The following is a 53,694-nucleotide window of genomic DNA, read 5'->3' as shown; positions in this document are numbered from 1 at the left end:
CATCACCCGGGACTGGTACGCGCCGGCGGGCGGCGTGCTGCTGGCGGGCGCCGGCTTCTACGCGCTGCTCGGCTTCCCGCTCGACGACGTGTGGCACCGCATCTTCGGCCAGGACGTGACGCTGTGGGGCCCGACGCACCTGATGCTGATCGGCGGGGCCGGGCTGTCGCTGGTCGCGATGATGATCCTGGAGCGGGAGGGCCGCCGCGCCGGCGCGGACCTGGCGCAGCCGTCCGGCTGGGTCCGGTACGTGCGGCGCTGCATGCACGGCGGCGGCCTGCTGATCGGGCTGTCGGTGTTCCAGGCCGAGTACGACTTCGGGGTACCGCAGTTCCGGCTCGTCCACCAGCCGCTGCTCATCGCGCTGGCGGCCGGCTGCGCGCTGGTCGCGGTGCGGCTGTGGGCGGGACGCGGCGGCGCGGTGTTCGCCGTCGCGTTCTACATGCTGGTGCGCGGCGGGGTCTCGGTCCTGGTCGGCGGGGTGATCGGCGAGCTGTGGGCGGCGGTGCCGCTCTACTTCGCCGAGGCCTTGTGCGTGGAGGCGGCGGCGCTGCTTCTGGCGCGGCGCCCGCTCGCCTTGGGCGCGGTGTCGGGCGTGCTGATCGGCACCGCCGGGTTCGGCGGCGAGTACGCCTTCTCCCAGATCGCGTTCCGGCTGCCGTGGACGCCCGACATCCTCGCCGAGGGCATGGCCATGGCCGTCGTGGGCGGCGTCGCGGGCGGGCTGTGCGGGGCGCTGCTCGCCGAAGGGCTGGAGGGGCGGACACCGCGTCCGGCGTTGGCGCGCGGGCTCTTCGCGGGGGCGATCCTGGCGGTGGCCGCGGCGGTGGCGAACGGGCTGATCATCTCCGTCCCGCCCGACCGGACCGCCACGGTCACGCTCACCGATGTGCGGGGCGACGCGGCACACCGCACCGCCGGGGCGCGCATAGAGTTCGCGCCCGCCGACGCGATCGACGGCCCGGCCTGGGTCACCGTCACCGGCTGGCAGGGGCGGGGCCTGCACGTCGCCCACCTGGTGAAGGAACGCGACGGCGTCTACCGGACGAGCGAACCGATGCCGCTGCACGGCGACTGGAAGACGCTGATCCGCGTCCACGACGGCCGGACGCTGGCCGGAGTCCCGATCTACATGCCCGAGGACCCGGCGATCGGCGCGAAGGAACTGCCCGCCCCGCAGCGCTTCACCCGGGACCTGCAGGGCGAGCGGACCGTCCTGCAGCGGGAGCTCAAGACCGACGTGCCCGGCTGGCTGTGGGCGGCGTGCTCGGCGGTCGTGCTGCTGTGCACGCTGGCGCTGGTGCTGTCGCTCGGCTGGGGCGTGTCGCGGATCGCGCGGCGGCTCCCCGAGCCGGCCGCGCCCGCCGCGGCCGGAGAGCGCGCGAAGGCGGGCACATGACGGTCGCGGAAGGGACGCTGGCGACCCATCCGATCATCACCGCGGTGCCGTTCTTCGTGCCGACGTTCATCGTCGTCGCGGTGATCGTGGTCGTGGTGTGGCGGGACCGCCGCCGCGGCGACGACGACCCGCCGCCGGACGATCCCGGCGCTGCGTAGACTCTGCGATCATGAGCGATCGACCGTCCACCGCCTCGTACCTGTCGGAGCTGTTCTCGCTGGAGGGCAGGGTCGCGGTGGTGACGGGCGGCACCTCCGGGATCGGCCGGGCCATCGCCGAGGCCCTGGCGCGGGCGGGCGCGTCCGTCGTGGTCGTCGCGCGGCGGGAGGCCGAGCTGGCGGCGACCGTCCGGGACCTGGAGGCCCAAGGGTGCCGCGCCGCGTCGGTCAGCGCGGACCTCGGGTCACGGGACGCGGTCGCGCGGGCGGCCGAGGACGCCGCGGCGGCGTTCGGCGAGCCGGACATCCTGGTCAACGCGGCCGGGATCAATTTGCGCCCGCCGATGGACGAGCTCGGCGCCGACGTGTGGGACGCCACGATGGCGGTGAACCTGGACGCGCCCTTCCTGCTCGGCCAGCGGTTCGGTCCCGGCATGGCCGAGCGCGGGTTCGGGCGGCTGATCCACATCGCCTCGCAGCAGGCGTTCCGGGCGTCGGTCACCAGCGGTGCCTACGGGGTCTCCAAGGCGGGCCTGGTCGCGCTGGCCCGGTCGCAGGCCGAGGCGTGGTCGAGCCGCGGCGTCACCGCCAACACCCTCGTGCCGGGGTTCGTCATGACGCCGCTCAACGCCCGCCTGTCATCGGACCCGGCGATGGTGAAGGCGCTCGCCGAGCGGACGATGGTCGGCCGCAACGGGCTGGCCGACGACTTCGCGGGCGCCGCCGTGTTCCTGGCGTCACCGTCGGCGGCCTACGTCACCGGCCAGTCGATCTTCGTGGACGGCGGCTTCTCCGCCCACTAGCCGGCGTCCCGGGACGTCCGGCCGAACAGGCCGGTGGCCTCGACGGCGGCGACCGGGTCGGCGGCGTGCACGATGCCGCCCACGGGCCGCCCGTCCTCGTCGTGGACGCGCCATCCGCCGAGCTGCACCACGGGGATCCGGCCTGCCCGCATGGCCAGGGCGATCTCCGACAGCGTCCCCCACGATCCGCCGACGGCGATGAGCGCGTCGGCGGCGTTGACGATGACGTTGTTGCGGGCCTGGCCGAGGCCGGTGGGGACGGCGACGGTCAGGTCGGGCCCGGCGGCGGCGCGGTCGGCGGCGGGCAGCACGCCGACCACCGTCCCGCCGGCGGTGCGGGCGCCCGCGGCCCCGGCGGCCATCACGCCGCCGTGGCCGCCGCAGACGACCACGGCCCCGTACTGGGCGAGGATCCGGCCGGTCTCGTAGGCGTGGTCCCATTCCCGTTCGGTGCACTCGCCCGGCCCGCACACCGCCACCTGGACGGCCACGGCGGCGCTACTCCGCGCCGTGCCGGGCCGCGATCTCGTCGATCGTGGCGGCGAGGTCGAAGTCCTTGCCGGTGAGGCCGCCCGCGCTGTGGGTGGTCAGCGCGAACGTCAGGGTGCGCCAGCGGATGTCGATGTCGGGATGGTGGTCGGCGTCCTCGGCGGCGCGGGCGACGTCGGTGACCACGTCGATCCCGGCCATGAACGAGGGCGCCTTCACCCGCCGGCGGATCTCGTCGCCGTCCCGGCTCCAGGCGGGCAGGTCGCGGAGGCGGTCGGCGACCGCGGCGTCGTCGAGCGTGTCGGCCATCGGGGTCACTCCCTGGTCGTGGGCGCTGATGACCTTCTCCCTTCCCACCGCGGCCCGCCCGGTCACCCGATGCCGGACGTCAGGTCGCGGTCATGTCGTCTCCCTGCGGGTCAGCCGAGCCTGTACAGCCGGATGCCGGACGACGTGCCGCCGTACTCGCTCGCGTCGACGAGGGTGCCGTTCCGCTGGACCCAGGCGGTGATGCCGGCGTCGCGGCCCTCGGGCCCCCGCGTTCGCCGAGGAGGACGTAGCGGAGCTCGCCCTCCTCGACGTACCGCTGGAGCTTGGCGACGGTCATGGCCGGGTCGCCGCCGGTGAACCCGCCCATCGCGATGACCGGACGCCCGGTCCGCAGGATGATCGGAGACGCCTCCTGGCTGCTGGAGACCGCGACGAGCCAGCCGGCGCCGCCCTGGTTCTGCTCCAGGTAGGAGATCAGCCCCGAGTCCACCTGCCCGCCGATCCCGCGGCCGAAGCCCCGGGCCGCTGACCGCGCCCGTCCGGTGGCGGCCCGTTCTGACCGGACGGCGGCTGAGGCCCGCCGGGCATGCCGGGAGGTCCGCCCCGGCCTGGGCCGCCGGGACCGCCGAAGCCGCTCCCTGAGGACGGTCCGGCCAGCGGGTCGGTGCCGTTGGTCGGGGCCGACTCGGCCGAGGCGGCGTAGGCGCCCGGTCCGGCGAGACCGGCGACCATCGCGAGAGCGAGCCCGGCGACGGCCGCGCGCGTCCCGGCGCAGCGGACGAACCATCCCGCGAGCAGGCCGAGCATCGCCAGGACGGTGGCGGCGGCGACGGTCCACCGCAGCCACGGATGCCAGGACGGTGTGCGGTCCAGCAGCACGAACGCCCACGCGCCGGTGACGGCGACGCCCGCGGGCAGCCCCCACGCCCATGCGGCCGACCGCCGGTACGCCCCGAACAGCAGGACGGCCTCGGCGCCGGTGAGCGCGCCGATCGCGGGAGCCATCGCGGTCGCGTAGTAGGGGTGGAAGACGCCCCGGGCGAAGCTGAAGATGACGTAGTGGACGGCGAGCCATCCGCCCCACAGCAGGAACGCGCCCCGTGCGGTGTCGGTGCGGGGACGGCGCCGCAGCAGGATCAGCCCCGCGGCGAGCGCCAGGACAGCGAACGGGGCGGCCGAGCCCGTTGTAGCCGATGACCAGGTCCCAGGCGGCGCCGGCGACCCGGTACCCCTCGAACTCCAGGCTGCTGGCCAGCGACTCGCGCACCGCGGGCTCGTCGTCGACCACCAGGATCCGCGCAGGCCGCGCCCCCCCGCATGCCAAGCTCCATGGACTCACGGTAGGCACCGCCGACGGAGGCCCCGACCGCCGGACGGCCTTTTTCATGGTCTTCTCAGAATCTTCTGAGCGGCGGTTCAGGAGGCCTGGTCTCCGGGCGGGCCGGTCTCGCCGGTGACCTCGGCCCACACGTCGGTGCTCTCCACGCTCGCCTGGACGACGACGGAGCCCGTGGCCGGGACGGTGGCGGGGCGGGTGGCGGTGGTCCAGGTGGTCTTGGCGACGTCGACGACGACGTCGCGGGAGACGTCGACGATGATGCCGCGCAGGGTGTCCTGCATGGCGAGCTTGAGCGCGTCGCGCAGCAGCTCCCGCAGGACGGCCTCGATGGCGGCGGTGGCGGCGCGGGCGGCGGCCCGGACGGCCATTTCACGGGCGGTGCGGGCGACGGCGCTGCCCGCCGCGGCCGCCAGCAGTTCCCCGGCGCCGCGGGCGGCGTCGGACCGGCGGGCGCGCGCGGCGAGATCGGAGGCGGCGCCGGCGAGCGGGGCCAGCTCGGCGGCGACCCCGGTCTCCTCGGCGGTGTCGCGCAGGGCGGCGGCCAGGTCGCGGGCGGCCTGCTCGGCGGTCTCGCGGACCACGCGGGCGACGACGTCTCGGCCGACGGTCAGGGCGGCGTCGACCGCCGCGTCGGCGACGGTGTCCACCGCGGCGTCCACGACGGCCTTGGTGGCGGCCTGGACGACTGGCTGCGACGCGGTGGCGGTGACGGTCCGCCCGGCGACGTCCAGGGCGGTGGCGGTGGCGGCGCGGGCGAGGGGGCTGGAGGCGGCGAGGCGGCGCGCGGCGGCGGCCATGGGGTGGCGGGCGGCCTGCTCGGCGAGGACCATCGCGGCGGTCGCGGCCTCGAGCGCGCCCGCGGTGGCGGGGTTGGCCGCCGCGGCGGCGCGGGCCTCGGTGACGGCGCGCTCGGCGGCGTCCCGGGCGACCTTGACGGCGGCGTCGCGGGCGGCCTGCTCGACGGCCTTCATCGCGGGCGTCCCGGCCAGCCGCTCCAGGATGCGGGTGGCGGCGAGCGCGGCGGTGTCGCGGGCGGCGTCGCGGAGGGGCTCGCCCGCGGAGACCGCCGCCCGCGCGGCGGACGCCGCGGCCGGGGCCAGCCCGTCCCAGATCTCCTCCAGCCGCTCGGCGGCGGCCCGGTCGGCCCTGCCGGCCCGCTCCGCGAGCCCGCCCGGCCGTTCGTCGTTGTCCTCCACGGTCACGCCCCCTCATCGCGATCCGCCCATACTCACCATAACTTCCGATTGACCATGTCACTCCCCCGGTTTGACCCTCACCGCTCGCAGGACGCGCAGGGAGTGCGGGTGCGGCGGGCGTAGGCGCGGGCGGCGACGGCCATCCCGGCGCCCCACGCGAAGTAGGCGGGGACGGCCACCCAGAAGAACGCCTCCGGCAGGTCGAGACCACCTTCGGGCGGGAACGGGTTGCGGCCGTGGAGGCGCTCCCAGCACATCTGCACCAGCATCAGACCGAAGTAGACGACCAGGCCGGCGGAGATCGCGGCGCCGGGCCACAGCACCAGCCGGCGGGGCACGCGCCGCCCGGCCAGGCCGGGGACCCCGCGCGGCCACGCCCGCCCGAAGGAGTGGACGAGGGCGAGCGGCAGCAGGCTGCCGCCCAGCACGAACCCGGCCTCGAAGAGGATCACCGACGGGCCCTTCGACCCCGGCGACTCCCCGAACCCCACCGCGGCCTGCGCGGCGATGCGGGTGACGCATCCGGCGACGGCGAGGTAGGCGGCCCCGAACGCCCACGCGGGGGTGCGGGCGAGGGGGCCGGGCGCCGTGGCGGGACGTCCGCAGGAGGCGCATCCGGTGCGGGCACGGGCGGTGTAGGCGCGGGCGGACAGGCCGGTCATGATCCCGGCGCCGACGGCGGCGGCCCGCGACAGCGCGCCGAACGGGTAGAACTCGATGCCGAGCCCGGGAAGGATCCCGCCGACCACGTCGAGCAGCAACATCGCGCCGGAGGCGACGAGGCCCAGGGCGGTCGCCCAGGCCGCCGCCGTCACGGCCAGCCGGGGCACGCGGCCGAGACGGTCCGCACGTGTAAGCGCGAGCACGGACAGGACGGCCGCGGCGGCACCGCACAACGCGACGCTTCCCCAACCGGTGAACGCGACGAGGTCGTCCCCGATCGGTGACAGGTCGTCCGGCTGGTGACCGGACGACCAGTACACGCGCAGGATCCCGTAGGCGGTGACCCAGGCGAGCGCGACGGCCGGCAGGCGGTGTCCGAGGGTGCGGCCGCTGCCGGTGGCGCGGCCGGTGAACGCGGTGACCATGCACACGATCCTGCGCGGGGAGGCCCGGCTCGCGCCTCCCCGCGGTGGCCGATCCCCCTCCCCCGCGCGGGGGAACGCCTCGACCCGCTCGGCCCGGTAATCCGCTTGGCCGGGCAGGGTGGGGGCGGTAGAGTCGCGCCCGGAACCGAAAGGGAGGTGAGGACGTATGGCCGTTGCCGCGGTGGTTGCTGCCCGCAGCACTCAGCCAGTCCTTCTTCCCTGGGCCGCCGGCTGACCTCCGCGCTCACGCATCCGCGGCACGTCCACGCCGGGGCCCCTTCACGTGAGGGTTCCATTCCGTTGTCTTCACTGTTCGCGGGTTCGTCCCGTCTGGCCGCCTATGGCTGGGACGAGACCCTGGAGAACGCGTTCACCTCTCATCGCGCCGCGGGCCTGACGCCGGGCCGCGTGGCCGCCGTCGACCGCGGCCTGTGCGACGTGGTCACCGAGGACGGCCCCGTCCGGGCCTCCACGGGTACGGCCGCCGCGTCCGGCGACCCGCTCGCGGCGCCGTGCACCGGCGACTGGGCGGCGCTGGACCCGTCCGGACCGGACGGGCGGCCCGCCGTCGCGGCGCTCCTGCCGCGCCGCACCGCGATCGTCCGGTCGTCGGCGTCCCGCGACTCGCGCGGCCAGGTGCTGGCCGCCAACGTCGACACCGTCGCGATCGCCGTCTCCCTCGCCGCCCGCCTCGACCTCGGACGGGTCGAGCGCCTGCTCGCCCTGGCCTGGGAGAGCGGGGCGCGGCCCGTGGTCGTCCTCACCAAGTCCGACCAGGTCGCCGGCACCGCCGAGGCGGAGATCGAGGTCTCCGCCGCCGCCCCGGGCGTGGACGTCGTGGCATGCAGCGCCGCGACCGGGGACGGCGTCGACGCCGTCCTGGCCGTCCTGTCCGGGACGGTGGTCCTGGTCGGGCCGTCGGGCGCGGGCAAGTCCACGCTCGGCAACGCCCTGCTGGGCGGCGAGGTCCTGGCGACCGCGGCCGTCCGGGAGACCGACGGCAAGGGCCGGCACACCACGGTGCGGCGCGAGCTGCTGCCGCTGCCCGGCGGCGGCGTCCTCATCGACACGCCCGGCCTCCGCGGCGTCGGGCTGTTCGAGGCGTCCGACGGGCTGGAGCGGACGTTCGCCGACGTCGAGGAGCTGGCCGCCGCGTGCCGCTTCGGCGACTGCGCCCACCGCACCGAGCCCGGCTGCGCCGTCCTGGCCGCGGTCGAGGACGGGACGCTGCCGCGCCGCCGCCTCGACAGCTACCGCAAGCTCCTGCGGGAGAACGCGTGGGCCGCGTCGCGCAGCGACGAGCGGCTGCGCGCCGAGCGGGAGAACCAGCGCAAGGCGATCACCCGCTGGCAGCGGCAGATGTACCGGGAGCGGGGGCGGAACCGATGAGGTGGACGACGAGGCCGGAGACCGCGCGCGACGCCGCCGCGATCCGCGCGGTGGTCGACGCGGCGTTCCCGACCGTCCAGGAGGCCGATCTGGTGGACGCGCTCCGCGGGGACGCCGCCTGGGTGCCGGGCCTGTCGGTGGTCGCCGAGGCCCCGGACGGGCGCGTCGCCGGCCACGCGCTGCTCACGCGGTGCACGGTCGGCGGGGAGGCCGCGCTGGCGCTGGCGCCGGTGGCGGTCCTGCCGGAGTTCCAGCGGTGCGGCGCGGGCACCGCCGCCGTCCGGGCCGGGCTCGACGCCGCGGCCGGGCGGGCGGCGGCCGGCGCCGAGCGGCTGGTCGTGGTGCTCGGGCATCCGGAGTACTACCCGCGGTTCGGGTTCGTCCGCGCGTCGGGCCTGGGCGTCACCGCGCCGTTCGAGGTGCCGGACGAGGCGCTGATGGTGCTGGTGCTGGACGGGCCGGGCCCGGTGCCGTCCGGGACGGTCGGGTATCCGGCGCCGTTCGGCGTCTGACCGCCGAGGTCCCTGGCCCGCGGGTTGCGTCCGCGGGCCAGGGACCTTCAGCGTCCGCGGCGCCGGTACGTCCGCACCGACAGCGGGACGAACAGCGCCAGCAGGACCAGCGACCAGCCGATGCTGGCGGCGACGGGGTGGGCGATCGGCCACGCCGCGTCCCCGGTCGACACGCCAGGGTTTCCGAACAGCTCGCGGCAGGCGGCGGTGAGGGCGCTCACGGGGTTCCAGTCGGCGATGACCTGCAGCGGCTTCGGCATGCCGCCGGTGGGGACGAACGAGTTGGACAGCATGGTCACCGGGAACACCAGCGGGATCAGCTGGTCGGCGGTCTGGTCGTTCTTGACCACCAGGCCCAGGTAGCAGCCGGCCCAGCTCAGCGCATACCGCATCAGCGCCAGCAGCAGGAACGCCTCGGCGGTCTGCCAGACCCCGTTGTGGGCGCGCCAGCCGACGACGAGCCCGGCGACCGACATGATGACCATGCCGAGGATCCCGTTGAGGATCTCGGCGCCGGTCTGCCCGAACGGGACCGCCGAGCGGGCCATCGGCATGGAGCGGAACCGGTCCATGACGCCGCGGGAGGCGTCGGTGGCGACGCGCAGGGTGACGGCCATGGTCGAGGTGAAGGTGACCATCGCGAACAGGCCCGGCATCAGGTACTCGCGGTAGTTGCCGCCGCCGGGCACGGAGATCGCGCTGCCGAACACGTACCCGAACAGCACCACCATCACCGCCGGGAAGATCAGGGCGGCGATGAGCTCACCGGGTTCCTGGCGGATGCGGCTGATCTCGCGGCCGATGAGCGTGAGCCCGTCGGCGCACGCCCAGCGCAGCCGTCCGGACGGGGACGCGGGGGCGGTGATCGCGGTCATCGGACGGTCTCCTTCTCACGCTCGGGGGTGCCGGCGCCGTTTCCGGTGAGGCGCAGGAACACCTCGTCGAGGGTGGGGCGGCGCAGCCCGACGTCCCCGACGGCGACGCCCGCGCGGTCGATGTCGCGGACGACGTCGGCGAGCCGCACGGTCCCCGGCGGCAGCGGCACCGAGAGGCGGTCGCCGTCCAGCGCGGGGTACGCGCCGGCGAGGGTGTGCAGCAGGTCGGCGGCGGCGCCGGCCATGGCCCGGTCGGCCAGGACGACGTCGAGGCGGTCGCCGATCGAGGCCTTCAGCTCGTCGGGGGCGCCGGTGGCGATGACGCGGCCGTGGTCGATCACGGCGATGTCGTCGGCGAGCTGGTCGGCCTCGTCGAGGTACTGCGTGGTGAGCAGGACGGTGGTGCCGTCGGCGACGAGGTCCCGGATCGCGTCCCAGATCTCGCCGCGGCTGCGCGGGTCGAGGCCGGTGGTGGGCTCGTCCAGGAACAGCACCTGCGGGCGCAGGATCAGGCTGGTGATCAGGTCCAGGCGACGGCGCATCCCGCCGGAGTACCCCGCCACCTGCCGGTCGGCGGCCTCCATCAGCCCGAACCGCTCCAGCAGCTCGTCCGCGCGGCGGTGCGCCTCGCGGCGCGGCAGGTGGTAGAGGCGGCCGAACATGCGCAGGTTGCCGCGCCCGGTCAGCTTCTCGTCCACGGCCGCGTACTGCCCGGCCAGCCCGATGAGGGCACGGACCTGGTCGGGCCGGCGGGCGACGTCGAACCCGGCGATGCGGGCGTGCCCGGAGTCGGCGTCCGACAGCGTCGCCAGGATCCGCACGGCGGTGGTCTTGCCGGCTCCGTTGGGCCCGAGGACCCCGCAGACCGTTCCGGCGGGGACCGCCAGGTCGAGGCCGTCCAGGGCCTGGGTGTCCCCGAAGCGCTTGCGCAGCGACTCGGCCACCACGATCGGTTCGTCCGTCACGATCCCTCCTTCTGAGTACGGCGTACGCAGCTACGGTAAACAACCGAGTACGATGTACGCAACTAGGATGCTCGGAGACGGACGGCGAGGAGGTCAGGTGGCAGGCGGCGAGCGGTCCGGCGGAATCTGGTCGATCCCCGAACGGCAGGGCCGGGGGCCGCGGCCCGCCTACAGCCGCGCCCAGATCACCGAGGCGGCGATCCGCATCGCCGACGCCGAGGGCCTGGAGGCGGCGTCGATGCGGCGGATCGCGGCCGAGCTCGGCACCGGCGCCATGTCGCTGTACCGCTACGTGCCGTCCCGCGACGACCTGATCGACCTGATGGTCGACCACGCCGCGCTGGAGATGGACATCCCCGACCGTCCGAGCGGCGACTGGCGCGCCGATCTGACGCTGATCGCCGAGAACACCCGCGTGGTGGGGCTGCGCCACCCCTGGCTCGCGGGGCTGGTCCGCCCGCGCGCGACGTTCGGCCCGAACCGGCTGCGGCTGATGGAGTTCGCGTTCGGCGCCCTCGACGTCGGCATCCCCATCGACGACATGCTCACCCTGATCGAGATGCTGAACGGCTACGTCGAGCGCGCCGTCCGCGGCGAGATCGCCTGGAGGCAGGAGAGCGAGCGCGGCATGACGCCGGAGCACTGGATGATGGAGAGCGGCCCCTACGTCAGGAAGCTCCTCGACACCGGCCAGTATCCGATGTTCAAGCGCATCGTCGTGGACGCGCGCCTGCCCCACATGACCACCGAGGAGCAGTTCCGCTACGGCCTGGAGCGCGTGCTGGACTGCATCGCCAGCGCCCTGCCGCCGGACAGGACCGGAAAGGCGTAGACCCGGCGGCGATCACACCGGCGAGGAGCGGCGTACGCGCCGCGCCTCAGAGCGGGAAGAGCTTGGCGTAGGGGGCGAGGATCCGGACCGTGCGGGCTCCGAAGTCGACGAGGACGGCGTGCGCCTCCACCTCGGTGACGCGGCCGAGGCCGTACTTGTCGTGGGTGACGCGGTCCGCCACGCCGAACACCTTGGCGGGCGGGGCGGGCGGCGGTGGCTCGAAGGGGCTGGTGGGCAGGTGTCGCCGCCGTGCGGCTCGACGGGGTTTCATCACCGCCAGTATGCGCCCCTCCGGGGCGTTGCGGGACCCGGATCCGCTTTTGATCTGGAATTCTCCCGCGCCGCCCCCCCGGGAATCACCGGGGCGTGTGGTAACGTTCGGTGCAGTTGCGGTTCCCAAGCATTTGCGTGCGCCTGCGGATCTACCACAGGCGCACTTTTTGTTTTTCTGGATCTTCCGGATGGGTCATCGCGGCGTCCTCGGACCCACAAGGTGTGGGACCGGGACAGAGCAGAAGGAGATGACCATGGCCACCGGCACCGTCAAGTGGTTCAACGCCGAAAAGGGCTTCGGCTTCATCGAGCAGGACGGCGGCGGCGCCGACGTCTTCGCCCACTACTCCAACATCGCGGCGCAGGGCTTCCGCGAGCTCCTGGAGGGCCAGAAGGTGTCCTTCGACATCACCCAGGGTCAGAAGGGGCTGCAGGCGGAGAACATCGTCCCCGCCTGATTTTTTTCGGCGGCGCGGCGGGTGCCCCTTGAGGGCTTCCCGCTGCGCCGCCTTGTCGCGCAGCGGAGCACTCCTCGACAGGTGCTATCTGCGAGGAAGGTTCCACCTTGCCGTTTTCTGACCGATCGAATCGATCATCCGGCCGGGGCCGCACCGCGCGGTCCCGCCCCGGCCGTCACCGCCAGGGCACCCGCCCGGACGGTGACGGCGGGCGTTCGCCCGCGACTCCGGGCCTCCCTCCGGTCACGTCCTTCTCCGAGCTGAGGATGCCGCCGGAGCTGCTGGCGTCCCTGACCCGCGAGGGCCTGACCGCGCCGTTCCCCATCCAGGCGGCGACGCTGCCGAACGCGCTCGCCGGCCGGGACGTCCTCGGCCGCGGCCGCACCGGGTCCGGCAAGACCCTCGCCTTCGGCCTCGCGCTCCTCGCCCGCCTCACCGGCCGGCGCGCCGAGCCCCGGCGTCCCCTGGCCCTGGTCCTCGTGCCCACCCGTGAACTGGCCCAGCAGGTCACCGAGGCCCTCACCCCGTACGCCGGCGCCGTCCGCCTGCGGCTGCTCAGCGTCGTCGGCGGGATGTCGATCGGACGGCAGTCCGCCGCTCTGGCGCAGGGGGCGGACGTCCTGATCGCCACCCCGGGACGGCTCGCCGACCTGATCGAGCGCGGCGACTGCCGCCTCCAGCAGGTGGAGATCACCGTGCTGGACGAGGCCGACCAGATGACCGACATGGGGTTCCTGCCGCAGGTCACCCGCCTGCTGGAGCAGACTCCCGCCGGCGGCCAGCGGATGCTGTTCTCCGCGACGCTGGACGGCGACGTCGACAAGCTGGTCCGGCGGTTCCTCACCGACCCGGTGACGCACTCGGTCGACCCGCCCGCCGGGGCCGTCACCACGATGGAACACCATCTGCTGCACCTCAGCGACACCGACAAGCACGAGACGATCGCGCACATCGCGGCCCGCGACGGCCGCGTGATCATGTTCGTCGGCAAGAAGCACGGCGCGGACCGGCTCGCCCGCAAGCTGGCCTCCCGCGGCATCCGCGCCGCGGCCCTGCACGGCGGCAAGACCCAGTCCCAGCGCAACCGCACCCTCGCGGGCTTCCGGACGGGCGACGTGGCCGTGCTGATCGCCACCAACGTCGCCGCGCGGGGCATCCACATCGACGATCTCGACCTGGTCGTCAACGTCGACCCGCCCGACGACCACAAGGACTACCTGCACCGCGGCGGGCGCACCGCCCGCGCCGGGCGGCCCGGCACCGTCGTCACCCTCGTCCTGCCGCACCAGCGCCGGGAGACCGACGCGCTGATGGCCGCTGCCGGCATCACCCCGCGGGCGAGCGAGGTACGGCCGGGCGACGGCGAGCTCGCCAGGATCACCGGCGCGCGCTCCCCGGGCACCGGCGCCCCGGCACCGGTCGGCGAGTCGCGCCGGAACCGCTCCGGCGGCCGGCGCCGGCGCGTATCGTCAAAGAACACCTGACCTGCGGTACGCCGGGCGATCCGCGCCATGCCGGTGGCATGAGCGCGGGCACGCTGGGCACCAATCCGATGAGGTGACGATTCGTGCCGTCCGGCGCCGCCGGGCGCGGGTCCGCGGACCCGGAGCATGTTCGTGATCGGAGACGCACATGACGATCCTTCCCGGCCCCGGTGCATCGCGGCCCGTCGCGCACACGGGCCGATGGCAGCTGCCGAGCGGGCGGGCGGCGGCGGGCCACGTCCGCTCGATCGTCCAGAACGCGCTGCACGTGTGGGAGCCGGGTCCGGCGGCGGCGAGTCTCACCGATCGGCTCGCGCCGCTGCTGCAGGACTTCGTCGCCCGGACGACCGCCCGGTGCCGCGGCTCGCTCGTCCTGCGGCTGGAGCTGCACGCGCCGACCCGCCTGCTGCTGGGAGAGATCCTGCAGCAGACGGCCGGGGGTCCGTCCGGCGACGACGCGGCGGACGGCGAAGGCGGACGCGGGGCCCACATCGCCGCCATCGCGGTCACCTACGGCAGGCGGCCCGCCCGCGGCGACGCGGGCGCCTGGTACGCGCACGCCTTCGTGTGGCCGTCGCTGCCGCTCAGCTACGGGTGACCGGTCCTCAGAGGATCCGGGAGACCGTGTAGGCGACGCCGCCCTCGACCAGGTACCCCGAGCCTGCGCAGACGATGCCGTTCAGCCATGCGTACTGATCGGACCCGGTCTCGAAGAGCGGGTTGGTGCGGAAGTAGTAGCGGGCCGGGTCGACCCGGTGGCGTTTCTCAGGGTCGGCGATATCGGCCCGCAGCTCCGGCGGGACGACCCAGCGTCCCCCGTAGGTCATCTGCACCAGGGCGCCGTCGTGGGTGCGCAGGGTCAACCGGACGTCCAGCATCATGGACCCGTCCGGGCGGAACACCGCCCAGTCACCGCCGCCCGCCAGTACGTCCCCGCGCAGGTCGGGGCCTTCGAACGTCCCGCCTGCGCTGCCGAACAGGACACGCTGCCCGGACGGCCCGCCGATGACGAGCGGAGGCTCCAGGTCGACGACGATGTCGAACAGGTGCTCCGTCTCGATCCCGCCGATCGGCTTGATGCGTGGGTCGGAGGTCACCGCACGTCCCCCGCCACGGCGTCCCCGAACAGAAGCTTCCGGACGGCGTCGGTCGACACGCCGCTCTGGGCGCACAGTGACGCCAGGTCGAAGAAGAACGTCTCACCGGCGATCAGGTCGTCCTTGAACGTGAACCGGATGAACACGGGCAGCTCTGCGCGGCGGCCGTTCGGCACCACGCCGAACCGGTCGCCGGTCATGGTCATCCGCACCGTCCCCCAGCACACCAGCGAGTCCGCGTCGGAGGCGTGGCCTTCCAGCTCGACGTCGTAGTCCGGGAAGGCAGTGAAGAACAGCGTCAGCACTTTCTCGTTCTCGGCCGCGCCCCTCGCCTTCGTGCCGAAGGCGGGGGTCTCCAGCACCATGTCGCGGTGGAGAAGCCGCATGGCCGCGGGCACGTCCTGGCGGCTCTTCGCCACGGCCAGTGCCTGCGCCAGCTCGATCATCCGATCTCCGTCCATCGGCCCTCCTCTGGTGTGCGGCCGCTTTCCGGGTTCGGAGTTAAACATACGATCGGTCGTATGTCTACTTTCCGCGTATATGGCAGGATGGCGCCGATGAACGACGCAGCGGTGACGGACGGGCGCCTGGTGCGCGGTGCGCGGACGCGGCGGACCGTCGCACGCCACGCCGTGGACGTCGCGTCCCTCGAAGGGCTCAACGGGCTCAGCCTCGGGCGGCTGGCCGGTGACCTCGGGCTGTCCAAGAGCGGCATCCAGACGCTGTTCAGGACGAAGGAGAACCTGCAGCTCGCGGCCGTCGAGTCGGCGGCCGAGCAGTTCGCCGAGGCGGTCGTCGCTCCTGCCCTAATCGAGCCTCCCGGCGTGACCCGGCTCCGCGCCCTGATCGAGCGCTGGATCGTCTACGTGGAAACGCCGCTGTTCACCGGCGGCTGCTTCTGGGCGGCGAACCTGCCCGAATTCGACAGCCGCCCCGGGCCCGTCCGCGACGCCCTGTTCCGCCAGCACGACGAGTGGCTGTCCGTCCTCGCCGGCGAGCTGCGGCACGCCGCCGGAGCCGGCGAGATCGCGGAGCTGGACGCCGACCTGGCCGCCTTCCAGATCGACGCGGTGCTGATGTCCGCCAACACCGCCCTGCGCGCCGGCGACACCGGAGCCGTGGCCAAGGTCCGCCAGGTGATCGGCGGCCTTCTCGCCCGCTGAAGCGCCGGACGGGCGGGCCGCCCGGTCAGCTCGGCGCCGTCCCGCGCTTCCGCACGAGGGGCTGTCGTCAGATCCCAAGGAGGCGTTCACCGCCGTCGCCGAGCACTACGGGCGGCAGACACCTGAGTAAGACGCCCTCCGGCTACCGCGAGCTGGGCGCGCGACCGATCCCCCAGCAGGCCACCGCGGCACCGAGCAGGAACAGCGCGGTGCAGGCGACCATGCTCACGCCGAACCCGTGGCTCAAGGCCTCCGGGTTGTGAGTGGCGTCCTCGGGCAAGTCGGCGAGCAGCGGCAGCGCGGCCACGACCAGCAGCCCCGCGGCGCGGGCGACGCCGTTGTTGACGCCGCTGGCGATGCCGGCGCGGCCGTCCGGCACGGCGGACAGTACCGTCACGCTGATCGGCGCGGTGATCGCCGAGATGCCCAGCCCTGTGAAGGCGATGACCGGGAGCACGTCGGGCACGTACGAGGCGTCCGGGCCGACCCGTACCGCCATCAGCGTCCCGATCGCGCAGACCACGGCCCCTGCCGTGAGCAGGACGCGGGCACCGACGCGAGTGACGAGCGTGCCCGCGCGCGGCGACAGCACGAGGACGACGGCCGTGATCGGCAGCAGCGCCATCCCGGTGGCCAGCGGGGAGTAACCGCTGGTGATCTGAAGCTGCATCGGCAGCAGGAAGAACAGCCCCGCGACGGCCCCGTAGAGGCAGAACGACGCCAGGTTCGCCGCGCTGAACTCCCGGACGGAGAACAGCCCCAGCGGCAGCATGGGCGCCGAGGCACGCCGTTCGACCAGCACGAAGGCGACCATCGCGAGCACGCCGATCGCGGCGGCCGCCACGGCGACCGGCAGGCCGCCCGAAGCGTCGGTGAGGCTGTAGGTCAGGCCGCCGAGGCCGATCGCCGCCAGCGCGGCCCCTGCCGCGTCGAAGCGGCCGGGCACCGCCTCGTCGCGGGTCTCGGGGACGTGGCGGAGCACCAGTACCGCCACCACGGCGGCGATCGGGATGTTGATCCAGAACACCCAGCGCCATCCCGCGGCATCGACCACCACGCCGCCGAGCAGCGGCCCGGCCGCGCCGGCCACCCCGCTCATGCCCGACCAGGCGCCGACCGCCCGCGGCCGGTCGGCGGGCCGGAACGCGGCCTGGATGAGCGCCAGCGACCCCGGGACGAGCAGCGCGGCCCCGACGCCCTGCAGCGCCCGCGCGGCCACCAGCCAGCCCACGGCCGGCGCGAAGCCGCCGAGCAGCGAGCCGACCGCGAACAGAACGAGGCCCACAAGGTAGGTCCGCCGCCGCCCGTACCGGTCCCCCAGCGCGCCGCCGAAGAGGATCAGCGCGGACAGCGCCAGCGCGAACGCGTTCACCGTCCACTGGAGGCCGGCCATGCCCGTCCCCAGGTCGCGCGCGATCGCCGGCAGCGCGACGTTCAGGACCGTGGTCTCCAGCAGCACCAGCCCCGCACCGAGCGCGGTGGCCACGACCACCCACCGGCCGGCGGGCTGCGACAACCGCAGCCCGCCGGCGGAGGTGACCGGAGTCTTGAGCACATGTGTCATGGAGACCTCAGACCTGGAGGAGCAGCCGTGCCTATGAGAGTGGTCATCGGCGGAAGCGGTCGGCAACACCGATCTGTGCAACGATCGATGCGGACGCCGCATGGATCGTGACCGACCTGGGCTGGGAGACCCCGACGATGGACCTACGGCAGCTGGAGGTCTTCCTGACGCTGGCCGACGAACTGCACTTCGGACGCACCGCCGACCGGCTGCATCTCACCCAGCCACAGGTGAGCCGGGCCGTGGCCGCCCTGGAGCGCCACATCGGCGCCCCGCTGTTCGAGCGCACCAGCCGCAGGGTCCGCCTCACCCCGCTGGGCCGGCGCCTCCGCACCGACGCCGAACCCGCGTACCGCCTGCTCCAGGACGCTCTCCGCGACACCCGGGCCGAGGCCCGCCAGGTCAGCGGAACGCTGCGGATCGGATTCCTGCTGCCGACCGGTGGTGAGGCCCTCAGCCGACTGATCCGCGCATATGAGGCCCGCCACCCCGGAAGGCGCCTCTCCCTGAGCAACGTCCCGTACGCCGACCTTTACGAACCGCTTCGCGGCAACGAGATCGACGTACTGATCTCGTATCTCGTCCTCGATCCCGACGAGGAGTCCGACCTGACCGCGGGCCCGGCGATCCACCACGCCGCCCGGGTGCTGGTGGCCGCGGCCGCCGACCCGTTGGCGGCCAAGGACTCGATCTCGGTGGAAGACCTCGCCGGCCGCCGCACCACCGCGCGGCCGCCCCGGTTCCCCCGCGCCCTCTTCGACCATTTCGTGCCGCCGGCCACCCCGTCGGGCAGGCCGATCCACCGCACCTACGATCTCGGTGACGACGACGCCTACGGCGTGATGACGGCCGCGGCCGCCCGGGGGCACCTCGTCCACCCGAGCGTCGACGCCTTCACCTCGCTGCTGGCCCACCGCCACGACCTCACGCTCATTCCCATCCACGATCTGCCCGCGATCCCGATCGGCCCCATCTGGGTGACCGCCCGAGAGAGCACCCGCATCCGCGCCCTCGCGGACGTCGCCGCGAACCTCCCGGCCACACCCGGCGGCCCGGACGCCTGAGCCGACGGCGGGCACGCCGGCGGCGGGACCAAGGAACCTCGCATCCCGAGCGTTCCTCGACCACGCCGCATCGGGGTGGTCCGCCGGAGATCAGGGGTGGGCGACCAGCGCATCGGCGCTGCCGGCGTCCCCAGCGCCATCGGCGTCCTCGACGGCGGCCCGGTGGTCGGGACGCGGTGTGTTCATCAGCACGGCGACGATCAACCCGCCGACCAGGATGATGCCCGCGGCCCACGCGCCGGCCGTCGCGAACCCCTCCACCACCGCCTGCCTGGCCGTGGCGGGGTTCGTGCCGTGCGAGGCCAGGTAGTCCACGGTCGCGCTGGTGGCGATGGTGTTCAGCAGCGCGGTGCCGATCGACCCGCCGATCTGCTGCGCGGTGTTGACGGTGGCCGAGGCCACGCCCGAGTCGTCCCGGTCGACGCCGTGGGTGGCGTAGTTGATCGCCACCGGCATGATCAGGCCCGCGCCGAAGCCGAGCAGCAGCTGGGCGACCAGCACGCCGGAGGCGTACCCGGTGCCGGTCTCCAGGGTGACCATCCACAGCATGCCGGCGGCGCTGATGGCCATCCCGGGCACGATCAGCGCGCGGGGCGGCAGCTTGGGCAGGAGCCGCGTGGTGAGCCCGCCGGCCGAGAGCAGGACCACCGTCGCCATCGGAAGGAAGGCGACGCCCGTCTTCACCGGCGAGTACCCCTTGACGACCTGCATGTAGTAGGTCATGAAGAGGAACGCGCCGAACATCCCGATGACGGCCGTGCCCACGGCCAGGTAGGCGCCGCCGCGGGTGCGGCTGGCGACCACGCGCAGCGGCAGCAGCGGCTCCCGGACCCGGCTCTCGACGAGGGCGAACGCGGCGAGCAGCACCGCACCGGCGGCCAGGAGGCCGACGACCTTCGCCGAGCCCCAGCCGTCGGACTCGGCCTGGCCGGTGCCGTACACGATCGCGACGAGCCCACCGGTCACCAGCAGCACGCCGGGGACGTCGAACCTGGCCTTGCCGTCGCGCCGCGACTCCTCCAGCAGCGCGAACCCGCCGGCCGCCGCGACCAGGGCGATGGGGATGTTGACGTACAGGCACCAGCGCCAGTCCAGGTAGTCGGTCAGCGCCCCGCCGACCAGGAGGCCGACCGCGCCGCCCGCTCCGGCGATGCCGCCCCAGATCCCGAACGCCTTGGCGCGGTCCTTCGGCTCGGTGAACGTCACCGTCAGCAGCGACAGCGCGGACGGCCCGAGCAGCGCGCCGAACCCTCCTTGCAGGGCACGGGCCACCAGCAGCATCTCGACGTTCGCCGCCGCGCCCCCGAGCGCCGAGGCGCCGGCGAAGCCGAGCAGGGCGACCAGGAAGGCCCGCTTGCGGCCGGTGTAGTCTGCGATACGGCCGCCGAGCAGCAGCAGGCTGCCGAACGCCAGCGTGTACGCGGTGATGATCCACTGCCGGTCGCCGTCGGAGATCCCGAGGTCCCGCTGGAGGGACGGCAGCGCGATGTTCACCACGGTGGCGTCCAGGATGATCATTAGTTGGCCCAGGCCGATGAAGACGAGGGCGGCCCAGCGGCGCGACGAGACCGCCGGACCCTGCGCCTTGGTGGTTGCCATGAGTGCGTCCTTGTCCGCGAAGGTGCGTGCCGCACAAACCCGTCGGCGCGGCGTCCTGACGCACATGGAGATGCCGGTGGTCCGAACGCTGTGACAGCACCGTGATGTGTCGTACGTCACCGTCACAAACCGATGGGTACCGGTGTCTTGTGCGTGTGGAGCTGTCAAGACCGGAGGAGCCGGCCATGAGCGAGGACAACACGGGGGCGGACGAGCCTCGCACGCCCGGCGAGCGGGTGGACTCCGCCACCGCGGCGTTCGTCACCCACCGCAACCTGCTGTTCACCGTGGCCTACGAGATGCTCGGCTCGGCCGCGGACGCGGAGGACGTCCTCCAGGAGACCTGGCTGCGCTGGGCGGGCGTCGACCTGGAGACGGTCCGGGACCAGCGGGCGTACCTGGTCCGGATCACCACCCGCCAGGCGCTCACCCGGTTGCGCACGCTCGGCCGCCGCAAGGAGTCCTACGTCGGCCCCTGGCTGCCCGAGCCGCTGCTCACCACGCCGGACGTCGCCGAGGACGTGGAGCTGGCCGACAGCGTCTCGATGGCGATGCTGCTGGTGATGGAGACGCTCTCCCCGACCGAGCGGGCGGTGTTCGTCCTGCGCGAGGTGTTCGACCTGGCCTACGACGAGATCGCCGAGGCCGTCGACAAGAACGCCGCCACCGTCCGCCAGATCGCGCACCGAGCGCGGGCGCACGTCGCCGCCCGCCGCCCGCGCGACGTCGTCGTCTCCCCCGCCGACACCCGAGCCGCACTCGCCGCCTTCCAGAAAGCGGTCGAGACCGGGGACCTGCACGACCTGCTCGACATCCTCGCGCCCGACGTCGTCGCCCTGAGCGACGGCGGCGGACTCAAGCAGACCGTGCCGCGGCCCATCGTGGGAGCCCGCAACGTGGGGCGCCTGCTATCCGTCGGCCTAACCAAGTTCACGCGCGAGGCGTCGGTCGAGCCGGTCCAGGTCAACGGCTGGCCGGGCCTCATCATCCATCTGAACGGGGAACTCGACGGCGTCCTGGCGATGCGCGTGGAGGACGGCCTGATCACCGGCCTTTACTTCGTCCGCAATCCCGAGAAGCTGTCCCGCGTGCAGGAGGAGGTCACTCTGAGCCGCTGATCCGCTGTCAGAGATGGGAGCCGGGGGTTCTCAGGGAATGCTGCATGATCAGGATTGCCCGGCACCTGCTCGTGCGGAATTCTCGTTCTTGCGGTGATTGGCATGGAAGCGCGCCTTCTTCTGACGATTTCCGCACGTGTTCATGTCACACCACTTGCGGGTGCGGCTCTGGCTGGTGTCGAAGAAAGCCGCCCGGCAGGTCGGCGATGCGCACAAGGCCAACTTGCCGTCCCGCTCACCTGCGAGGATGCTGATCGCGTCGGCGGCGATCACGCCTAGGGCGTCTTCTACGCAGGAAGCCGAGCTGAATCGCCATTCACGAGTGCGCTCGGGCGTCAGGATCGCCGCGGCCCTCCCCTGAATGCTGAAGTCATTGATGACCTGGATCGCCGACACGGGGAGAGCGTTCTGCAGGGCGGCCGCTGTCGCAGCCGCGTGAATTGCCTCCCTCAACTCCCGGGCACGTTCGAGCTGGGCAGCGGTGCAGGAGTCCACGGCCAGGCCGTTCACTACCAGCCAGTCGACGAGTCGCTGTGGCGTGGGAATGCGCTCCACAGGATCGCCATTACGCTCCGTCAAAGTCCCCGTGAAGCTGGTTGCCAGCACGCTACCGAGGCGAAATTCAGGGAACCCAGCACGCATGGAACCACCCTAGCCCCGATGGTCCGTCCGGCACGCCGAAGCCTCGGGGCCGGGCCGCATGCGAGCCGGAGGCCACGACCGGGCCCCAGCGGCTTCGCGGAGGATTCCGGAGCCGGCGGGTTGCGCGCCGGCACCATGACGCACTAGAACCGTCTTAGCCGGTTCCACGATGGCCAGGAGGTCTCATGCCCCGTCCGACCAGCGACGTGCAGGCATTCGAAGCCCACGCACCCGACGCCGACCTGGACGATCTGCGCGCGCGACTGGCCGCGGCGCGCCTGCCGGAGGCCGAGACGGTGTACCGCCCCGCGCCTGCCCCTCGCCGGTGGGACCAGGGGGTCCCTCTCGCCGACCTGATCGACGTCGTGGACTACTGGCGCACCGAGTACGACTGGCGGCCGTTCGAGGCGCGCCTCAACCAGATCGGCCAGTTCCGCACGACCATCGACGATCTGGGAATCCACTTCCTGCACCGCCGCTCCTCGCGCGCGGACGCCACTCCTCTGCTCCTGACGCACGGCTGGCCAGGCAGCATCGCCGAATTCGTCGACGTGGTGGACGAGCTGGCAGATCCGAAAGACGCAGACACGCCGGCGTTCCACGTCGTGGCTCCGTCGCTGCCAGGCTTCGGTTACAGCGACAAGCCGTCCACCACCGGATGGGGAACCGAGAAGATCGCGGCCGCCTGGGTTGAGCTGATGACAAGGCTCGGCTACAGCAAGTTCACGGCCCACGGCGGCGACTGGGGCGGCAATATCACCACGGTCATCGCCGGCAGGTTCCCGGAGCAGGTCCTCGGCATCCACACCACCTTCGCGGAGGGGCCGCCCGGGTTGACCACGGACGGGCTGACCGCCGTCGAGCGCAGGTGGACCGAGGAAACGCACCATTTCTGGCACCACCGGGCGGCGTACGCGAAGCAGCAGGCGACCCGGCCGCAGACCATCGGCTACTCGCTCGTCGACTCACCGGTCGGGCTTCTCGCCTGGATCCTCGACAAGTTCGCCGACTGGTCGGATACCGAAGACAGCCCGTTCGAGACGATCTCCAGAGACCGCATCCTCGACGACGTCACCCTGTATTGGCTGACCCGGACCGGCGCATCGGCGGCCCGCATCTACTACGAGAGCCACGCCTCCATGGACCCGGAACTCCGGGTCGACGTCCCGTCCGCGATCAGCATCTATCCCCGCGACGTCGAGAAGTACCCGCGCCCTTGGGCTCAGGAGCGGTACCGGCAGATCGTCCGGTGGAGGTCCCCCGCAAAGGGCGGACATTTCCCGTCACTGGAGATTCCCGAGTACTTCGTCAAGGACCTCCAAGAAGGCCTCGCAGCAGTACTGGCCGCCAACCGGTGAACGCCCGGTGAGACCCCGCCCGTCGACACTGCGCTTAGGGTTGGGCGCATGACGCTGCAGCTTGTTCAGGTGAACTACAAGGCCGGGGACGACTCAAGCCTCGGCCGGTTCTGGGCGGAGGCGCTCGGCTGGGGCGTCTCCAGCGAGGGACCGGGTGTGACCAACCTCGAGCCCGTGGGCTTCTCCTGGCCGGACCCGACCGCCGTCTGCATCGACTTCGTCAAGGTCCCGGACCCCGAAACGGTGAAGTACGGTGTGCACCTCGATCTCGCCACCACCTCCGAGGCCCACCAGGCGGAGCTGGTCGCGCGCCTGAAGGATCTCGGAGCGACGCCGGTGGACGTGGGGCAGGGCGATGTCCCATGGACGGTGCTGGCCGACCCGGAGGGCAACGTGTTCTGCGTGCTGGAGCCCCGGAAGGTCTACCGGGACACCGGGCCGATCGCCGCGGTGGTGGTCGACTGCGCAGACCCGCGTGCCATGGCACGGTTCTGGGACGAGGCGCTGGACTGGACCCTGCACGAGGTGAACGACGATCACGCGGTGCTGCGTGCCTCCGAGGGCGTCGGGCCGTACCTGGAGTTCCTCCGCGCACCCAGCGAGAGGTCATGGTGGAACCGCGTGCATCTCGACCTTCTGCCGGACCCCGTCGACGCCAAGGAGGCGGAGGTGGCCCGGCTGCGGACCCTCGGGGCGGTCGACGTCGACCTCGGCCAGGGCGACGTGCTGTGGACGGTCCTCGCCGACCCGGAGGGCAACGAGTTCTGCGTCCTCGGCCGGGCCGGGGGCTGAGCCGCCCCCGCGCCTTGCGACCCCGCTGACCTGGGCGGAACCTCGGTCATAAATCGCTTGAAGCTTCCTTCCGAGCTCCCCTAGGTTGCCAACGACCCGTCGTAGCGAGGACCGAGGACAGACCGCGTGACCCCGCCTGCTCTTTAGACCTGACACCTTCTTCCGCTCACCTGTAGCCGACGTTGCCGTCGGTTCCGCCGGGCTGCCCAGGCGCGCCCGGTCATACAGCGTTCGAGGCCGCGCGTAATCGGCCTCGTGTCAGGTCTAGAGAGATCATGTCTTCACAACCTCATATCGGGCTGCCCTGGATCGTCCGCCGGACCAGGCTTCCTCTGCTGTCCCTGCGGTGCGTGGACTGCCGGTCGGAGTCGGCCACGACCGGCGAGGGCAGGTTCCGTGTCAACGCCAACGGCAAGCTGCTGGACGTGTGGCTGCTCGTTCAATGCGTGTCCTGCAACCGGACGAGCAAGCTCACCGTGCACGAGCGAGTACCGGTCCGATCCTTCGACCCGGCCGAACTCCACGCCTACCGCGTCAACGATCCGGCACTGGTGACGTCCAGGCTGCTGGATCCGCTGCTCGCCCGGCGCAACCGCTACACCCTCGACTGGAGGGGCGCGTGGCGGCTGTACCCAACACCGGTTCCGCTGGACGAGGCGTGGCCGGTGCAGGTGCAGGTCGTTCTGGAAGACCCGGTCCCGGTCCGCCCGGATCGGCTGATCGCGCGAGGGCTCGGCCTCAGCAGGAACGAGGTGCTGCGCCGGATCAAGTGCGATATTCCGCTGCGCCGCACGACGAGCACCGGGTTCACCTTCACCCTGATGGCCGGCTACTAGCGAAGGTTGAAGCCGGGCGGGCCACGCGTGCCCGCCCGGCGCCAACCTCCGGGTTCGACCACATCGACGGCCATGAACACCAGGCAGCGTCCGATCAGATCGCCGATCGGCGCCTGGTGGTCGCCGTATCTGCGGCGCGCGAGGTCAGGCCAGATGTGTGGCGAGCAGCCGGTGGAGGTTGCCGCCGAGGATCTTGCGGATGTCGCGCTCGGGCAGGCCGCGGGCGAGAAGTTCGCTGGTGAGCAGGGGGAGGCCCGAGGGGCCGGCCAGACCGGGGAGGGTGGCCATGACGTCGAACCCGGCGGTGGCCGCGAGGTCCTCGCAGCAGGGCGGGGTGAGGTCGGTGAAGACCTCGTGGACGAAGTCCGGGCCCAGGCCGACGTGGTCGAGGCCCGCCACCGACGCGACGTGCTCGATGTGGTCGGCCAGCCGGGCGAGGGTGTAGCCGGACGGATCGGCGTCCAGGAAGCCCGGCAGGAAGTTCACGCAGACCACACCGCCGGACGCCGCCACGCCCCGGATCTGGTCGTCGGTCAGGTTGCGGTGGTGATCACGCAAGGCGCGGGCGCTGGAATGGGTGGCGACCACCGGCCGGGCCGCGAGTTCCAGGACGTGCTCCACCCCCCTCGCGCCCAGATGGGAGATGTCCAGCAGGATGCCGAGCCGTTCCATCTCGCCCACGGCCTCGACGCCCTCGGCGGTCAGACGGCTTGCGGTGGCATCCTCGCCGCTGCCGTCGGCGAGCGGGGTGCGTCCCCAATGCGCCAGCGAGGCGATCCGGACGCCCAGCCGATGCATGGTCGCGAGGAGCTCGACGTTCGCGTCCAGCCCGGGCATGCTCTCCAGGGCCAGGACCAGCGCGATCTTCCCCTCAGCCAGTGCCGCGTCGATCTGCGGCCCGTCCAGGCAGAGCCGGACGTCCTCGGGGTTCCCCTCGGCGATCGCGTGCGCGCACTCGATCATCCGCAGCGTCTCGCGCAGCGCCCCCTCGGGCCTGAACTGGCCGTCGATGAACACCGGGAGCACCTGGAGATCGACTCCGCCGGCACGGAGCTGCGGCAGCCACCGCTCCCTGAAGAAGGACGCCCACCGTGCGGGCGGGCGGGCCACCACCGCCATCAGCAGGTCGTTGTGCGCGTCGGCCACCACCGCGCTCTCATGCAAGTCAGCACCCATGATCGACACTGTAGGGCGTGGCCGGACAAACGCCCCAAAGGCACCACGGGCGACCGGCTCGGACATGCCCACTGCCAGAAACGGCATATTGCGGCTACTCGTTCGGAAAACCGATATCCGTAGTCAGCGCTGAACGGCGACCAAGGCCATTGGCAGGGGCGAGCGTCGGACGTCAACCAGTGGCCGCAGCAACTGAAGTTGACCGTCGTGCACGGCCGTTTCGTAGCGGCCGCAAAAGTCCCGCAGGTATCCGCGTGCCTTCACCTTCTGGCAGGCGACCGGTCCACCGTCCAGGTTCAAAGCCAGGCGCAGGTCGAGCCCGGCCCTGGGAAGGAACGCGGCAAGCGAGCCAGCACTGCCGGGTTCCCTGAATGGCGCATCAGCCTGCACCGGGCGTGGATGTGGCGTCTGGATCGTCGTCCTTGATGACTGTCCCGGACGTCTGGGGCGGCGTGGCCGCCTGCGAGGCTGCGGCTTCGGCGCGGGCGGCTCGCTCGCGTTGGGCTGAGGCGTCGGCGCGGGCGGCCGCCAGGTCGGCTTCGAGCCGGTCGCACAGGGCCTCACGGGAGGCGAGGGTGCTTTGCGCGGCGGCGGCCTGCCGAGCGGCCCGTTCGGCGGCGGCCTGCAGGGTCTGCCGCTGTTGCTCCAGGTCGTCGGCGCGGGCGGCGGCCTCGCGTCCGTACCGGATCGCGTCGTCGCGTGCCTGTTCGGCGGCCTCGGTCTTGGCCTGCTGCGCCCTCGTGTCGCCTTGAGCCGTGGCCAGTGCCTCCCGGGCGGCAGCCAGTGCCGCGGTGGTCCGCGCGAGGTCGGCCTGGAGGGTCTGGATCTGCTCGGCCTGGGCACGGGCGGCGGCCTCAAGCCGGGCGCGTTCCTGCTCGCGTGCATGGCGGGTGTCACGCAACTCGGCGGCCTTGGCGTCGCGAGCGGCCTCGGCGGCGGTCTGGGCCTCGCGGGCGGCGTCGCGGGCGCTTTGATGTGCGGCGACCGCCTTGGCGGTGTCGGCCCGCACCTGTTCCAGGGCGGCATGGTCGCGGGCGGAGGCCTCCTCGGCCGCCCGCTGGGCGTCGCGGGCCGCTCTGGCGGCGGTGACCGCTTCGTCCCGCGCTTGTTCGGCGGCGAGAGTGCGCGCTTCGGCGTCGGCTTCGGCCTGACCTGCTGCTGTCGCCTCTGCCTCGGCCTGCCGGACTCGGGCCAGTGCTCCGGCTTGGGCCTTGGCGAGGAAGTCTTGCAGCGAGGTCAGTTGGTCTTGCAGGGCGCTGATGGCCTCCGGCACCCGCTGGGCGAGGGCCTCGGCCTGACGAAGCGGTTCGTCGACCGCGGCGGCGTCGGCCGCGCGCCGGTCCCGGCTGGCCTGGTCGGCGTGGGCCTTGCTGCAGTACTTGGCGGGACGGCCACGACCGCGCACCGGAAGCGGTTCGGTGCAGCCGGCCAGAGCGCACTCCCCCGCAGTTGACGACGCTGACAGCTCCCCAGACTCTCCGCCGCGCTCGGCGTCGACGTCGACCGCGAGTTCGGTCGAGAGCCTTGCCCTACCGCCCTGCGCGTTGACGGCGGTGCCGCTGGTGCCGTCTTCGCTGCTCGTCTCGCTACTCACCTGCACAACCTTAGTGGCCTAATCGCTTCGCTGCGCGCTTAATCATTAACGTGACACGCGTAACGCGTAATCATCTAGCTGTGGATGCTCCGGGATAAAGACGGTTATCCTGGTGTGCATGATCAACAGCGGCGGCCGGCCCGCGACTGACGCCACGCACGACCTCACGGGCGACCCGGGTGCGTCCTCCGGCCAGAGCGGGCCGGAACCGTCCGAGAGCGATTCCTCGGAATCCGTTGTAGTGGGGCAGGGAGTCGAGGCGCCGGCGCAGGCCTGGGCACCCATGGACGAACCCAGTGGTGAGGGCATCGCGCCGAGCGTCCTGATGACGCCCGCGGTGGCGGGTGCACTGTCGGCGCGAGCGACGGCGGCAGCGTCGGCTCCGACGGCGGCGACACCTGGGCCGGTCCTGGATCTGATCGGGGACGCCGTCGCACTGCTGCCCGCGTTGCCTCCCGACCGCGACGGCGACCGTTACGGCCTGCGCGTGCTGACCGCCGCCTGGCTGCGCAGCCAGAGCAGCGACGCGACTCGCCGCGGCTACTACCGCGATCTGGCAGTCTGGCTGGACTACTGCGCACGCACCGGGCTTGATCCGCGGGACGCGCGCCGGGCGGACATCGACGACTGGTCGGCGTCCATGACCGTTACCGTCGGCGGCCGGTCACGCCCGCCCAGCGCCGCCACTCGCGCCCGGCGACTGGCGGCCGTTTCGTCCTGGTACACCTATCTGCAGTCCAACGACGTCACCGACCGCAACCCGACGCGGCTGGTCAGGCGCCCGACCAGCGCACAGATCGCCGCGTCGGCGCGCAAGGCGCCCACTCTCAGCGTGGCCGAGACCGCGCGGTTGCTCGACACCGCGGAGCGCCGCGCCGTCGAGTTGGACACCGAGGCGGCCTGGCGCGACGCGGCTGTGATCGCCCTGCTGTTCTACACCGCGCTGCGCGTCTCGGCGTTCACCGGCGCGGAGCTGACGGACCTGGACACCGAAGCCGGATACCGGGTGCTGCGCTATCGCGCCAAGGGCAAGGGGCCCGACGGCCGCGACTACGTACGTCTGGACGGTGAAGTCTGCCGCGTCCTGGACGCCTACCTGACCGTCCGCGCCAGGCGTCACCCGGACGGTGTCACACCGCCCGGACCACTGCTGGTCACCACCCCACACCCCTACGACCCGTCCAAGCCCGGCGACAAGCGGCTCACCCAGCGCGACGTCACCAACATCTTGCGCCGGCAGGCCACGCTGGCCGGGCTTCCCGCCGCCGACCGGCTCAGCCCGCACAGCGGCCGTCGCACCGTCATCACGACCCTGCTCGGGAACGACGTCCCGCTCGCCAAGGTGCAGGACTTGGCCGGGCACGCCGATCCCCGCACCACCCGCGGCTACGACGACACCAACCACAAACTCGCCTCCTCCCCCGTCACCGACCTCACCCGCATCCTCGCCGGTCACCGCACCAGATCCCGCGACCGGACTTGACCGGCCTAATGGCGCGTGGGACGCCTTCGCTTCTGTCGTTGCCGGGCTCACCGCGTCGGCCTCGACCGGCAAGTGAGAGGCGGCTGTATGGAGGGCGCCCGCTCCGATTCGGCCTTCACCGGCAGCGGGCGTTCCCGCCGGTTACCCGTTCAGCGATGGCCGGGGCCGCCGGTCAGTCGACGCCTTCGATGATGCGGAAGTCGCGCTCGACGCCGTCGGGGAAGGCCACCAGCGCCTTCTGGTATGCCTCGCTTTCGTATGCCGCGACGGCCTGTTCAAAGCTGTCGAACTCGATCAGAACGACGCGCTGCGTGAGTCCGGCCTCGTAAGCGGCGACTCGACCGCCACGGGACGGGAGGAGGGACAGGACGCGCCCGCCCCCAGCCTGGACAGCCGGGCCGGCCAGCTTGTCGTAGGCGGCCAGCCTCTCGGGGTCGGAATTGGCGGGGTAGACACTGACCCAGTAGCCCTTAGCCATGGGAACCTCCTGTGTTCGGCCGGACACGTCCGACTTCGAATTGGCCCTCGGATCGCTCGATTCCGGCGACCGGTACTGCGGCCGGTCGACTCGGCATATGCGCAGGTTAGGGCTTGATGTGCACTCGAGGGAAAGACCGGTACGGGATAGACTCAGAACGGATCGTTATCAATCGGCGGGGAGGGCTCGTGGCGCCGGATACGGTGAGCCTGCGGTACTTCCTGGTGTTGGCGCAGGAGTTGAACTTCACCCGCGCGGCCGCACGGATCGGTATCGCACAGCCCGCACTCAGCGCCCGGATGCGCCGATTGGAGGCGGAACTCGGTACGGCCCTGCTGGTCCGCAACACGCGTAGCGTCGTATTGACCGCGGCCGGTGCGGCTTTGGCGGAGTCCGCGCCGCCCGCGCTGGCGGCGCTGGACCGGGCATGGGACACCGCGCGGAGCGCTGCGGCCGGTGAACTGGGCACGCTGCGCATCGGATACAGCCTCAGCGCCGGGGCCGAGACGGTACCGGCCCTGGTGGACATGCTCATTCGCAGTAGTCCGGGACTCGAGGTCGACGCGGTCCCGATGGGGACACCGGAGATCTCCCCCGCGGTCGCCGACGGCCGCGTCGATGCCGGGATCACCCGCGGTGAGCAACCGGGCCGTGGCGTGCGCCGGTTCCTGCTGCGGCGGGCGCGCATCGGGGTTCAGCTGGCGCAGCACCATCCGCTGGCCGAACACCCGGAGATCGAGATCGCCGACGCGGCCGCGTATCCGCTGCGGCTCCCCGACCGTACGGCCAACCCCGTGATCCACGATCAGTTCGCCGCACTGTTCCGAGACACCCGACCACACCCCCGATTCCACACGGCCGCAGTCTCTTTCGACATGTTTCAGCGCGACCTGCGCGACGGGCTCACCCTCGCCCCGGCCGGTGAAGCCGCGGCCACGGCACTATCGGCAGGTCTCACCTGGCGACCGCTGCGGGGCGCGCCCAGCCTGACGATCCACCTGGTCCTCCCACGCGAGCAGTCGCCACTACACCGCCGCATCCGTGCCGTCGCCAGAACCCTGGCGCACGAGCTGCACTGGCTGCCGGACTGACGCGCAAGAGGTCAAGCGAGACGGACGCCTGCGGTGGCGAGACGGCTTTCCGGGCTGTCGGGAGGTCAGGCCGGGGCGGGGCGGGCGCGGAAGAGGCCGATGGTCCGGGTGCCGATCCGGAATGTGGTGTCGGCGCGGGGGCCGTGGTCGAGCCGCAGCTTCCGGCCGCGGACGGCGACGGCGATCACGGCGTCCTCCGGCAGTACCTCGGCCAGGGCCCGCAGCATGCCCGCCGTCCCGGACGCGCCGCCGGGGCCGTGCCAGCCGGTCTGCTCCCCGTAGGGGACGTCGGTGATCACCACGTCGGGGCGGCGGCCGTCCAGTGCCTGGCGAAGCTGCTCCGGGTCGAACACATCGGCCTGATGCAGGTGCGGCGCGGTGGTCTGCCCGGCCGGCAGGCGGCGCACGAGGCGTCGGGCCGCCTGGGCCGCCGCGGCGTAGGAGGGTTTGTCCCAGCGTTCGGCCTGCGCGTCCAGATCGGCGGCGCGGGCCAGCAGCCCGGCTTCGGACAGCAGGGCCAGGTTCTGTCCTGTTAGTTGTAGCGCGGCGGGGTCGATGTCGGTGCCTACCACGGCGGTGATCTGGCCGGGGTGCAGCAGGCCCAGCACGGTGAGCAGGTAGCCGCTGCCGCAACAGGGGTCCCACACCACGGCCGAGCACTCCTGGCGCATTGCCAGGGCACGCTGGAACATCTCGCTGGCCAGCCGCACCGGGAAGGCGGGGAAGCCGGGTGCCGAATGCAGGACGCCGCCGCTGGCCAGGTCCTCGTAGTTCTCCCGGACGACCGCGTGACGGTAGGCCATGGCGCTCAGGGCCGGCCGCGTTGGCGGACGGCCTCGTACAGCGCGACCGTGGCGGCGCTGGCGGCGTTGAGCGAGCTGGCCGCGCCGCCGATCGGGATGCGCGCCATCGTGTCGCAGCCCTCCCGCCAGCCGGCGCTGAGCCCGGCGGTCTCGTTGCCGATGACCAGCAGCACGGGGCCGGTCAGGTCGACCTCGGCGATGTCGGCGGAACCGTTCTCGTCGGTGCCGACCACGGTGATCGGACGTCCGGCGGCCCGCTCCCGCCGCACCCAGTCGAGCACCTCGCGGTGGGAGCGGACGCGGACCACCGGCACCGCCAGCAGCGATCCGGTGGAGGCGCGCACCGCCTTGGGGTCGTAGGGGTCGGCGGCGTGCCCGGTGACGATCAGTCCGGCACCGCCGAACGCGTCGAGCGAGCGCACCAGCGTGCCGATGTTGCCCGGCCCCGTCGGCCTGTCGAACACCACGCCCAGGAACGACGGCCCCACGGCGATCCGCCCCAGGTCATCGTCCGGTAGCGCCACCACCGCCACCAGCTCGGGGACCTCCTGCTCCTTGCCGCTCAGCTCCCGCAGCAGGGCGGGCGCCATCGCCACCCGCTCGGCCCCGGCCCGCTCAAGCATCCCGGACGCCCAGCGCGACAGCGGCCGCTGGGCGTCGTAGATCAGCGCCCGCACCGGCCAGCCGCGCTCCACCGCCAGGCTGATCGGCCGGACGCCCTGCACCAGGAACTCGCCCGCCCGCTGCCGCTTGTTCCGGTTCCGCAGCAGGGCCTCCCACTGCTGGAACCGCGCGTTGGGCCGCGAGATCCGCAGCACATCCCCCACCGACCGCTCCAGTCCGCTCATCGCCCGAAGAACGGCTCAGTGTCCCACATCAGGGGTGCGCCACAGGGACCTCGGGACGCTCGACGGGCCGTGCCTCCCGGGCCGTCCGGCCGAGCCCGGGGATCAGCACGGCGGCGACGATCAGGTGCATACCGATGAGGACCGCCATGGACGTCCCGTCGCCGGCGCTGCCGAGCGGTCCGCCGAGCGACAGCGCGAGGACCACCAGGGCGAGGACGGTCCAGATCCGTCCCGCACGTGCGGCGATGCGTTCCAGCAGCGCGAGAAGGCCCCAGCCGGCCAGCCCGGCGACCAGGCTCCCGGCGATGACCGGCGCGGCCCCGATCGTGCGCAGCTCCCCGCCGGTCTCGGCGGACGGGTCGAGCCCCGCCACCGGGCCGGTCAGCGTCCACAGGGCGAGTGCGGCGGCGGCCGCTCCCGCGACGGTCAGCGTCCGGCGTATGCGGTTCCCGATGAACATGTGCTCGTCCTTTCGTTGCGGTCGATGCACGTAGCGTCGCCGCCGCGCCGGGCCTGCCGCATCGGGCGGGCGGCGGGAGCCGCCCCGACCGGGGAACGGGCGGGCACCGACTTTGGTCGGTGTCGGACCGCGGGGAGCCGCGGCTAGCCTCGGTCCGGTGGACGAGACGACCCCCGACCTGCCCGGACGAGGCGCGTCCGGCGCGTGGGAGCGCCGGAGGCTCAGTGCCGCGGCCATGGCGGCCTGCGCGGGCGCGCTGATCGTGGCGACGGTGCTGGGCCGTGTCGGCAGCGACGTGGCGGGCTGGCGTCTCGCCCTGGACATCGCCGTCGGGGTGGTGAGCTGCCTGCTGGCCCCGCTGCTGGTGTGGCGTCCGGTCACGGCGGCGCTGGCGCTGACGGTCCTCGCGGCGCTGTCGCCGGCGGCGACCCCGGCGGCGAGCATGGGGGTCCTGCAGGTGGCGCGGCGCCGCCCGTTCCCGCTGGCCGTCCGGGTCGGCGCGGCGGGGATCGCGGCGCATGTCGTCCAGGGGCTGTGGCAGCCGAACAGCGGGATCTCCTTCGGCTGGTGGCTGCTGCTGATCGCCTTCGGCTACGGCGCGCTGGTCGGCTGGGGCGCGTGGGCGCGGGCGCGCCACGAGCTGCTGGAGTCGCTGCGCGAGCGGGCCCGCCGCGCGGAGGCCGAGCAGGGCCGCCGGGTCGCCGAGGCCCGCATGGCGGAGCGGACGCGGATCGCGCGGGAGATGCACGACGTGCTCGCGCACCGGCTGTCGCTGCTGGCCACCTACGCGGGCGCGCTGGAGTACCGCCCGGACGCCCCGCCGGAGAAGCTGTCGCAGGCCGCGGGGGTGGTCCGCGCCGGGGTGCATCAGGCGCTGGACGAGCTGCGCGAGGTGATCCTGCTGCTGCGCGCCGACGACGCCGACGACGAGGACCGCCCGCAGCCCGTCCTCGCGGACGTCCCCCGGCTGGTGGAGGAGTCGCGGGACGCGGGCACCCCCGTGGAGCTCAGCGACGGCACGTCGGAGGCGTCCGAACTCCCGGCCGCCGCGGGCCGCACGGCGTACCGGGTGGTGCAGGAGGGGCTGACCAACGCGCGCAAGCACGCCGCGGGCCTCCCCGTCCGGGTGGTGCTGGACGGGGAGCCCGGCGACCGGCTCGTCATCGACATCCGCAACCCCCTCGCCGAGGGCGGCGCCGGGCCGATCGCGCCGGGCAGCGGGACGGGCCTGGTCGGGCTGACCGAGCGGGTCCGGCTGGCCGGCGGGCGCCTCGACCACGAGGCGGTCGCGGGCGAGTTCCGGTTGCGCGCCTGGCTACCATGGCCGGCGTGACCCGGCCCCTGCGCGTCCTGATCGTCGACGACGACGCGCTCGTCCGCGCCGGGCTGTCGATGATGCTGGACGGGACGGGCGGCATCGCGGTGGCCGGCGAGGCCGCCGACGGCGACGAGGTGCCGGCCGCCGCCGACGCGCACGCCCCCGACGTCGTCCTGATGGACCTGCGGATGCCGCGCGTGGACGGCATCACCGCGACCCGCCGGCTGCGGGCCCGGCCGGACCCGCCGGAGGTGATCGTGCTGACGACGTTCGACTCCGACGAGAACATCCTGCACGCGCTGCGCGCCGGGGCCAGCGGGTTCCTGCTGAAGGACACGCCGCCGGACCAGATCGTGCACGCCGTCCGGCAGGTCGCCGCGGGCGAACCGATCCTGTCCCCGCGCATCACGCGCCGGCTCATGGACCGCGCCGCGGTGGAGGCCGGCGCCTACCAGCGGGCCCGTGCGGCGCTCGCCCGGCTCAGCCCGCGCGAGAACGACGTGGTCCTGGCGATCGCCCGGGGGGCGTCCAACGCCGACATCGCGGCGGAGCTGTACATGAGCGTGGCGACCGTGAAGGCGCACGTCTCCAGCGTCCTGACCAAGCTCGACCTGGACAACCGCACCCAGATCGCGCTGCTCGCCCACGACGCCGGCCTCGCCTGACGCCCGCTCGCGGCTCAGGTGAGGAGCGCTCCCGCGCGGGCCGCGGCGCAGGCGGCCGCCGCGGCGCGGTCGGCGGCCTCCTGCCCCGCGGGCTCGCCGGTGATGAACAGCCGGTAGTACAGAGGGGCGACGGCGACCCGGACGACCTCGGCCGCGTCGGTCCCGGCGGGGACCTCGCCGCGCGAGACGGCCCGTTCGACGACGACGGCGGCCTGCTCGTGGCGCCGCGCGAAGAAGGCGTTCAGGGCGCGGGCGGCGTCGGTGCTCTGCGCGGCGGCCAGCACGAACGCGCGGGAGACGGGCCCCTCGCGGGGGTCGGCGAACCCGGCCTGGACGAGCCGCGCGATGGCCCGCAGGTCGCCGGCGAGGGTGCCGCTGTCGGGGATCGGCCAGGGCTCGGCGGCGGCGCGTCCGAGGGCGTCGGCGACGAGCCCGTCGGCGTTGCGCCAGCGCCGGTAGACGGTGGTCTTGTGGACGCCGGAGCGGGCGGCGACGCCCTCGACGGTGAGGCCGCGGTAGCCGTGCTCGGCCAACTCTGCGAGGGTGGCCTCCCGGACGGCGTCGCGCACCCGGGCGGTGCGGCCGCCGGGGCGCACGCTGCCCGGCCCCGCGGCGGTCACCGGGCGGCCCGGCGGAGTCGGCTGGTCCCCACGCCCCGATCGTAACGCAACATCGGTTGCGTTAACCTCGCGGCTGGGCGGAAACAGCAGTGAGGACGAGGGGGGACGATCATGCCGCAGGGTTCGCATGCGACGATCAAGGAGTTCACGGTCTCGGGCCCGGACGCGGGCCCGTACGGCATCGCCGCCGGGCCGGACGGGGCGCTGTGGTGCACGCTCGTCCACGACGGGCGGATCGCGCGCATGACGCCCGGCGGGGACCTCACCCTGCACGGTCCCGTCACCGGCGGTCCGATGATCATCACGGCGGGCCCGGACGGCGCGCTGTGGTTCACCGCCTTCCAGGGCGCGGTGGTCGGCCGGATCAGCACCGCGGGCGAGATCACCGAGTTCGCCGTCCCCGGGGGCTGCGGCCCCTGCGGGATCGCGGCAGGGCCGGACGGCGCCCTCTGGTTCACCCAGATGCACACCGGGCGGATCGGCCGGATCACCGTGGACGGGCAGGTGACCGACCATCCGGTCCCGGGCGAGGGCACGATGCCGTCGATGATCACCGCGGGTCCGGACGAGGCCCTGTGGTTCACCCTCAACCAGGGCAACGCCATCGGGCGGATCACGCCCGGCGGCGAGGTCACCGTCCACGCGCTGCCGACCGAGGGGGCCGCGCCGGTCGGCATCACGGCCGGACCGGACGGCGCGCTGTGGTTCGCCGAGATCGGCACCGGGCACATCGGGCAGATCACCACCGACGGGAAGGTCACCGAGTTCCCGCTGCCCGATCCCGGCGCCAGGCCGCACGCGATCGTCGCCGGCCCCGGCGGCGACCTGTGGTTCACCGAGTGGGGCACCGCGCACATCGGGCGGATCAGCACCGACGGCCGGATCGACGAGCATCCGCTGCCCACGCCCGGGTCCGAGCCGCACGGCCTGGCCGTCGGGCCGGACGGCGCGCTGTGGGTCGCTCTGGAGACGGGCGCCATCGCCCGCGTCGCCGTCAGCTGACCGCCCCGTTCCGCCGCGGGACGGTTCGGGCCGCACCGAAACGTGCCGCGGCCACCGTGGGGGCATGGGTTCCACGACATATGCCACCGACGGTCCCGACGCCCGCGAGGCGGTGCCCGTCCCACGGCGGGGCGCGGCACTGGCCGTCCTGTGCGCCGGGATGTTCCTGGTCCTGCTGGACGTGACGATCGTCAACGTCGCACTCCCGGGGATCGGGCGGGCGCTCGGCACCGGCCTGCCGGGCCTGCAGGGGGTCGTGGACGGGTACGCGGTCGCGATCGCCGGGCTGTTGCTCGGCGGCGGCGCCCTCGGCGACCGGATCGGCCACCGAAGGACGACCCTCGCCGGGTTCGCCCTGTTCGGGCTGGCGTCGCTGGCCTGCGGGGCCGCCCCCTCGGCCGGAGCTCTCATCGCGGCGCGGGCCGCCCAGGGCGCGGGGGCGGCGCTGCTCCTGCCCGGCAGCCTCGCCCTCGTCACCGCCATGTACCCGGGGCGGGCGGAGCAGGCGCGGGCGCTCGGGGCGTGGGCGGGCATCTCCTGCACGGCGCTGCCCGCGGGGCCGCTGCTGGGCGGGCTGCTCACCGACACCGCGGGCTGGCGCTGGATCTTCCTGCTGAACGTCCCGATCACGGCCTTGGCGATCATCGGCGTCCGCCTCCTCGTCCGCCTGCCCGGAGGCCCTGCCGCGGGGCGGCGGCCGGACGTCCCGCTGGACCACGCCGGGCTGGTCCTGGCGCCGCTCACCCTGGGCGGCCTGGTCTGGACGGTCATCGCCGCAGGCCACGGCCACCCGGCGACGGCCGCCGGCACCGCCGTCCTCACCCTGGCCGCCGGGGCCGCGTTCGTGGTCGCCGAGCGGCGGGCGGCGGCGCCGATCGTGCCGGGCGGGCTGCTGCGCGCCCCGGCGTTCCTCGGTGCGGGCACCATTGCGCTGATCATGAATCTGGTCACCAACGGGGTGCTGTTCGTCGCCACGCTGTGGCTCCAGCAGGCCGGGCACCGCTCCGCCCTGGCCGCCGGCGCGATGCTGCTGCCGATGGCGGCCCCGCTTGCCCTCCTGGCCCCGGTCGCCGGACGGCTCACGGCCCGGTACGGGACGCGGGTGCCGATCGCCGTGGGCGCCGCGACCGCCGCCGCCGGATGCGTGTCCCTGCTCGGCGCCGGACCCGGGGAGTACGCGGCGCTGCTTCCGGCGCTGCTCGGCATCGGGATCGGGGACGGGCTGATCGTGACCGCGGTGGTCGCCGCCGCGATGCGCGCCGCGCCGCCCGCGCACGCCGGCCTCGCCGGCGGCTTCAGCAACACCGCCCGGCAGGTCGGGACGGCGCTCGGCGTCGCGGTGTACGGGACCGTCGCCGGCGCCGCCGCACGACCGGCGTTCACGTCCGGCCTGCACACCCTGGCCTGGGTGAGCATCGCGCTGTGGCTGGCCGCGCTGGCGCTGACCCGCGTCCTCCCGGCCCGCTGAAGCACCGGAAAACCGGTCGACATGATCGGTAGCGTTGGCCTACAACGGTCGGCATGCTTCGCAAGTACCCCCGGACCCGGCACATCGAGGGCTCCCGCCTGCAGCCCGGCGACCACGATCTCGCCTCGGTGCCGTTCGCGGCCATCGCCGGGCGTTACCTGGTGGTGGAGGAGAAGCTCGACGGCGCCAACGCCGGCATCAGCTTCACCCCGGACGGTGAGCTGCGGCTCCAGAGCCGCGGCCACTATCTGACCGGCGGGCCGCGCGAGCGGCAGTTCGGGCCCTTCAAGGCGTGGGCGGCGTCGGTCCAGCACGTCCTGCGCGAGCGCCTGCGGGACCGCTACGTCCTGTACGGGGAGTGGCTGTACGCCAAGCACACCGTCTTCTACGACGCGCTCCCCCACTACTTCTGCGAGTTCGACGTCCTCGACCTTGAGGACGACACGTACCTGTCCACCGCGCGGCGCCGGGAACTGCTGGAAGGGACGCCGGTGGTGCCGGTCCCCGTCCTGCACGAGGGTCCCCTACCGGACGTGGCGGCGCTGACCGCGTTCGCGGGGCCGTCCACGTGCCGCACCCCGAAATGGCGGGACGCGCTGCGGGACGCGGCGCGGGCGGGCGGCGCCGACCCCGACCGCGTCGCCGAGGAGACCGACACCTCCGAGGAGATGGAAGGCCTCTACATCAAGGTGGAGGAGGACGGGAAGACCGTCGGCCGCTACAAGTGGGTCCGGCCGAGCTTCCTCACCGCGATCCTGGACTCCGGCACCCACTGGCAGGACCGGCCGATCGTCGCCAACGGGCTCGCCGACCCGGAGGTGCTGTATGCGGGTGTTTGAGGAGCTGTGCCCGGCGCCGCCGCACTGGACCGTTCCCTGGGACCGGATCCGGGACGCCTTCGACTGGGTGCGCGACATGGCCGGGGTCCCGCAGGACGCCGTCTTCCACGGCGAGGGCGACGTCGAGGTCCACACCCGGCTGGCGTGCGAGGCGCTGGCGTCGATGCCGCAGTGGCGGGCGCGCCCCGCGGCCGAGCGCGTGCGGCTGTTCACGACCGTGCTGATGCACGACATCGCCAAACCGCACTGCACGGCCGTCGACGACGACGGCCGCATCACCGCGCGCGGCCACTCCCGGCGCGGCGACCTGATGGTGCGCCGCATCCTGTGGGAGCTCGGCGCGCCCGTCGCGTGGCGCGAGCACGTCGCGGCGCTGATCCGCCACCACCAGGTGCCGTTCTGGGCGCTGGAGCGCCCCGACCTGCAGCAGATCGCGTTCCGGGTCAGCCTGCTGGCCCGCAACGACGACCTGGTGCTGCTGGCGTCGGCCGACATCCTCGGCCGCGTCTGCCCCGACACCGAGGAGCTGCTGGAGAACGTCGCCCTGTACGGCGAGTACTGCGCCGAGCAGGACTGCCTGAACGGGCCGCGCGCGTTCCCCTCCGACCACGCCCGGTTCTGGTACTTCCGCAAGCCCGGCCGCGACCCCGGCTACGCCGCCTACGACGACACGCGCTGCACCGTGACCGTCCTGTCCGGCCTGCCGGGCGTGGGCAAGGACCACTGGATCGAGGCGAACCGGCCGGACGTGCCGGTCGTCAGCCTCGACCGGCTCCGCGCCGAGATGGGCGTCGACCCCGCCGGCGACCAGCGCGCCGTGGCCGCCGCGGCGCACGAGCTGGCCCGCGGGCACCTGCGCGCCGGGCGGTCGTTCGTGTGGAACGCCACCAACGTGTCGCGCACGCAGCGGGACCTGTGCACCGGCCTCATCGCCGGCTACCGGGGGCGCGTCGAGGTGGTCGCGCTGGAGGCGCCGCCGCGGGTGCTGCGGGACCGCAACCGGGCACGGCCGGCGCCGGTCCCGGACGCGGTGATCGAACGGCTCGTCCGCCGCTGGGAGACCCCCGACCCGACCGAGGCGCACCGCGTCGACTGGCTCGCCACCGCGTGAACTGGTACGCCTGAGCCGGTACGCCTGAGCCGACGGCCGGGCGGTGTCGGACGGGAGGTCGCCGATGGCGGGACGGGTGGCGCTGGTGACGGGCGCCGGATCGGGCATCGGCGCCGCGGTCGCGGCGGCTCTGCTGGACGGCGGCTGGCGCGTCGCGCTGGCCGGGCGCCGCGCCGGGCGCCTGGAGGAGGCGGCGGCGCGCGGCGGTTCCGGGGAGGCGCTGGTGGTGCCCGCCGACGTCACCGACCCCGGCTCGGTCGAGGAGCTGTTCGGCGCCGTCCGCGACCGCTGGGGGCGCCTGGACCTGCTGGTCAACAACGCGGGCGTGTTCGGCGCGTCCGCGCCCGTGGAGGAGTACTCCCACGACGAGTGGCGCACGGTGGTCGACACCAACCTGACCGGCGCGTTCCTGTGCGCGCAGCAGGCCTTTCGGATGATGAAGGACCAGGACCCGCAGGGCGGCCGCATCATCAACAACGGGTCCCTGTCGGCGCACACCCCGCGTCCCCGGTCGGTCGCCTACACCGCCGGCAAGCACGCCGTGACGGGGCTGACCAAGACGCTGTCGCTGGAGGGCCGCCCGTACCGGATCGCCTGCGGGCAGATCGACGTGGGCAACGCCGCCACCGAGATGACCGGCGGTTTCAGCGCGGGCACCCTGCAGGCGGACGGGACGGTGAAGCCCGAGCCGAGGATGGACGTGCGCCACGTCGTCGACGCCGTCCTCTACATGGCCGGGCTGCCGCTGGAGGCCAACGTCCAGTCCTTGACGGTGATGGCCACCACGATGCCCTCGTTCGTCGGCCGCGGCTGACCTCCGCGTTCACCGCGGGTCGGGGCGCGAACACGTTTAGCCCATGAGCTGAGGGAACGCCACCACCAGGCTTCGTAACGACATGCGGAGGAGGCCTGGAGCGATGAGCATCGCGCGTCAGCAACACGATGGTGAGGGCCAGGCCGGGACGCTGGGAGCACACCGGCAGGATTTCGGGCGCGCACCGGAGTCCGGCGACGGGCGCCATGAGGCGGGCACGGGCGAGCTGGTCAGGCAGGCCGCGCAGCAGGTGTCGGAGCTGATGCGCGCCGAGATGCGCCTGGCGGCGGCCGAGCTGAAGGACAAGGCCCGCCACGCCGGCACCGGCGCGGGCATGTTCGGCGGCGCGGCCCTGGTCGCCCTCTACGGGCTTGGGGCCCTGCTGGCCGCGGCGATCGCCGGGATCGCGGTGACGCTGCCGGTGTGGGCCGCCGCGCTGATCATCGGCGGGTTCCTGATGCTGGTGGCGGGCGTGCTGGCGATGCTGGGCCGCGCGCAGACCAGGCGCGCCACACCGCCGCGGCCGGAGCAGGCCATGGACGAGGCCCGGCAGGCCGTGGCCGAACTGAAGGAGAGGGCGACGCACCGATGACCACGCAGGGCAAGCACGGCGCGGCCGCCGGGACCGAGGAGCTGCGCCAGGACGTCGACCGGGCGCGCCACGAGCTCGGCGACACGGTGGAGCAGCTGGCCGCCAAGGCCGACGTGAAGGCGATGGCCCGGCATAAGGCCGAGGACGCGCGCGGCAAGGCCCGCGACGCGGCGGCGTCGGCATGGCGGGCGGCCGGCTCGGAGAAGACGGTGTCCCGGGCGCGGCGGGGCGGGATCGTGATCGGCTCCGCGGGCGCCGTCGCCGCGGCGGCTTTCTGGATGCGCCGCCGCGGCATGCCGCGGATGCGGCTCGGAGGAGGCACGCCGCGGATGCGGCTCAAGGGCGGCACGCCCCGGATGCGGCTCGGCGGCATGGCACCACGGAGGCGGCTCGGGCGCGGCCGCAGGGCACCGGTCCAGGTGCGGTTCCGCACCGGGCAGAAGCGCGCCATCGAGGTGCGCCGCCGGCGCCGGAGGTTCTGACAGGGCCGGGGAAGAGGACGAACTGATGCACGGCCGAACCAGCGCCTTCCTGCACAGAGCACCCGGCGCGCCCACCGATCTGCCCGTGCGGTCGTGGGGCCAGGCGCTCAAGCGCACCGCCGGCGAGTTCAAGAAGGACAACCTGTCCGACTGGGCCGCCGCGCTCACCTACTACTCCATCCTGTCGATCTTCCCGGCGATCCTGGTGGTGGTGTCGCTGGTGGGCCTGGCCGGCCAGTCGGCCACCGACGACCTGATCGACAGTGTCGGGGACCTCGCGCCCGGATCGGTCCGGGACCTGCTGATCAGCTCCATCCGGCAGCTGGAGGGCGGCAGCGGCGGCGCGGGCGTCGTCGCGGTGCTGAGCCTGGGCGCGGCGGTGTGGTCGGCGTCGGGGTACGTGGGGGCGTTCATGCGCGCCTCCAACGCCGTCTACGACGTGCCCGAGGGCCGGCCGTTCTGGAAGACCGTGCCGGTCCGCATCGGCGTCACGCTGCTGACGCTGGTGCTGCTGTCGGCGTCGGTGATCGCGGTGGTGGTGTCGGGGCCGCTGGCCCGGGAGATCGGCGAGATACTCGGGCTCGGCTCGCAGGCGGTCACGATCTGGGGCATCGCCAAGTGGCCGGTGCTGGTGCTGGTGGTGAGCCTGCTGTTCTCGCTGCTGTACTGGGCCTCCCCCAACGCCAAGCGAGGGTTCCGCTGGGTCACCGCGGGCGGCGTCCTGGCGATCGTCCTGTGGCTGGCCGCGTCCGGGCTGTTCGCGCTGTACGTGGCGAACTTCGCCTCCTACAACAAGACCTACGGCAGCCTGGCCGGGATCATCATCTTCCTGGTGTGGCTGTGGATCACCAACCTGGCGATCCTGCTGGGCGCCGAGCTGAACGCCGAGGTCGAGCGCGGCCGGGCGATCGCCGCCGGGCAGCCCGCCAAGGAGGAGCCGTACGTGGAGTTCCGCGACACCCGCGCGTTCGACGAGGACGAGCGGCGCGAGACCGGCGTCGAGGAGGCCGATGCGCCGGAGAAGCGCGGGGACTCCGAGCGGCCGGGGCACGGGAGCGGAGCGCACCGGTCCTAGGGCGGCCACCGGGGAATCACGGGTCGCATAAGGGCGATTACCGTGAATAGGATCATCGCATGCTCCGTCCCGCCTATCCGATCGAGACCGAGCGTCTGATCCTGCGGCCGTTCCGCGACGACGACCTCGAGGGCCTGTACGCCTACCAGTCGCTGCCGGAAGTGGCGCGGTACCTGTACTGGAAGCCGCGTTCGCTGGAGGAGTCGCGTTCGTTCCTGAAGCAGAAGATGAGCGCGGCGACGGTGGAGAAGGAAGGCGACTGGCTGGTCCTGGCCGTCGAATGGCGCGAGACCGCCGAGCTGATCGGCGAGGTCAACCTGCAGTGGCGCAGCCGGGAGCACCGGCAGGGCGAGATCGGCTACATCTTCAACCCGGCCTACCACGGCAAGGGGTTCGCCACCGAGGCCGCCGAGGCGGTGCTGCGGCTGGGCTTCGAGGGGCTGGACCTGCACCGGATCTGCGGCCGGCTGGACGGCCGCAACGCCGCGTCCGCCCGCGTCCTGGAGCGGCTCGGCATGCGCCGCGAGGCGCACCTGATGCAGAACGAGATGGTCAAGGGCGAGTGGAGCGACGAGGTCATCTACGCGATGCTCCGCCACGAGTGGGACGCCCGCGCCTCGTCCTCCTGAGACGCGCCGCGAAGGTCATCGCGCGGCCTGCTCCTGGAGCGAGCGGGCCAGGTCGCGGACGTGTCCGCGCAGCTCGTCGGGGCGGCGGATGACGAACGGGAAGCCGAGTCCGGCCAGCATCTGCGCCATCCCGTCCATGCGCTCGGCACGGGTGGTCAGCAGCACTCCCCCGGCGTCCTCGGCCAGCGTCGCGGTCGTGGCGGGGATCCGGCGCCGCGCCTCGGCGATCGTGGTCTCCAGCAGCACCTCCACCTCGTGGGCGTAGGGGACGGCGGCCAGTGACCGGGTGACGTGCTGGACGGGGTCGAGGCCGGCGGGCGGCTCGAACCGCGCGGTGCCGGGCTCGGCGGAGGCGACGCGGTCGATCCGGAACGTGCGGACCTCTCCGCTGCGGTGGTCGTGGCCGGTGACGTACCAGCGGCCGGAGTGGAACACCAGGCCGTAGGGGTCCAGGTCGCGTTCGGTGTCGGCGCCGCGGAAGGAGCGGTAGCGCAGCCGGACGCGGCGCCGTTCGCGGGCCGCCGCGGCGAGGGTGAGGACGGCGCCGGTGTCGGGTGCGGTGCCGGGGGCGGCGTCCCGCGCGGGGGCGGTGAACCCGAGGGTGTCGCGGAGCGCTTGGACGCGGTCGCGCAGCGCGGCGGGAAGGACGCGCTCCACCTTGGCGAGCGCGCTCTCGGTCGCCTGCCCCGCGAGCCCGAGCCGCCGTCCGGCCAGCAGGCCCAGCACCACGGCGGCGGCCTCGTCGTCGGTGAGCATGAGCGGCGGCAGCTTGTAACCGGGCATGAGCCGGTAGCCGCCGTGGCGCCCGCGTCCGGCGGTGACGGGGACGCCGAGGTCCTCCAGCCGGGCGGCGTAGCGGCGGACCGTGCGCTCGTCCACGCCCAGCCTCCGCGCCAGTTCCGCGCCGCCGATGCGCTGGTTGGCCTGCAGCAGCTCCAGCATGGCCAGGACGCGGGTCGTCGGATGCGACGGTGGAGGATGTGACACAGGCCACTCCTTTAATCCGGGCGGTTTCTGTCCGGTATTGACCGTAGCGTGGGATCACATCCACGAGAGAAAGGACTGCCGGCCGTGACTTCTGACAACGGGGCTTCTGGCAAGGTGACCTCCGGCGAGGCGGCGACGTTCGTGCTCGTCCCCGGCTACTGGCTCGGCGCCTGGGCCTGGGACGAGGTGGCGGCGGACCTGCGGGCGGCGGGGCACGACGTCCACGCGGTGACCCCCGCCGGGCAGGCCGAGCGGGCGGAGGAGTCGGCGCCCGGCGCCGACGTCGAGACCCAGATCGCCGATCTGGTGAAGCTCATCGAGGACGCGGACTTGCGCGAGGTCGTCCTGGTCGCCCACAGCGGCGCGAACATGGCCGTCACCGGCGCCGCCGACCGGATCCCCGAGCGGATCGCCGACGTCGTGTACGTCGACAGCGGGCCGATGCCGTCCGGCATGGCCGGCATCGACTTCCACGACGCCGAGGCGCGCGCCGAGCTGGAGAAGGCGGTCGCCGAGCAGGGCGGCGGATGGCGCATCCCGGTGCCGCCGTTCGACCCCGCCGCCGACCCGGTCAACCTCGCGGGCCTGACCGAGGAGCACCTCGCCGCCCTGCGCGGGCGCGGCACGCCCCAGCCGTTCGGCACCGCGACGCAGGCGCTCACCCGCCCCGACCCGCTGCCGGCGACGCCGCGCACGCTCATCGCCACCACGATCCCGCTCGACGCGGTGAGGCAGATGGGCGAGAGCGGGCACCCCGTCTTCTCGCTGATGACCGGGCCCGGCTGGACCTACCGGGAGCTGCCGACGGGGCACTGGCCGATGCTGTCGGCGCCGCGCGAGCTCGCCGCGCTGCTGGCCGAGGTCGCCACCGGCGGCGCCTGAAAGCACTCACTTCTCCACAGCCGCCCGGGCGATTCTTGTTACCCGCCCATGTAGATCGTTTCGGCCGGGGCGAGGACACTCTGCGGAAGTCGCGCGGCCACGGGGGTCGGGCCTGATCCGCGAGGTGAGCAGATGACACCCACCGCCCGCCGTCGATCACACCGCGTGCACTGGCGGCGTTCGCTGGCGTCCGGAGCGATCACCGCCGTCCTGGCGGCGGGGCTCGGCGCGGTCGGCACGGGACCGGCGCAGGCTCTGGCGGGCCCGGTCAAGGCGGACGACGGCGCACGCATCACCGCGGAGAAGAAGATCGCCTCCCGCGCGGTCGACATCACGATCGCCTCGCCCGCCCTCGGCAGGTCGGTGAAGACCCGCATCCTGCTGCCGGCGAACTGGTCGCGGAACGCCACGGCGACGTGGCCGGTGCTGTACGCCTTCCACGGCGGGCAGGACAACTACACGTCCTGGACCAAGAACAGCGACATCGAGGCGTGGGCGGCGAAGTACAACGTCATCGTCGTCATGCCGGAGGGAGACAACGGCTCCTACGCCGACTGGTACAACTACGGCAAGGGCGGGTCGCCCAGGTGGGAGACCTTCCACACCGCCGAGGTGCGCCAGCTGATGGAGCGCAACTACCACGCGGGTGCGCTGCGCGCGGCGATCGGCAACTCCTCCGGCGGCGCGGGCGCGATGTCCTACGCGGCGCGGCATCCTGGGCTCTTCAAGTACGCGGCGTCGCTGAGCGGGATCCTGTCGATGCGCTCGATCGGGATGCCGGCGCTGCTGATGTTCCTCAACGCCGGCAACGGGCAGGACCCGTTCGCGATCTGGGGCGTCCCGTGGGCCGACGACGCCAACTGGGCGGCGCACGACCCGTACTCGCTGGCGCCCAAGCTGCGCGGCACGGGGCTGTTCTTCTCCGCCGGCACGACCGGCCGCCCGGGGCCGGGCGACCCGGACGTGGCGCCGTGGGACATCGGCCTGCTCAGCGAGATCGCGGTCGGCGCGAACAACCGGGAGTTCCAGAAGCGGCTGGACGAGCTGAAGATTCCCTACACCGCCCACATCTACGGCGACGGCCGCCACAACTGGCCCGCGTGGATCCGCGAGGCGGCGGCGATCTGGCCGACGCTGATGAAGTCGATCGGCGCGCGGAAGGCCTGACGCCGGGCGCCGCCCGCTGCGGACGGCGCCCCAGGCCCGGCCTGAGAACAGAACCCGGCCTGGTCCCGGTGCGGCTGCGGCTGCCGTCCCGGGACCGGGCCGCCGCGTCCGCGGGCGCGCGGCCGCCGACCCGGCCGCGCGCCCGCGGCCCGACGGCCCGGCGGTCAGTAGCCCAGCCCGTGCCCGAAGGGGTACAGGACGGAGCCGGGCTGGTCCTTGACGGGGATGACGACGGGCAGGCGTCCGCGCGGGTTCAGCTCGCCGAACAGCGTCCGGGCGGCCGAGCGCAGCGCTTCGGCGGTGTAGGAGTAGGTGGCCAGGTAGGTGGTGGCCTCGGGGAACCAGGCGATGTCGTAGGGGTCGCGGACGGCGATGACGACGACGGGCCGGCCGGTGGCGATGAGCGCGTTGACGAGGTTGGTCTGGCCGGGCCCGTTGTGGCCGGGCTCGTCCTTGACGTCCCAGGCGCGGTTGGTGACGGCGACGACGAGGTCCTGGTCCTTCGCGGCGGCGACGGCCTGGTCGATCTCGGCCTGGCCGGGGTTGATGCCGGTCTGGCGGATGGTGGTGACGGCGCCGCGGCGGGCGATCTCGGTGCCGAGGGAGGCGGTGGTGGACACGCCCCAGCCGGTGACCAGGACGTCGCGGGCGCCGGGGCGCAGCGGCAGGATCCCCGCGTCGTTCTTGACCAGGGTGGTGGTGCGGTCGGTGGCGCGCTGCGCGGCGGCCAGGTGCGCGGGCGTCCCGACCACCTGGTCGATCTTCGACTCGTCGGCGTAGGGGTCGCGGAACAGGCCGCGCTTGTGCTTCAGCTCCAGGATCCGGTAGACGGACTCGTCGAGGCGCCGGCGCGTCAGCTCACCGGTCTTGACGGCGTTGACGACGGCGGCGAGCTGGCGGGGGAACACGCCGTTGCCCTGGGCGTCCGCGGGCGGTTTGAGCAGGACGTCCGCGCCGGCCTTGAGGGCGAGGACGGGGATGTTCTCGTCGCCGTACTTGTCGCGGACGCCCTGCATGTCGAGCGCGTCGGTGACGACGACGCCGCGGTAGCGCAGCTGCTCGCGCAGGATGCCGGTGAGGATGGACCGCGAAAGCGTGGCGGGGTCGCCGGAGGGGTCCAGCGACGGGACGACGATGTGCGCGGTCATGATGGAGTCGACGCCCTGCCGGATCGCGGCCCGGAAGGGCGGCAGGTCGAGCCGTTCCCATTCGGCGCGGGTGTGGTCGATGTGCGGGACGCCGGTGTGGCTGTCGGTGGTGGTGTCGCCGTGTCCCGGGAAGTGCTTGACGGTCGGGGTCACCCCGCCGGAGCGGTATCCGCCGACCTGCGCGGTGACCATGGAGGAGACCAGGGCGGGGTCGGATCCGAAGGACCGGACGCCGATGACGGGGTTGCCTGGGTTCACGTTGACGTCGGCGTCGGGCGCGTAGTCCTGGTTGACGCCGATGGCGCGCAGCTCGCGTCCGGTGATGCGGGCCAGGGCGCGGGCGTCGCCGGTGCGCCGCCCTGCGGCCAGGGCCATGGCGCCGGGCGACTGCGTGGCGGGCGGCTGGACGCGGGCGACGATGCCGCCCTCCTGGTCGATGGCGATCGTGGCGGGGATCTTCAGCGGCGTCGCCGCGGCGGCGCGCTGGATGCCGTTGGAGAAGGCGGCGAGCTGGTGCGGGTCCCGGACGTTCTCGCCGTAGTAGATGATCCCGCCGGGGTGGTAGCGGTCGATGACCTGGGCGGCGTTGTCGACCCCGTACAGCTTGCGGTTGGCGGCGACGGCGGCGGGGTCGGTGGTGGTCGCGCTGGTGCCGAAGATCTGCAGCACGAACAGCTGGGCGGCCTTGTCCTCAAGCGACATCGAGCGCATCAGCCGCAGCAGCCGCGGGTCCTTGCCGCCGTGCCGCGCGGCCTGCGGCGCCGAGGCGGGCGCGGCGGCGGCGTCGGGCACGGCCAGGCCGGTCATGGCGAGGGCTCCCGCCGTGAGGCCGGCGAGCCACCGGCGGCGGCGCGTCCTGGGACGGTACATGTCGGCTCCCTCCCGCCCCCCGAGCGGCCCGATGATCAAGGTTCTTCCTGGCACGTTAGACCGGCCGGGCGCGCCCGTCCATGGCAATCGTCGACGATCCGCCCGGGAACCACCCGCACCCCGCCCCACCGAGGCGCATTGCTATAAACATCCGTATCACTCCCTATATGCAGTACTTTAGGGAGCGATGGCAGAGAAAATGTACTCGGTCGAGGAGGTCGCCGATCTCCTCGGGCTGCATGTGCGGACGGTGCGCGGCTACATCCGCGACGGCCGGCTCAACGCCGTCCGGATCGGCAAGCAGTACCGGATCGCCCCGGCGGACCTGGAGGCGCTGACCGGGAGCCCCCGCCGCGCCGCCCCGCTTCCGGGGCCCGGCGCGGTGGAGGTGTCGAGCATCGTGCAGATCGACGGGGTCGGCCGGGCCGCGGCCGACCGGCTGGGCACGCTCGTCCTGGCCGGGATCAACACCGGCGACCCGGCGCACCCGCTGCGCGTCCAGGTCGTCCACGACGAGGAACGGAACCGCATGAAACTGGTGATCATGGGCGGCGCGGCCGCCACGGCCGACCTCCTGCGCCTGCTCGACGCGGTGCTCGGCGGCCTGGCGGACGGGGAGGACGGCGATGCCTGACGAGGTCCGGGAGCGGGAGGGCGTCCAGGTGCTGATGTGCGACCCCGACGGGCCGCCGGTGGCCACGGCCCGGGACGCGCTCGACCTGATCGGCGCGTCGTTCCTCGGCGCCGAGGTCGTGGCGGTGCCCGTGGCCCGGCTGGACGAGCGGTTCTTCTCGCTCGGCACCCGCGTCGCCGGCGAGATCATGCAGAAGTTCGCCAACTACCGGCTGCGCCTCGCGGTCGTCGGCGACATCTCCGCGCACGTGGCCGCGAGCCCGGCGCTGCGCGCCCTCGTCCACGAGTCCGGCACCGCCGGCCACGTGTGGTTCGTGCCCGACCTGGACGCGCTGGACGACCGCCTCCGCGCGGTCGCCTGACCCCGCCGGGCCGGCGTCGGGGCCGGCGTCCGGGGCGGTCGCGGCTGCGGGTCAGTCGCGGCGCAGCCACCGCCACCAGCGTGCGCCGGGCGCGTCCGGCTCGGTCAGCGGGTGCTCCTCCACGTCGTAGCGGCGCACGTAGGCGGTGGCGAAGGCCTGGAGGGTGGCGCCGAACGGGATCGCCAGGAGCACCCCGATGGGCCCGGCGACGGCCGCTCCGGCCAGGATGAGCCCGAACGCGACCGCCGGGTGCATGTCGAGGGTCCGCGCGGTGATGCGCGGCTGCAGCAGGTAGTTCTCCAGCTGCTGGTAGGCCAGGACGAACAGCAGGATCCACAGCGCCGTCGACGGCCCTTTCGTCAGCGCGATGAGCACGGGCACCGCCCCCGCCAGGTAGGTGCCGACGGCCGGGATGAACTGCGAGACCACCCCGACCCACAGCGCCAGCGTCGCGGCGTAGGGGACGCCGAGGCCGGCCATGGCGGCGTAGTGGGCGATGCCGGAGAGGAGGGCCAGCAGGCCCCGCGAGTAGATGTAGCCGCCGGTCTTGTCGACCGCGATCTCCCAGGCGCGCAGCACCTGCTGCTGGCGGTGCGGCGGCAGCAGCGAGCAGACCGTCCGGCGGAACCGGGGTCCCTCGGCCGACAGGTAGAAGGCGAACAGCAGCACGCCGAGGGCGTTGAAGATGACGCCGAACGCGGTGGTGCCGATCCCCACCACGTTGCCCGCGATCGACGACAGGTGGCGCGTCAGCGCGTCGCTGACGGTGGGGAGCCGCTCGAACAGCGTCTCCTGGGACAGGTTCGTCCCGAACGTGTCGTTCACCCAGCCGATGAGGCTGCGGACGTAGCCGGGGAACCCGTCGATCAAGTTGGTGGTCTGGGTGGCCAGCAGCGACCCGATGCCGCCGAGGAACCCGAGCAGCAGCACGCCGATGACCAGGAACATCACCCCGGTCGCCAGGCCGCGCCGCCACCCGCGCCGCGCCAGCCAGTTCACCGCCGGCTCGATCGCGAACGCCAGGAACAGCGAGATCAGCAGGAGCAGCAGCAGTTCCCGGAGCCGCTGCAGCAGCCACAGCCCCGCCATGAACGCCAGCACGACCGCGCCGGCCAGCACGAACGCCTTCGGCAGCCACGGCGGCATCCGGTGCGCGCCGCCGAGGGCGGCCTGCGCGGCGCGGTCGTCGGGCGGGACGTCGGCGGGCCCGTATGCGGACCCGTCGGCGGACGCGTCAGCGGGCGTCTCACCGGGTGCTGCCCCGGGTGCGCTGCCGGACGTGGGCGGCATTCCCGCACGTTAACGGCATCACCGGGGTCCATCCGGGCGTCCTGCCCGAGCGCGTGCCCGACCTTTGCCGAGATTTCACCCCTCGCGTCCCGCGCGGGAGGCTCGGCGGCGCAGCACCAGCCACCGGCCGGCCAGCCCGGCGGCGAACATGGCCGCGCCGGCGAGGACGGACGGCCAGGGCAGCGCGGCCGACAGGGCCAGGCAGCCGGCGGCGCCGAGCAGGTGCAGGGCGCGCGGCCACCGGCGGTCGGCGGCGGGCTGGGTGAGCGCCGCGGCGTTGGCGATGCCGTAGTAGACCAGGACGCCGAACGAGGAGAAGCCGATCACGCCGCGCAGGTCCGCGGTGGCCACCAGCGCGCTCACCGCGGCCGCGAGCGCGATCTCGGCATGGTGCGGCACCCGGTGGCGGGGGTGGACGGCGGCGAGCCAGGCGGGCAGGTCGCCGTGGCGGGCCATCGCCAGGCCGGTCCGGCCGACGCCGGCGATCAGGGCCAGCAGCGCGCCCAGCGCCGCCACCGCCCCGCCGGCCCGCACCACCGGGGCCAGCGCGGCGGAACCGGCCGCCTCGACGGCGGTCGCCAGCGGCGCGGCCGAGCCGGCGAGCCGGTCCGGCCCGGCGGCCAGCAGCGCCGCCGTCCCCACCGCCAGGTAGATCGCGACCGTGAGGAACAGGGCGACCGGGATGGCGCGGACGATGGTGCGGCGCGGGTCGCGGACCTCCTCCCCCATGGTGGCGATGCGGGCGTAGCCGGCGAAGGCGAAGAACAGCAGCCCCGCCGCCTGCAGGACGCCGTAGGCACCGCCCGCGCGCAGGGACGCCCACCCGCCCAGGTTCGCGGCGCCGGCGCCGCCGCCCGCCGCGATGCCGGCCACCACGACCGCCAGCGCGGTCAGGGTGCCGGCGACGAGCACCCGGGTGAGCAGGGCGGTCCGGCTGACGCCGCGGTAGTTGAGGGCGGACAGCCCGAGCACGGCCGCGACGGCGGCGGCGCGCTGCGCCCACCAGGGGCCCGGCACCGCGTAGGAGGCGAACGTGAGCGCCATGGCGGCGCACGAGGCGGTCTTGCCGACCACGAACCCCCACCCGGCCGTGAACCCCCACCAGTGGCCGAGGCGCTCGCGTCCGTAGACGTAGGTGCCGCCGGAGGTGGGGTAGACGGCCGCGAGCTGCGCCGAGGCGGTCGCGTTGCAGTACGCGATCACCGCGGCGGCCAGCAGCGCGACCAGCAGGCCGGTGCCGGCGGCGCGGGCGGCGGGGCCGAAGGCGGCGAACACCCCCGCGCCGAGCATCGACCCGAGCCCGATCACCACCGCGTCGCCGGTGCCGAGCCGGCGGGTGAGGCGTTCGGCCATGGCTGCGACTCCTCGGCACTATTCCATCAAACCGGTTTGATGTATCGTCGGTGGCATGGGGACATCGAGTCAAGCAGCCCCGGCGTTCGTGCGCTTGGCCGCCCACCCGCTGCGCTGGCGGCTGCTGACCGAACTCGCCGCGGGCGACCTGCGCGTCCGCGAGCTGACGGCGCTGGTCGGCGCGCCGCAGAACGCGGTCTCCTACCATCTGCGGCTGCTGCGCGAGGGCGGCCTGGTCGCCGCCTCCCGCAGCAGCTTCGACGGCCGCGACAGCTACTACCGGCTTGATCTGGACCGCTGCGCGCAGGCCCTGGCCGATACCGGTGCCGTCCTGCATCCGGCGCTGCGCCGTACCCCGGCGCTCCCGGCGCCCCCGGGCGGCCCGCGGCGGTGGCCGCGCGTGTCGGTGCTGTTCGCGTGCACCGGCAACAGCGCCCGCTCGCCGATCGCCGAGGCCCTGCTGCGCCACCACACCGCCGGGGGTGTGACCGTGGCCAGCGCCGGGAGCCGCCCCAGACCGGCCGTGCACCCGCAGGCGGTGCGGATGCTGCGCGAGGAGTACGGCATCGACATCGCCGGCCGGCGGCCCCGCCATCTGGACACCCTGCGCGACCGCCGGTTCGACTACGTGATCACTTTGTGCGACAAGGTCCGCGAGGTCTGCCCCGAGTTCGACGGCGACCCGCGGCGCATCCACTGGAGCATCGGCGACCCGGCGGCGGCTTCCGGGGGGCCCGCGGAGCAGGCCGCCTTCGCCCGCACCGGGGCGGTCATCGATGCCCGCGTCCGCCACCTGCTGCCCGTCATCGCCCAGACATCGGAGGCCCACCATGACGGCACCTGACCAGTACGCCGGCGTCCGCTACCTCGTGGACGACGTCCAGGCGTGCGTCGACTTCTACACCACCCACCTCGGCTTCACCCTGGGGCGCGACGCCGTGCCCGCCTTCGCCGACGTGGTGCGCGGGCCGCTGCGGCTGCTGCTGTCGGGGCCCGCCAGCTCCGGGGCCCGCGCCACGCCCGCCGACGCGGCCGCCCCGGGCCGCAACCGCATCCACCTGGTCGTCGACGACCTGGCCGCCGAGATCGAGCGGCTGCGCGGCGAGGGCCTGGCCTTCCGCAGCGAGGTGGTCGCCGGACCCGGCGGGCGCCAGATCCTGCTCGCCGATCCGGCCGGCAACCTGGTCGAGCTGTTCCAGCCCGCCGCCGCCACCGCCTGAGCGGGCCGCCGCGCCGGGCGCCTCCGTTTTGACGCGACTTGACGGGGGCTGGGTCGGCATGCGACTCTGGCCACGGCAATCGAGGTTGATAGCGGACTGTACACGTGGACATTTTTGTCCGCGTGTTTTATGCTGCCCTCTCGCGCCTGCCCTTCACGTCTCACTCCCCTCCTGGCTGTGATGGCGTCCGGCGCGCGTACCGTCAGTCCGCCGCGAGCCCTCGGAAGGACATCTGTTGGCAGCCTCGCGCAATGCCTCCGCCGTACCCGCTGGTCCCCGCCGCGTTTCCTTCGCACGCCTCGAGGAGCCGCTTGAGGTTCCCGACCTTCTCGCCTTGCAGACCGACTCCTTCGACTGGCTGCTGGGCAACGAGAGGTGGAAGGCCCGGGTCGAGGCGGCCCAGAAGGCCGGTAGTAGGAGTGTCCCGACGCAGTCGGGGCTGGAGGAGATCTTCGAAGAGATCAGTCCGAT

The 53,694-nt window shown here is 73.4% G+C and carries 61 protein-coding genes (1 of these 61 only partly in view); 35 read left to right on the top strand and 26 right to left on the bottom strand.

Annotated elements, in window-relative coordinates; genetic code table 11:
* The 3 genes in view from ABGB11_RS10815 to ABGB11_RS10805 are tightly spaced (at most 11 nt apart) and all read left to right on the top strand, a layout consistent with a single transcriptional unit that may run on beyond the window.
* Window positions 1–1,399, top strand: partial view of a hypothetical protein gene (locus tag ABGB11_RS10815; RefSeq protein WP_347631451.1) — the 3' portion only. It extends 455 nt beyond the left edge of the window; 1,399 of the gene's 1,854 nt are visible here — the last part of the coding sequence; the start codon falls outside the window, past its left edge; its stop codon occupies window positions 1,397–1,399.
* The gene (locus tag ABGB11_RS10810) at window positions 1,396–1,557 is read left to right on the top strand and encodes a hypothetical protein (RefSeq protein ID WP_347631449.1); all 162 of its coding nucleotides are present in this window, start codon (window positions 1,396–1,398) and stop codon (window positions 1,555–1,557) included. The genes ABGB11_RS10815 and ABGB11_RS10810 overlap by 4 nt, the downstream gene beginning before the upstream one ends.
* Window positions 1,558–1,568: 11 nt before the next feature.
* A complete protein-coding gene (locus ABGB11_RS10805) occupies window positions 1,569–2,360 on the top strand; it encodes an SDR family oxidoreductase (RefSeq protein ID WP_347631447.1) in 792 nt (263 codons plus the stop codon).
* Here ABGB11_RS10805 and ABGB11_RS10800 read toward each other — a convergent pair.
* The 6 genes from ABGB11_RS10800 to ABGB11_RS10775 form a co-directional block, all read right to left on the bottom strand.
* Window positions 2,357–2,851 (bottom strand): TIGR00725 family protein, encoded by a 495-nt coding sequence (locus ABGB11_RS10800; protein WP_347631446.1) that lies wholly within the window; start codon window positions 2,849–2,851, stop codon window positions 2,357–2,359. The genes ABGB11_RS10805 and ABGB11_RS10800 overlap by 4 nt on opposite strands.
* 7 nt (window positions 2,852–2,858) lie before the next feature.
* Window positions 2,859–3,158: a 4a-hydroxytetrahydrobiopterin dehydratase gene (locus ABGB11_RS10795; RefSeq protein ID WP_347631444.1), complete on the bottom strand. Its 300-nt coding sequence runs from the start codon at window positions 3,156–3,158 to the stop codon at window positions 2,859–2,861.
* 79 nt (window positions 3,159–3,237) lie between these two features.
* On the bottom strand, window positions 3,238–3,609 hold the full coding sequence (locus ABGB11_RS10790; protein ID WP_347631442.1) for a hypothetical protein: 372 nt from the start codon (window positions 3,607–3,609) through the stop codon (window positions 3,238–3,240).
* Complete coding sequence (locus tag ABGB11_RS10785; protein WP_347631440.1) at window positions 3,594–4,124, bottom strand: hypothetical protein; 531 nt, start codon at window positions 4,122–4,124, stop codon at window positions 3,594–3,596. The genes ABGB11_RS10790 and ABGB11_RS10785 overlap by 16 nt, the downstream gene beginning before the upstream one ends.
* Window positions 4,125–4,535: 411 nt before the next feature.
* A complete protein-coding gene (locus ABGB11_RS10780; RefSeq protein WP_347631439.1) occupies window positions 4,536–5,660 on the bottom strand; it encodes a hypothetical protein in 1,125 nt (374 codons plus the stop codon).
* A 71-nt stretch (window positions 5,661–5,731) separates the two neighbouring features.
* Entirely contained in the window at window positions 5,732–6,742 is a 1,011-nt protein-coding gene (locus ABGB11_RS10775; protein WP_347631437.1) for a hypothetical protein, read from the bottom strand.
* Between the two features lie 300 nt (window positions 6,743–7,042).
* On the opposite strand from ABGB11_RS10775, the gene rsgA reads away from it, so the two are divergent.
* Together rsgA and ABGB11_RS10765 are read left to right on the top strand one after the other, a co-directional pair.
* Window positions 7,043–8,131, top strand: a complete 1,089-nt coding sequence (gene rsgA / locus ABGB11_RS10770) for a ribosome small subunit-dependent GTPase A (RefSeq protein ID WP_347631435.1) — start codon at window positions 7,043–7,045, stop codon at window positions 8,129–8,131.
* A complete protein-coding gene (locus tag ABGB11_RS10765) occupies window positions 8,128–8,643 on the top strand; it encodes an N-acetyltransferase (RefSeq protein ID WP_347631434.1) in 516 nt (171 codons plus the stop codon). The genes rsgA and ABGB11_RS10765 overlap by 4 nt, the downstream gene beginning before the upstream one ends.
* A gap of 47 nt (window positions 8,644–8,690) precedes the next feature.
* Here ABGB11_RS10765 and ABGB11_RS10760 read toward each other — a convergent pair whose 3' ends face one another.
* Together ABGB11_RS10760 and ABGB11_RS10755 are read right to left on the bottom strand one after the other, a co-directional pair.
* Window positions 8,691–9,518 carry an ABC transporter permease gene (locus ABGB11_RS10760; RefSeq protein WP_347631432.1) on the bottom strand — a complete coding sequence of 276 codons (828 nt, stop codon included), beginning with the start codon at window positions 9,516–9,518 and terminating at the stop codon, window positions 8,691–8,693.
* Window positions 9,515–10,483: an ATP-binding cassette domain-containing protein gene (locus ABGB11_RS10755; protein WP_347631430.1), complete on the bottom strand. Its 969-nt coding sequence runs from the start codon at window positions 10,481–10,483 to the stop codon at window positions 9,515–9,517. The genes ABGB11_RS10760 and ABGB11_RS10755 overlap by 4 nt, the downstream gene beginning before the upstream one ends.
* Window positions 10,484–10,580: 97 nt before the next feature.
* Between ABGB11_RS10755 and ABGB11_RS10750 the strand changes: the two genes are divergently transcribed.
* The gene (locus ABGB11_RS10750) at window positions 10,581–11,315 is read left to right on the top strand and encodes a TetR/AcrR family transcriptional regulator (protein WP_347631429.1); all 735 of its coding nucleotides are present in this window, start codon (window positions 10,581–10,583) and stop codon (window positions 11,313–11,315) included.
* A gap of 46 nt (window positions 11,316–11,361) precedes the next feature.
* Here ABGB11_RS10750 and ABGB11_RS10745 read toward each other — a convergent pair whose 3' ends face one another.
* Window positions 11,362–11,586 (bottom strand): hypothetical protein, encoded by a 225-nt coding sequence (locus tag ABGB11_RS10745; RefSeq protein ID WP_347631427.1) that lies wholly within the window; start codon window positions 11,584–11,586, stop codon window positions 11,362–11,364.
* Between the two features lie 256 nt (window positions 11,587–11,842).
* Here ABGB11_RS10745 and ABGB11_RS10740 point away from each other — a divergent pair, with 256 nt between their 5' ends.
* The 3 genes from ABGB11_RS10740 to ABGB11_RS10730 all read left to right on the top strand — a co-directional run bounded on the left by ABGB11_RS10740 (window position 11,843) and on the right by ABGB11_RS10730 (window position 14,128).
* Window positions 11,843–12,046: a cold-shock protein gene (locus tag ABGB11_RS10740; RefSeq protein ID WP_347631425.1), complete on the top strand. Its 204-nt coding sequence runs from the start codon at window positions 11,843–11,845 to the stop codon at window positions 12,044–12,046.
* 266 nt (window positions 12,047–12,312) lie between these two features.
* Window positions 12,313–13,530 carry a DEAD/DEAH box helicase gene (locus ABGB11_RS10735; protein WP_347631423.1) on the top strand — a complete coding sequence of 406 codons (1,218 nt, stop codon included), beginning with the start codon at window positions 12,313–12,315 and terminating at the stop codon, window positions 13,528–13,530.
* Between the two features lie 148 nt (window positions 13,531–13,678).
* Window positions 13,679–14,128, top strand: a complete 450-nt coding sequence (locus ABGB11_RS10730; protein ID WP_347631421.1) for a hypothetical protein — start codon at window positions 13,679–13,681, stop codon at window positions 14,126–14,128.
* A gap of 7 nt (window positions 14,129–14,135) precedes the next feature.
* Here the strand turns inward: ABGB11_RS10730 and ABGB11_RS10725 are convergent, their stop codons facing one another.
* Together ABGB11_RS10725 and ABGB11_RS10720 are read right to left on the bottom strand one after the other, a co-directional pair.
* Window positions 14,136–14,627: a DUF3237 domain-containing protein gene (locus ABGB11_RS10725; RefSeq protein ID WP_347631419.1), complete on the bottom strand. Its 492-nt coding sequence runs from the start codon at window positions 14,625–14,627 to the stop codon at window positions 14,136–14,138.
* Window positions 14,624–15,088 carry an ester cyclase gene (locus ABGB11_RS10720; protein ID WP_347631417.1) on the bottom strand — a complete coding sequence of 155 codons (465 nt, stop codon included), beginning with the start codon at window positions 15,086–15,088 and terminating at the stop codon, window positions 14,624–14,626. The genes ABGB11_RS10725 and ABGB11_RS10720 overlap by 4 nt, the downstream gene beginning before the upstream one ends.
* A 96-nt stretch (window positions 15,089–15,184) precedes the next feature.
* Between ABGB11_RS10720 and ABGB11_RS10715 the strand changes: the two genes are divergently transcribed.
* Entirely contained in the window at window positions 15,185–15,790 is a 606-nt protein-coding gene (locus ABGB11_RS10715) for a TetR/AcrR family transcriptional regulator (protein WP_347631415.1), read from the top strand.
* Between the two features lie 142 nt (window positions 15,791–15,932).
* Here ABGB11_RS10715 and ABGB11_RS10710 read toward each other — a convergent pair whose 3' ends face one another.
* Window positions 15,933–17,354 (bottom strand): MFS transporter, encoded by a 1,422-nt coding sequence (locus ABGB11_RS10710; protein ID WP_347631413.1) that lies wholly within the window; start codon window positions 17,352–17,354, stop codon window positions 15,933–15,935.
* Window positions 17,355–17,461: 107 nt separating this feature from the next.
* On the opposite strand from ABGB11_RS10710, the gene ABGB11_RS10705 reads away from it, so the two are divergent.
* Window positions 17,462–18,418, top strand: coding sequence for a LysR family transcriptional regulator (locus ABGB11_RS10705; RefSeq protein WP_347631411.1), 957 nt, complete (start codon window positions 17,462–17,464; stop codon window positions 18,416–18,418).
* 90 nt (window positions 18,419–18,508) lie between these two features.
* On the opposite strand, the gene ABGB11_RS10700 is transcribed toward ABGB11_RS10705, so the two are convergent.
* Entirely contained in the window at window positions 18,509–20,017 is a 1,509-nt protein-coding gene (locus ABGB11_RS10700; protein ID WP_347631409.1) for an MFS transporter, read from the bottom strand.
* 185 nt (window positions 20,018–20,202) lie between these two features.
* Between ABGB11_RS10700 and ABGB11_RS10695 the strand changes: the two genes are divergently transcribed.
* Window positions 20,203–21,135: an RNA polymerase sigma-70 factor gene (locus ABGB11_RS10695; RefSeq protein WP_347631407.1), complete on the top strand. Its 933-nt coding sequence runs from the start codon at window positions 20,203–20,205 to the stop codon at window positions 21,133–21,135.
* Between the two features lie 48 nt (window positions 21,136–21,183).
* On the opposite strand, the gene ABGB11_RS10690 is transcribed toward ABGB11_RS10695, so the two are convergent.
* Complete coding sequence (locus tag ABGB11_RS10690; RefSeq protein ID WP_347631405.1) at window positions 21,184–21,777, bottom strand: CGNR zinc finger domain-containing protein; 594 nt, start codon at window positions 21,775–21,777, stop codon at window positions 21,184–21,186.
* Between the two features lie 185 nt (window positions 21,778–21,962).
* Here ABGB11_RS10690 and ABGB11_RS10685 point away from each other — a divergent pair, with 185 nt between their 5' ends.
* From ABGB11_RS10685 to ABGB11_RS10675, 3 genes are all read left to right on the top strand, one after another.
* Window positions 21,963–23,135: an epoxide hydrolase gene (locus ABGB11_RS10685; protein WP_347631403.1), complete on the top strand. Its 1,173-nt coding sequence runs from the start codon at window positions 21,963–21,965 to the stop codon at window positions 23,133–23,135.
* 48 nt (window positions 23,136–23,183) lie between these two features.
* The gene (locus tag ABGB11_RS10680) at window positions 23,184–23,927 is read left to right on the top strand and encodes a VOC family protein (RefSeq protein WP_347631401.1); all 744 of its coding nucleotides are present in this window, start codon (window positions 23,184–23,186) and stop codon (window positions 23,925–23,927) included.
* A 275-nt stretch (window positions 23,928–24,202) separates the two neighbouring features.
* Window positions 24,203–24,763, top strand: a complete 561-nt coding sequence (locus ABGB11_RS10675) for a DUF1062 domain-containing protein (protein ID WP_347631399.1) — start codon at window positions 24,203–24,205, stop codon at window positions 24,761–24,763.
* A gap of 144 nt (window positions 24,764–24,907) precedes the next feature.
* Here ABGB11_RS10675 and ABGB11_RS10670 read toward each other — a convergent pair whose 3' ends face one another.
* The 3 genes from ABGB11_RS10670 to ABGB11_RS10660 form a co-directional block, all read right to left on the bottom strand.
* Window positions 24,908–25,939 carry a membrane dipeptidase gene (locus tag ABGB11_RS10670; protein WP_347631397.1) on the bottom strand — a complete coding sequence of 344 codons (1,032 nt, stop codon included), beginning with the start codon at window positions 25,937–25,939 and terminating at the stop codon, window positions 24,908–24,910.
* 123 nt (window positions 25,940–26,062) lie between these two features.
* Complete coding sequence (locus tag ABGB11_RS10665) at window positions 26,063–26,329, bottom strand: hypothetical protein (protein ID WP_347631395.1); 267 nt, start codon at window positions 26,327–26,329, stop codon at window positions 26,063–26,065.
* Entirely contained in the window at window positions 26,319–27,533 is a 1,215-nt protein-coding gene (locus tag ABGB11_RS10660) for a hypothetical protein (RefSeq protein WP_347631393.1), read from the bottom strand. Before ABGB11_RS10660 ends, ABGB11_RS10665 begins: the two co-directional genes overlap by 11 nt.
* Before the next feature lie 118 nt (window positions 27,534–27,651).
* Between ABGB11_RS10660 and ABGB11_RS10655 the strand changes: the two genes are divergently transcribed.
* Complete coding sequence (locus ABGB11_RS10655; protein WP_347631391.1) at window positions 27,652–29,016, top strand: site-specific integrase; 1,365 nt, start codon at window positions 27,652–27,654, stop codon at window positions 29,014–29,016.
* A gap of 172 nt (window positions 29,017–29,188) precedes the next feature.
* Here ABGB11_RS10655 and ABGB11_RS10650 read toward each other — a convergent pair whose 3' ends face one another.
* Window positions 29,189–29,494, bottom strand: a complete 306-nt coding sequence (locus ABGB11_RS10650; RefSeq protein ID WP_347631389.1) for a DUF1330 domain-containing protein — start codon at window positions 29,492–29,494, stop codon at window positions 29,189–29,191.
* Between the two features lie 188 nt (window positions 29,495–29,682).
* Here ABGB11_RS10650 and ABGB11_RS10645 point away from each other — a divergent pair, with 188 nt between their 5' ends.
* Window positions 29,683–30,585, top strand: coding sequence for a LysR family transcriptional regulator (locus tag ABGB11_RS10645; protein WP_347631387.1), 903 nt, complete (start codon window positions 29,683–29,685; stop codon window positions 30,583–30,585).
* A gap of 65 nt (window positions 30,586–30,650) precedes the next feature.
* Here ABGB11_RS10645 and ABGB11_RS10640 read toward each other — a convergent pair whose 3' ends face one another.
* From ABGB11_RS10640 to ABGB11_RS10630, 3 genes are read right to left on the bottom strand one after another with little or no spacing between them, the layout of a single operon-like run.
* A complete protein-coding gene (locus ABGB11_RS10640) occupies window positions 30,651–31,388 on the bottom strand; it encodes an rRNA methyltransferase (RefSeq protein ID WP_347631385.1) in 738 nt (245 codons plus the stop codon).
* 5 nt (window positions 31,389–31,393) lie between these two features.
* A complete protein-coding gene (locus ABGB11_RS10635; protein ID WP_347631383.1) occupies window positions 31,394–32,236 on the bottom strand; it encodes a TrmH family RNA methyltransferase in 843 nt (280 codons plus the stop codon).
* 28 nt (window positions 32,237–32,264) lie between these two features.
* A complete protein-coding gene (locus ABGB11_RS10630; RefSeq protein WP_347631381.1) occupies window positions 32,265–32,696 on the bottom strand; it encodes a DUF6069 family protein in 432 nt (143 codons plus the stop codon).
* A 157-nt stretch (window positions 32,697–32,853) separates the two neighbouring features.
* On the opposite strand from ABGB11_RS10630, the gene ABGB11_RS10625 reads away from it, so the two are divergent.
* Both ABGB11_RS10625 and ABGB11_RS10620 read left to right on the top strand, forming a co-directional pair.
* The gene (locus ABGB11_RS10625) at window positions 32,854–34,029 is read left to right on the top strand and encodes a histidine kinase (RefSeq protein ID WP_347631379.1); all 1,176 of its coding nucleotides are present in this window, start codon (window positions 32,854–32,856) and stop codon (window positions 34,027–34,029) included.
* Window positions 34,017–34,679: a response regulator transcription factor gene (locus ABGB11_RS10620; RefSeq protein WP_347631377.1), complete on the top strand. Its 663-nt coding sequence runs from the start codon at window positions 34,017–34,019 to the stop codon at window positions 34,677–34,679. The genes ABGB11_RS10625 and ABGB11_RS10620 overlap by 13 nt, the downstream gene beginning before the upstream one ends.
* 14 nt (window positions 34,680–34,693) lie before the next feature.
* Here the strand turns inward: ABGB11_RS10620 and ABGB11_RS10615 are convergent, their stop codons facing one another.
* A complete protein-coding gene (locus tag ABGB11_RS10615) occupies window positions 34,694–35,299 on the bottom strand; it encodes a TetR/AcrR family transcriptional regulator (RefSeq protein ID WP_347631375.1) in 606 nt (201 codons plus the stop codon).
* A gap of 111 nt (window positions 35,300–35,410) precedes the next feature.
* Here ABGB11_RS10615 and ABGB11_RS10610 point away from each other — a divergent pair, with 111 nt between their 5' ends.
* From ABGB11_RS10610 to ABGB11_RS10570, 9 genes are all read left to right on the top strand, one after another.
* Window positions 35,411–36,301: a virginiamycin B lyase gene (locus ABGB11_RS10610; protein WP_347631373.1), complete on the top strand. Its 891-nt coding sequence runs from the start codon at window positions 35,411–35,413 to the stop codon at window positions 36,299–36,301.
* 64 nt (window positions 36,302–36,365) lie between these two features.
* On the top strand, window positions 36,366–37,769 hold the full coding sequence (locus ABGB11_RS10605; RefSeq protein ID WP_347631371.1) for an MFS transporter: 1,404 nt from the start codon (window positions 36,366–36,368) through the stop codon (window positions 37,767–37,769).
* A 53-nt stretch (window positions 37,770–37,822) separates the two neighbouring features.
* Entirely contained in the window at window positions 37,823–38,608 is a 786-nt protein-coding gene (locus ABGB11_RS10600) for an RNA ligase family protein (protein ID WP_347631369.1), read from the top strand.
* A complete protein-coding gene (locus ABGB11_RS10595) occupies window positions 38,595–39,719 on the top strand; it encodes an AAA family ATPase (RefSeq protein WP_347631367.1) in 1,125 nt (374 codons plus the stop codon). Before ABGB11_RS10600 ends, ABGB11_RS10595 begins: the two co-directional genes overlap by 14 nt.
* Window positions 39,720–39,783: 64 nt before the next feature.
* The gene (locus ABGB11_RS10590; protein ID WP_347631365.1) at window positions 39,784–40,533 is read left to right on the top strand and encodes an SDR family oxidoreductase; all 750 of its coding nucleotides are present in this window, start codon (window positions 39,784–39,786) and stop codon (window positions 40,531–40,533) included.
* 103 nt (window positions 40,534–40,636) lie between these two features.
* Window positions 40,637–41,125, top strand: coding sequence for a phage holin family protein (locus ABGB11_RS10585; protein WP_347631363.1), 489 nt, complete (start codon window positions 40,637–40,639; stop codon window positions 41,123–41,125).
* A complete protein-coding gene (locus ABGB11_RS10580; RefSeq protein WP_347631361.1) occupies window positions 41,122–41,607 on the top strand; it encodes a DUF3618 domain-containing protein in 486 nt (161 codons plus the stop codon). Before ABGB11_RS10585 ends, ABGB11_RS10580 begins: the two co-directional genes overlap by 4 nt.
* 25 nt (window positions 41,608–41,632) lie before the next feature.
* A complete protein-coding gene (locus ABGB11_RS10575) occupies window positions 41,633–42,682 on the top strand; it encodes a YihY/virulence factor BrkB family protein (protein WP_347631359.1) in 1,050 nt (349 codons plus the stop codon).
* A 59-nt stretch (window positions 42,683–42,741) separates the two neighbouring features.
* On the top strand, window positions 42,742–43,311 hold the full coding sequence (locus ABGB11_RS10570; protein WP_347631357.1) for a GNAT family N-acetyltransferase: 570 nt from the start codon (window positions 42,742–42,744) through the stop codon (window positions 43,309–43,311).
* A 15-nt stretch (window positions 43,312–43,326) separates the two neighbouring features.
* Here ABGB11_RS10570 and ABGB11_RS10565 read toward each other — a convergent pair whose 3' ends face one another.
* The gene (locus ABGB11_RS10565) at window positions 43,327–44,298 is read right to left on the bottom strand and encodes a YafY family protein (RefSeq protein ID WP_347631355.1); all 972 of its coding nucleotides are present in this window, start codon (window positions 44,296–44,298) and stop codon (window positions 43,327–43,329) included.
* An 84-nt stretch (window positions 44,299–44,382) separates the two neighbouring features.
* Here ABGB11_RS10565 and ABGB11_RS10560 point away from each other — a divergent pair, with 84 nt between their 5' ends.
* Together ABGB11_RS10560 and ABGB11_RS10555 are read left to right on the top strand one after the other, a co-directional pair.
* Window positions 44,383–45,180 (top strand): alpha/beta hydrolase, encoded by a 798-nt coding sequence (locus tag ABGB11_RS10560; protein ID WP_347631353.1) that lies wholly within the window; start codon window positions 44,383–44,385, stop codon window positions 45,178–45,180.
* 132 nt (window positions 45,181–45,312) lie between these two features.
* The gene (locus ABGB11_RS10555) at window positions 45,313–46,347 is read left to right on the top strand and encodes an alpha/beta hydrolase-fold protein (RefSeq protein ID WP_347631351.1); all 1,035 of its coding nucleotides are present in this window, start codon (window positions 45,313–45,315) and stop codon (window positions 46,345–46,347) included.
* A 164-nt stretch (window positions 46,348–46,511) separates the two neighbouring features.
* Here ABGB11_RS10555 and ABGB11_RS10550 read toward each other — a convergent pair whose 3' ends face one another.
* Entirely contained in the window at window positions 46,512–48,365 is a 1,854-nt protein-coding gene (locus ABGB11_RS10550; RefSeq protein ID WP_347631349.1) for a glycoside hydrolase family 3 protein, read from the bottom strand.
* Between the two features lie 187 nt (window positions 48,366–48,552).
* Between ABGB11_RS10550 and ABGB11_RS10545 the strand changes: the two genes are divergently transcribed.
* Together ABGB11_RS10545 and ABGB11_RS10540 are read left to right on the top strand one after the other, a co-directional pair.
* Window positions 48,553–48,999 (top strand): helix-turn-helix domain-containing protein, encoded by a 447-nt coding sequence (locus ABGB11_RS10545; RefSeq protein ID WP_347631347.1) that lies wholly within the window; start codon window positions 48,553–48,555, stop codon window positions 48,997–48,999.
* Complete coding sequence (locus ABGB11_RS10540) at window positions 48,992–49,360, top strand: DUF4180 domain-containing protein (protein ID WP_347631345.1); 369 nt, start codon at window positions 48,992–48,994, stop codon at window positions 49,358–49,360. Before ABGB11_RS10545 ends, ABGB11_RS10540 begins: the two co-directional genes overlap by 8 nt.
* Before the next feature lie 51 nt (window positions 49,361–49,411).
* Here ABGB11_RS10540 and ABGB11_RS10535 read toward each other — a convergent pair whose 3' ends face one another.
* Entirely contained in the window at window positions 49,412–50,650 is a 1,239-nt protein-coding gene (locus ABGB11_RS10535) for an AI-2E family transporter (RefSeq protein WP_347631344.1), read from the bottom strand.
* A 75-nt stretch (window positions 50,651–50,725) separates the two neighbouring features.
* Entirely contained in the window at window positions 50,726–52,003 is a 1,278-nt protein-coding gene (locus ABGB11_RS10530) for an APC family permease (RefSeq protein WP_347631342.1), read from the bottom strand.
* A 55-nt stretch (window positions 52,004–52,058) separates the two neighbouring features.
* Between ABGB11_RS10530 and ABGB11_RS10525 the strand changes: the two genes are divergently transcribed.
* From ABGB11_RS10525 to ABGB11_RS10515, 3 genes are all read left to right on the top strand, one after another.
* Window positions 52,059–52,847 carry a metalloregulator ArsR/SmtB family transcription factor gene (locus ABGB11_RS10525; protein ID WP_347631340.1) on the top strand — a complete coding sequence of 263 codons (789 nt, stop codon included), beginning with the start codon at window positions 52,059–52,061 and terminating at the stop codon, window positions 52,845–52,847.
* Window positions 52,834–53,223: a VOC family protein gene (locus tag ABGB11_RS10520; RefSeq protein WP_347631338.1), complete on the top strand. Its 390-nt coding sequence runs from the start codon at window positions 52,834–52,836 to the stop codon at window positions 53,221–53,223. The genes ABGB11_RS10525 and ABGB11_RS10520 overlap by 14 nt, the downstream gene beginning before the upstream one ends.
* Before the next feature lie 235 nt (window positions 53,224–53,458).
* The coding region (locus tag ABGB11_RS10515) for a hypothetical protein (RefSeq protein ID WP_347631336.1) at window positions 53,459–53,694 on the top strand (236 nt) is incomplete at its 3' end.

The sequence above is a fragment of the Actinomadura sp. B10D3 genome (assembly GCF_039871695.1).
Taxonomy (GTDB): domain Bacteria; phylum Actinomycetota; class Actinomycetes; order Streptosporangiales; family Streptosporangiaceae; genus Spirillospora; species Spirillospora madurae.
Note: the sequence above shows the minus strand (reverse complement) of the source record. Positions and strands in the feature narration are given on the sequence as shown.

Bases quoted from the DNA above. Each gene is read 5' to 3' on its own strand.
- ABGB11_RS10810 (WP_347631449.1), top strand. From the start codon at position 1,396: ATGACGGTCGCGGAAGGGACGCTGGCGACCCATCCGATCATCACCGCG.
- ABGB11_RS10670 (WP_347631397.1), bottom strand. From the start codon at position 25,939: ATGGGTGCTGACTTGCATGAGAGCGCGGTGGTGGCCGACGCGCACAAC.
- ABGB11_RS10765 (WP_347631434.1), top strand. From the start codon at position 8,128: ATGAGGTGGACGACGAGGCCGGAGACCGCGCGCGACGCCGCCGCGATC.
- ABGB11_RS10525 (WP_347631340.1), top strand. From the start codon at position 52,059: ATGGGGACATCGAGTCAAGCAGCCCCGGCGTTCGTGCGCTTGGCCGCC.
- ABGB11_RS10795 (WP_347631444.1), bottom strand. From the start codon at position 3,158: ATGGCCGACACGCTCGACGACGCCGCGGTCGCCGACCGCCTCCGCGAC.
- ABGB11_RS10685 (WP_347631403.1), top strand. From the start codon at position 21,963: ATGCCCCGTCCGACCAGCGACGTGCAGGCATTCGAAGCCCACGCACCC.
- ABGB11_RS10585 (WP_347631363.1), top strand. From the start codon at position 40,637: ATGAGCATCGCGCGTCAGCAACACGATGGTGAGGGCCAGGCCGGGACG.
- ABGB11_RS10600 (WP_347631369.1), top strand. From the start codon at position 37,823: ATGCTTCGCAAGTACCCCCGGACCCGGCACATCGAGGGCTCCCGCCTG.
- ABGB11_RS10805 (WP_347631447.1), top strand. From the start codon at position 1,569: ATGAGCGATCGACCGTCCACCGCCTCGTACCTGTCGGAGCTGTTCTCG.
- ABGB11_RS10785 (WP_347631440.1), bottom strand. From the start codon at position 4,124: ATGGCTCCCGCGATCGGCGCGCTCACCGGCGCCGAGGCCGTCCTGCTG.
- ABGB11_RS10740 (WP_347631425.1), top strand. From the start codon at position 11,843: ATGGCCACCGGCACCGTCAAGTGGTTCAACGCCGAAAAGGGCTTCGGC.
- ABGB11_RS10720 (WP_347631417.1), bottom strand. From the start codon at position 15,088: ATGGACGGAGATCGGATGATCGAGCTGGCGCAGGCACTGGCCGTGGCG.
- ABGB11_RS10535 (WP_347631344.1), bottom strand. From the start codon at position 50,650: ATGCCGCCCACGTCCGGCAGCGCACCCGGGGCAGCACCCGGTGAGACG.
- ABGB11_RS10550 (WP_347631349.1), bottom strand. From the start codon at position 48,365: ATGTACCGTCCCAGGACGCGCCGCCGCCGGTGGCTCGCCGGCCTCACG.
- ABGB11_RS10610 (WP_347631373.1), top strand. From the start codon at position 35,411: ATGCCGCAGGGTTCGCATGCGACGATCAAGGAGTTCACGGTCTCGGGC.
- ABGB11_RS10635 (WP_347631383.1), bottom strand. From the start codon at position 32,236: ATGAGCGGACTGGAGCGGTCGGTGGGGGATGTGCTGCGGATCTCGCGG.
- ABGB11_RS10530 (WP_347631342.1), bottom strand. From the start codon at position 52,003: ATGGCCGAACGCCTCACCCGCCGGCTCGGCACCGGCGACGCGGTGGTG.
- ABGB11_RS10745 (WP_347631427.1), bottom strand. From the start codon at position 11,586: ATGAAACCCCGTCGAGCCGCACGGCGGCGACACCTGCCCACCAGCCCC.
- ABGB11_RS10715 (WP_347631415.1), top strand. From the start codon at position 15,185: ATGAACGACGCAGCGGTGACGGACGGGCGCCTGGTGCGCGGTGCGCGG.
- ABGB11_RS10520 (WP_347631338.1), top strand. From the start codon at position 52,834: ATGACGGCACCTGACCAGTACGCCGGCGTCCGCTACCTCGTGGACGAC.
- ABGB11_RS10545 (WP_347631347.1), top strand. From the start codon at position 48,553: ATGGCAGAGAAAATGTACTCGGTCGAGGAGGTCGCCGATCTCCTCGGG.
- ABGB11_RS10760 (WP_347631432.1), bottom strand. From the start codon at position 9,518: ATGACCGCGATCACCGCCCCCGCGTCCCCGTCCGGACGGCTGCGCTGG.
- ABGB11_RS10700 (WP_347631409.1), bottom strand. From the start codon at position 20,017: ATGGCAACCACCAAGGCGCAGGGTCCGGCGGTCTCGTCGCGCCGCTGG.
- ABGB11_RS10650 (WP_347631389.1), bottom strand. From the start codon at position 29,494: ATGGCTAAGGGCTACTGGGTCAGTGTCTACCCCGCCAATTCCGACCCC.
- ABGB11_RS10580 (WP_347631361.1), top strand. From the start codon at position 41,122: ATGACCACGCAGGGCAAGCACGGCGCGGCCGCCGGGACCGAGGAGCTG.
- ABGB11_RS10710 (WP_347631413.1), bottom strand. From the start codon at position 17,354: ATGACACATGTGCTCAAGACTCCGGTCACCTCCGCCGGCGGGCTGCGG.
- ABGB11_RS10655 (WP_347631391.1), top strand. From the start codon at position 27,652: ATGATCAACAGCGGCGGCCGGCCCGCGACTGACGCCACGCACGACCTC.
- ABGB11_RS10690 (WP_347631405.1), bottom strand. From the start codon at position 21,777: ATGCGTGCTGGGTTCCCTGAATTTCGCCTCGGTAGCGTGCTGGCAACC.
- ABGB11_RS10735 (WP_347631423.1), top strand. From the start codon at position 12,313: ATGCCGCCGGAGCTGCTGGCGTCCCTGACCCGCGAGGGCCTGACCGCG.
- ABGB11_RS10675 (WP_347631399.1), top strand. From the start codon at position 24,203: ATGTCTTCACAACCTCATATCGGGCTGCCCTGGATCGTCCGCCGGACC.
- ABGB11_RS10640 (WP_347631385.1), bottom strand. From the start codon at position 31,388: ATGGCCTACCGTCACGCGGTCGTCCGGGAGAACTACGAGGACCTGGCC.
- ABGB11_RS10540 (WP_347631345.1), top strand. From the start codon at position 48,992: ATGCCTGACGAGGTCCGGGAGCGGGAGGGCGTCCAGGTGCTGATGTGC.
- ABGB11_RS10630 (WP_347631381.1), bottom strand. From the start codon at position 32,696: ATGTTCATCGGGAACCGCATACGCCGGACGCTGACCGTCGCGGGAGCG.
- ABGB11_RS10695 (WP_347631407.1), top strand. From the start codon at position 20,203: ATGAGCGAGGACAACACGGGGGCGGACGAGCCTCGCACGCCCGGCGAG.
- ABGB11_RS10620 (WP_347631377.1), top strand. From the start codon at position 34,017: ATGGCCGGCGTGACCCGGCCCCTGCGCGTCCTGATCGTCGACGACGAC.
- ABGB11_RS10775 (WP_347631437.1), bottom strand. From the start codon at position 6,742: ATGGTCACCGCGTTCACCGGCCGCGCCACCGGCAGCGGCCGCACCCTC.
- ABGB11_RS10605 (WP_347631371.1), top strand. From the start codon at position 36,366: ATGGGTTCCACGACATATGCCACCGACGGTCCCGACGCCCGCGAGGCG.
- ABGB11_RS10680 (WP_347631401.1), top strand. From the start codon at position 23,184: ATGACGCTGCAGCTTGTTCAGGTGAACTACAAGGCCGGGGACGACTCA.
- ABGB11_RS10730 (WP_347631421.1), top strand. From the start codon at position 13,679: ATGACGATCCTTCCCGGCCCCGGTGCATCGCGGCCCGTCGCGCACACG.
- ABGB11_RS10555 (WP_347631351.1), top strand. From the start codon at position 45,313: ATGACACCCACCGCCCGCCGTCGATCACACCGCGTGCACTGGCGGCGT.
- ABGB11_RS10590 (WP_347631365.1), top strand. From the start codon at position 39,784: ATGGCGGGACGGGTGGCGCTGGTGACGGGCGCCGGATCGGGCATCGGC.
- ABGB11_RS10570 (WP_347631357.1), top strand. From the start codon at position 42,742: ATGCTCCGTCCCGCCTATCCGATCGAGACCGAGCGTCTGATCCTGCGG.
- ABGB11_RS10575 (WP_347631359.1), top strand. From the start codon at position 41,633: ATGCACGGCCGAACCAGCGCCTTCCTGCACAGAGCACCCGGCGCGCCC.
- ABGB11_RS10595 (WP_347631367.1), top strand. From the start codon at position 38,595: ATGCGGGTGTTTGAGGAGCTGTGCCCGGCGCCGCCGCACTGGACCGTT.